At 65.7% G+C, this 55341-nt stretch carries 56 protein-coding genes (2 of these 56 running past the window's edge); 25 read left to right on the forward strand and 31 right to left on the reverse strand.

Annotated features, from left to right (window positions below):
- From BMI01S_RS06635 to BMI01S_RS06655, 5 genes are all read right to left on the reverse strand, one after another.
- Positions 1–709, reverse strand: partial view of an ABC transporter substrate-binding protein gene (locus BMI01S_RS06635; protein ID WP_028213243.1) — the 5' portion only. The gene continues 509 nt to the left of window position 1, outside the view; only the first 709 of its 1218 coding nucleotides appear in the window; it begins with the start codon at positions 707–709; its stop codon lies beyond the left edge, outside the window.
- 128 nt (positions 710–837) lie between these two features.
- Positions 838–1608, reverse strand: coding sequence for an ABC transporter ATP-binding protein (locus BMI01S_RS06640; protein WP_028213244.1), 771 nt, complete (start codon positions 1606–1608; stop codon positions 838–840).
- Positions 1605–2384: an ABC transporter ATP-binding protein gene (locus BMI01S_RS06645; protein WP_028213245.1), complete on the reverse strand. Its 780-nt coding sequence runs from the start codon at positions 2382–2384 to the stop codon at positions 1605–1607. Before BMI01S_RS06645 ends, BMI01S_RS06640 begins: the two co-directional genes overlap by 4 nt.
- A 379-nt stretch (positions 2385–2763) precedes the next feature.
- Positions 2764–4482, reverse strand: a complete 1719-nt coding sequence (locus BMI01S_RS06650; protein WP_028213246.1) for a GMC family oxidoreductase — start codon at positions 4480–4482, stop codon at positions 2764–2766.
- Positions 4483–4595: 113 nt separating this feature from the next.
- On the reverse strand, positions 4596–6119 hold the full coding sequence (locus BMI01S_RS06655) for a CoA-acylating methylmalonate-semialdehyde dehydrogenase (protein WP_028213247.1): 1524 nt from the start codon (positions 6117–6119) through the stop codon (positions 4596–4598).
- A 110-nt stretch (positions 6120–6229) separates the two neighbouring features.
- On the opposite strand from BMI01S_RS06655, the gene BMI01S_RS06660 reads away from it, so the two are divergent.
- Positions 6230–7117, forward strand: a complete 888-nt coding sequence (locus BMI01S_RS06660) for a LysR family transcriptional regulator (RefSeq protein WP_028213248.1) — start codon at positions 6230–6232, stop codon at positions 7115–7117.
- Positions 7118–7314: 197 nt separating this feature from the next.
- Positions 7315–7839, forward strand: coding sequence for a class IV adenylate cyclase (locus BMI01S_RS06665; protein ID WP_028213249.1), 525 nt, complete (start codon positions 7315–7317; stop codon positions 7837–7839).
- Between the two features lie 53 nt (positions 7840–7892).
- Here the strand turns inward: BMI01S_RS06665 and BMI01S_RS06670 are convergent, their stop codons facing one another.
- The gene (locus tag BMI01S_RS06670) at positions 7893–8384 is read right to left on the reverse strand and encodes an Lrp/AsnC family transcriptional regulator (protein WP_028213250.1); all 492 of its coding nucleotides are present in this window, start codon (positions 8382–8384) and stop codon (positions 7893–7895) included.
- A gap of 184 nt (positions 8385–8568) precedes the next feature.
- On the opposite strand from BMI01S_RS06670, the gene BMI01S_RS06675 reads away from it, so the two are divergent.
- Entirely contained in the window at positions 8569–8907 is a 339-nt protein-coding gene (locus BMI01S_RS06675) for a 4a-hydroxytetrahydrobiopterin dehydratase (RefSeq protein ID WP_255217792.1), read from the forward strand.
- A gap of 107 nt (positions 8908–9014) precedes the next feature.
- Here the strand turns inward: BMI01S_RS06675 and BMI01S_RS06680 are convergent, their stop codons facing one another.
- On the reverse strand, positions 9015–9245 hold the full coding sequence (locus tag BMI01S_RS06680; RefSeq protein ID WP_028213252.1) for a DUF3717 domain-containing protein: 231 nt from the start codon (positions 9243–9245) through the stop codon (positions 9015–9017).
- 133 nt (positions 9246–9378) lie between these two features.
- Here BMI01S_RS06680 and BMI01S_RS06685 point away from each other — a divergent pair, with 133 nt between their 5' ends.
- Both BMI01S_RS06685 and BMI01S_RS06690 read left to right on the forward strand, forming a co-directional pair.
- Positions 9379–10065 carry a response regulator transcription factor gene (locus BMI01S_RS06685; RefSeq protein ID WP_027793094.1) on the forward strand — a complete coding sequence of 229 codons (687 nt, stop codon included), beginning with the start codon at positions 9379–9381 and terminating at the stop codon, positions 10063–10065.
- A 204-nt stretch (positions 10066–10269) separates the two neighbouring features.
- Positions 10270–11835 (forward strand): sensor histidine kinase, encoded by a 1566-nt coding sequence (locus BMI01S_RS06690; protein ID WP_028213253.1) that lies wholly within the window; start codon positions 10270–10272, stop codon positions 11833–11835.
- A 111-nt stretch (positions 11836–11946) separates the two neighbouring features.
- Here the strand turns inward: BMI01S_RS06690 and BMI01S_RS06695 are convergent, their stop codons facing one another.
- The 7 genes from BMI01S_RS06695 to mnmC all read right to left on the reverse strand — a co-directional run bounded on the left by BMI01S_RS06695 (position 11947) and on the right by mnmC (position 21639).
- Positions 11947–12450, reverse strand: a complete 504-nt coding sequence (locus tag BMI01S_RS06695; RefSeq protein WP_028213254.1) for an SET domain-containing protein — start codon at positions 12448–12450, stop codon at positions 11947–11949.
- A gap of 198 nt (positions 12451–12648) precedes the next feature.
- Complete coding sequence (locus BMI01S_RS06700; protein WP_028213255.1) at positions 12649–13761, reverse strand: NADH:flavin oxidoreductase/NADH oxidase; 1113 nt, start codon at positions 13759–13761, stop codon at positions 12649–12651.
- A 114-nt stretch (positions 13762–13875) separates the two neighbouring features.
- Positions 13876–14604 (reverse strand): glutamine amidotransferase, encoded by a 729-nt coding sequence (locus BMI01S_RS06705; RefSeq protein WP_028213256.1) that lies wholly within the window; start codon positions 14602–14604, stop codon positions 13876–13878.
- A 283-nt stretch (positions 14605–14887) separates the two neighbouring features.
- A complete protein-coding gene (locus BMI01S_RS06710; protein WP_028213257.1) occupies positions 14888–15526 on the reverse strand; it encodes a MarR family winged helix-turn-helix transcriptional regulator in 639 nt (212 codons plus the stop codon).
- 779 nt (positions 15527–16305) lie between these two features.
- Positions 16306–17421 (reverse strand): YbdK family carboxylate-amine ligase, encoded by a 1116-nt coding sequence (locus BMI01S_RS06720; protein ID WP_028213259.1) that lies wholly within the window; start codon positions 17419–17421, stop codon positions 16306–16308.
- A 111-nt stretch (positions 17422–17532) separates the two neighbouring features.
- The gene (locus BMI01S_RS06725) at positions 17533–18738 is read right to left on the reverse strand and encodes a cation:proton antiporter (RefSeq protein WP_028213260.1); all 1206 of its coding nucleotides are present in this window, start codon (positions 18736–18738) and stop codon (positions 17533–17535) included.
- 930 nt (positions 18739–19668) lie between these two features.
- Positions 19669–21639 carry a bifunctional tRNA (5-methylaminomethyl-2-thiouridine)(34)-methyltransferase MnmD/FAD-dependent 5-carboxymethylaminomethyl-2-thiouridine(34) oxidoreductase MnmC gene (gene mnmC, locus BMI01S_RS06730; RefSeq protein WP_028213261.1) on the reverse strand — a complete coding sequence of 657 codons (1971 nt, stop codon included), beginning with the start codon at positions 21637–21639 and terminating at the stop codon, positions 19669–19671.
- Between the two features lie 44 nt (positions 21640–21683).
- Here mnmC and BMI01S_RS06735 point away from each other — a divergent pair, with 44 nt between their 5' ends.
- Positions 21684–22070 (forward strand): hypothetical protein, encoded by a 387-nt coding sequence (locus tag BMI01S_RS06735; protein ID WP_154671184.1) that lies wholly within the window; start codon positions 21684–21686, stop codon positions 22068–22070.
- 20 nt (positions 22071–22090) lie between these two features.
- Entirely contained in the window at positions 22091–22369 is a 279-nt protein-coding gene (locus BMI01S_RS06740) for an HU family DNA-binding protein (RefSeq protein WP_027815965.1), read from the forward strand.
- 137 nt (positions 22370–22506) lie between these two features.
- Here BMI01S_RS06740 and BMI01S_RS06745 read toward each other — a convergent pair whose 3' ends face one another.
- Positions 22507–23862: a GTP-binding protein gene (locus tag BMI01S_RS06745; protein ID WP_028230507.1), complete on the reverse strand. Its 1356-nt coding sequence runs from the start codon at positions 23860–23862 to the stop codon at positions 22507–22509.
- A 135-nt stretch (positions 23863–23997) separates the two neighbouring features.
- Positions 23998–24444 carry a lytic transglycosylase domain-containing protein gene (locus BMI01S_RS06750; protein WP_042288700.1) on the reverse strand — a complete coding sequence of 149 codons (447 nt, stop codon included), beginning with the start codon at positions 24442–24444 and terminating at the stop codon, positions 23998–24000.
- A 588-nt stretch (positions 24445–25032) separates the two neighbouring features.
- Here BMI01S_RS06750 and gspD point away from each other — a divergent pair.
- Genes gspD through gspF form a run of 3 tightly spaced genes read left to right on the forward strand, consistent with a single transcriptional unit; the run spans position 25033 to position 30135 of the window.
- Positions 25033–27378 carry a type II secretion system secretin GspD gene (gene gspD, locus BMI01S_RS06755; RefSeq protein WP_042288701.1) on the forward strand — a complete coding sequence of 782 codons (2346 nt, stop codon included), beginning with the start codon at positions 25033–25035 and terminating at the stop codon, positions 27376–27378.
- Positions 27375–28871: a type II secretion system ATPase GspE gene (gene gspE, locus BMI01S_RS06760; protein WP_028211971.1), complete on the forward strand. Its 1497-nt coding sequence runs from the start codon at positions 27375–27377 to the stop codon at positions 28869–28871. The genes gspD and gspE overlap by 4 nt, the downstream gene beginning before the upstream one ends.
- Positions 28872–28917: 46 nt before the next feature.
- Positions 28918–30135: a type II secretion system inner membrane protein GspF gene (gene gspF / locus BMI01S_RS06765; RefSeq protein ID WP_028211970.1), complete on the forward strand. Its 1218-nt coding sequence runs from the start codon at positions 28918–28920 to the stop codon at positions 30133–30135.
- Between the two features lie 49 nt (positions 30136–30184).
- Here gspF and BMI01S_RS06770 read toward each other — a convergent pair whose 3' ends face one another.
- Positions 30185–30598, reverse strand: coding sequence for a hypothetical protein (locus BMI01S_RS06770; protein WP_028211969.1), 414 nt, complete (start codon positions 30596–30598; stop codon positions 30185–30187).
- A gap of 211 nt (positions 30599–30809) precedes the next feature.
- On the opposite strand from BMI01S_RS06770, the gene gspG reads away from it, so the two are divergent.
- From gspG to BMI01S_RS06810, 8 genes are read left to right on the forward strand one after another with little or no spacing between them, the layout of a single operon-like run.
- The gene (gene gspG / locus BMI01S_RS06775; protein ID WP_036018958.1) at positions 30810–31274 is read left to right on the forward strand and encodes a type II secretion system major pseudopilin GspG; all 465 of its coding nucleotides are present in this window, start codon (positions 30810–30812) and stop codon (positions 31272–31274) included.
- Between the two features lie 22 nt (positions 31275–31296).
- Entirely contained in the window at positions 31297–31824 is a 528-nt protein-coding gene (locus BMI01S_RS06780) for a GspH/FimT family pseudopilin (protein ID WP_028211967.1), read from the forward strand.
- 13 nt (positions 31825–31837) lie between these two features.
- Positions 31838–32260 carry a type II secretion system minor pseudopilin GspI gene (gene gspI, locus BMI01S_RS06785; RefSeq protein WP_036018982.1) on the forward strand — a complete coding sequence of 141 codons (423 nt, stop codon included), beginning with the start codon at positions 31838–31840 and terminating at the stop codon, positions 32258–32260.
- Positions 32238–32915 (forward strand): PulJ/GspJ family protein, encoded by a 678-nt coding sequence (locus BMI01S_RS06790; RefSeq protein ID WP_028211965.1) that lies wholly within the window; start codon positions 32238–32240, stop codon positions 32913–32915. The genes gspI and BMI01S_RS06790 overlap by 23 nt, the downstream gene beginning before the upstream one ends.
- A gap of 44 nt (positions 32916–32959) precedes the next feature.
- Positions 32960–34054, forward strand: a complete 1095-nt coding sequence (gene gspK / locus BMI01S_RS06795) for a type II secretion system minor pseudopilin GspK (RefSeq protein ID WP_028211964.1) — start codon at positions 32960–32962, stop codon at positions 34052–34054.
- Positions 34055–34088: 34 nt separating this feature from the next.
- Positions 34089–35495: a type II secretion system protein GspL gene (gspL, locus tag BMI01S_RS06800; RefSeq protein WP_028211963.1), complete on the forward strand. Its 1407-nt coding sequence runs from the start codon at positions 34089–34091 to the stop codon at positions 35493–35495.
- Positions 35471–36010, forward strand: coding sequence for a type II secretion system protein M (locus BMI01S_RS06805; RefSeq protein WP_042288704.1), 540 nt, complete (start codon positions 35471–35473; stop codon positions 36008–36010). The genes gspL and BMI01S_RS06805 overlap by 25 nt, the downstream gene beginning before the upstream one ends.
- 36 nt (positions 36011–36046) lie before the next feature.
- The gene (locus BMI01S_RS06810; RefSeq protein ID WP_028211961.1) at positions 36047–36826 is read left to right on the forward strand and encodes a type II secretion system protein N; all 780 of its coding nucleotides are present in this window, start codon (positions 36047–36049) and stop codon (positions 36824–36826) included.
- 51 nt (positions 36827–36877) lie between these two features.
- Here the strand turns inward: BMI01S_RS06810 and BMI01S_RS06815 are convergent, their stop codons facing one another.
- Both BMI01S_RS06815 and BMI01S_RS38030 read right to left on the reverse strand, forming a co-directional pair.
- Positions 36878–38467: an efflux transporter outer membrane subunit gene (locus tag BMI01S_RS06815; RefSeq protein WP_081715991.1), complete on the reverse strand. Its 1590-nt coding sequence runs from the start codon at positions 38465–38467 to the stop codon at positions 36878–36880.
- 156 nt (positions 38468–38623) lie between these two features.
- Positions 38624–38935, reverse strand: a complete 312-nt coding sequence (locus BMI01S_RS38030; protein ID WP_051381368.1) for a hypothetical protein — start codon at positions 38933–38935, stop codon at positions 38624–38626.
- A 244-nt stretch (positions 38936–39179) separates the two neighbouring features.
- Between BMI01S_RS38030 and BMI01S_RS06825 the strand changes: the two genes are divergently transcribed.
- A complete protein-coding gene (locus BMI01S_RS06825; RefSeq protein WP_028211960.1) occupies positions 39180–39704 on the forward strand; it encodes a MarR family winged helix-turn-helix transcriptional regulator in 525 nt (174 codons plus the stop codon).
- Between the two features lie 172 nt (positions 39705–39876).
- Positions 39877–41433, forward strand: a complete 1557-nt coding sequence (locus BMI01S_RS06830) for a DHA2 family efflux MFS transporter permease subunit (RefSeq protein ID WP_028211959.1) — start codon at positions 39877–39879, stop codon at positions 41431–41433.
- A 104-nt stretch (positions 41434–41537) separates the two neighbouring features.
- Here BMI01S_RS06830 and BMI01S_RS06835 read toward each other — a convergent pair whose 3' ends face one another.
- The 4 genes from BMI01S_RS06835 to ada all read right to left on the reverse strand — a co-directional run bounded on the left by BMI01S_RS06835 (position 41538) and on the right by ada (position 46300).
- Positions 41538–42020 carry a hypothetical protein gene (locus BMI01S_RS06835; protein WP_042288708.1) on the reverse strand — a complete coding sequence of 161 codons (483 nt, stop codon included), beginning with the start codon at positions 42018–42020 and terminating at the stop codon, positions 41538–41540.
- A gap of 184 nt (positions 42021–42204) precedes the next feature.
- Positions 42205–43827 carry a glutamate--cysteine ligase gene (gene gshA, locus BMI01S_RS06840; protein ID WP_028211958.1) on the reverse strand — a complete coding sequence of 541 codons (1623 nt, stop codon included), beginning with the start codon at positions 43825–43827 and terminating at the stop codon, positions 42205–42207.
- Between the two features lie 206 nt (positions 43828–44033).
- Positions 44034–45056, reverse strand: a complete 1023-nt coding sequence (locus tag BMI01S_RS06845) for a DNA-3-methyladenine glycosylase family protein (protein ID WP_169745484.1) — start codon at positions 45054–45056, stop codon at positions 44034–44036.
- Entirely contained in the window at positions 45053–46300 is a 1248-nt protein-coding gene (gene ada, locus BMI01S_RS06850; RefSeq protein ID WP_407668964.1) for a bifunctional DNA-binding transcriptional regulator/O6-methylguanine-DNA methyltransferase Ada, read from the reverse strand. The genes BMI01S_RS06845 and ada overlap by 4 nt, the downstream gene beginning before the upstream one ends.
- 475 nt (positions 46301–46775) lie before the next feature.
- Here ada and BMI01S_RS06855 point away from each other — a divergent pair, with 475 nt between their 5' ends.
- Positions 46776–47186 carry a VOC family protein gene (locus tag BMI01S_RS06855; protein ID WP_028211956.1) on the forward strand — a complete coding sequence of 137 codons (411 nt, stop codon included), beginning with the start codon at positions 46776–46778 and terminating at the stop codon, positions 47184–47186.
- Between the two features lie 51 nt (positions 47187–47237).
- On the opposite strand, the gene BMI01S_RS06860 is transcribed toward BMI01S_RS06855, so the two are convergent.
- A complete protein-coding gene (locus BMI01S_RS06860) occupies positions 47238–47792 on the reverse strand; it encodes a YaeQ family protein (RefSeq protein WP_028211955.1) in 555 nt (184 codons plus the stop codon).
- 314 nt (positions 47793–48106) lie between these two features.
- Positions 48107–48448: a surface attachment protein Sap1 gene (sap1, locus tag BMI01S_RS06865; RefSeq protein WP_028211954.1), complete on the reverse strand. Its 342-nt coding sequence runs from the start codon at positions 48446–48448 to the stop codon at positions 48107–48109.
- Positions 48449–48940: 492 nt separating this feature from the next.
- Between sap1 and BMI01S_RS06870 the strand changes: the two genes are divergently transcribed.
- The 3 genes from BMI01S_RS06870 (at position 48941) to BMI01S_RS06880 (ending at position 50742) form a co-directional block, all read left to right on the forward strand.
- The gene (locus BMI01S_RS06870; RefSeq protein ID WP_028211953.1) at positions 48941–49567 is read left to right on the forward strand and encodes a LysE family translocator; all 627 of its coding nucleotides are present in this window, start codon (positions 48941–48943) and stop codon (positions 49565–49567) included.
- Positions 49568–49894: 327 nt separating this feature from the next.
- A complete protein-coding gene (locus tag BMI01S_RS41865; protein WP_167334410.1) occupies positions 49895–50059 on the forward strand; it encodes a hypothetical protein in 165 nt (54 codons plus the stop codon).
- 320 nt (positions 50060–50379) lie between these two features.
- Complete coding sequence (locus BMI01S_RS06880; protein ID WP_028211951.1) at positions 50380–50742, forward strand: hypothetical protein; 363 nt, start codon at positions 50380–50382, stop codon at positions 50740–50742.
- 100 nt (positions 50743–50842) lie between these two features.
- Here BMI01S_RS06880 and BMI01S_RS06885 read toward each other — a convergent pair whose 3' ends face one another.
- The 6 genes from BMI01S_RS06885 to BMI01S_RS06900 form a co-directional block, all read right to left on the reverse strand.
- Positions 50843–51868: a S1C family serine protease gene (locus BMI01S_RS06885; protein ID WP_028211950.1), complete on the reverse strand. Its 1026-nt coding sequence runs from the start codon at positions 51866–51868 to the stop codon at positions 50843–50845.
- Between the two features lie 364 nt (positions 51869–52232).
- A complete protein-coding gene (locus BMI01S_RS06890) occupies positions 52233–52424 on the reverse strand; it encodes a hypothetical protein (protein WP_028211949.1) in 192 nt (63 codons plus the stop codon).
- 424 nt (positions 52425–52848) lie between these two features.
- Positions 52849–53160 carry a DUF4148 domain-containing protein gene (locus tag BMI01S_RS06895; RefSeq protein ID WP_028211948.1) on the reverse strand — a complete coding sequence of 104 codons (312 nt, stop codon included), beginning with the start codon at positions 53158–53160 and terminating at the stop codon, positions 52849–52851.
- Positions 53161–53458: 298 nt separating this feature from the next.
- The gene (locus tag BMI01S_RS40680) at positions 53459–53665 is read right to left on the reverse strand and encodes a hypothetical protein (protein WP_154671183.1); all 207 of its coding nucleotides are present in this window, start codon (positions 53663–53665) and stop codon (positions 53459–53461) included.
- Between the two features lie 7 nt (positions 53666–53672).
- The gene (locus BMI01S_RS40685) at positions 53673–54272 is read right to left on the reverse strand and encodes a Nal1-like putative serine protease (protein WP_154671182.1); all 600 of its coding nucleotides are present in this window, start codon (positions 54270–54272) and stop codon (positions 53673–53675) included.
- A 44-nt stretch (positions 54273–54316) separates the two neighbouring features.
- Positions 54317–54784 carry a hypothetical protein gene (locus BMI01S_RS06900; protein ID WP_028230504.1) on the reverse strand — a complete coding sequence of 156 codons (468 nt, stop codon included), beginning with the start codon at positions 54782–54784 and terminating at the stop codon, positions 54317–54319.
- Positions 54785–55064: 280 nt separating this feature from the next.
- Between BMI01S_RS06900 and BMI01S_RS06905 the strand changes: the two genes are divergently transcribed.
- On the forward strand, positions 55065–55341 hold the 5' portion of the coding sequence (locus BMI01S_RS06905) for a hypothetical protein (protein ID WP_028230503.1). The gene runs 224 nt beyond the window's last position; 277 of the gene's 501 nt are visible here — the first part of the coding sequence; the start codon lies at positions 55065–55067; its stop codon lies off the right edge, out of view.

Raw genomic sequence — 55341 nt, forward strand, 5'->3', positions numbered from 1 at the left:
TATCGCCGCCCGCGTTCGCGAGGCCGAGGATCTGCGCCTTCGACGACTGCGCCTGGAGCAGGAACGACGAGAAGTCCGACGCCGAAAGCGGATGGCGCACTTCGCCGAGCACCTGGCCGCCGTTCGCCTTCACGACGTCCGCCGTGTTCTTCTCGAGCGACTTGCCGAACGCGTAGTCGGCGGTGAGGAAGAACCACGTCTTGCCGCCCTGCTTGAGCACCGCGAGACCCGTGCCCTTCGCGAGCGCCACCGTGTCGTAGCCATAGTGAACCGTGTACGGCGTGCACTGCTCATTCGTGAGCGCATCCGTGCCCGCGCCCATGTTGAAGTACACGCGCTTCTTCTCTTCTGCGACCTTGTTCATCGCCAGCGCGGTCGCCGAGTTCGTGCCGCCGAGCAGCAAGGTGAGCCCGTCACGGTCGAACCATTCGCGCGCCTTCGAGGCGGCGATGTCCGCCTTGTTCTGGTGGTCCGCGTACACGACCTGGATCGGCTTGCCGAGCACCTTGCCGCCGAAGTCCGCAACCGCCATCTTGATCGCCGTGAGGCCGCCCGGACCGTCGTCGTCGGCATAGAGGCCCGACATGTCGGTGATGAAGCCGATCTTCACCGCGTCGTCGGCGGCCTGCGCTGCCCCCGCGCTGAACGCCATCGCAGCTGCCGAGGCGGCAAACAGGCCCGCGAGCCGCGCGAACGTGGTTTTCTTCATTGCAGTCTCCTTCTTTGGTTGCGTAGTTATCGCGTAGTTATTCAGGAACACTCCATGAACTGCTCAGGCAAGGCAATCCGCGTCGCGCCCGCCTTACCGCGTGGGTCGCGCGCAATGTGTACGTCGGATTAAACGCCCAGCAGATCGTGCAGCACCGGCATCTTCGCTTCGAGCTCGGCAGTGCCGAAATGCTCGACGATGCGCCCGTGCTCCATCACATAGAAGCGGTCGGCAAGCGGCGCCGCGAAGCGGAAGTTCTGCTCGACCATCACGACGGTGTAGCCGCGCGCCTTCAGTGTGAGGATCATGCGCGCGAGCGCCTGAACGATCACGGGCGCGAGGCCTTCGGAAATCTCGTCGAGCAGCAGCAGGTTGGCGCCGGTGCGCAGGATGCGTGCCACGGCCAGCATCTGCTGCTCGCCGCCCGAGAGGCGCGTGCCCTGGCTGTGTCGCCGCTCGGCTAGATTGGGGAACATCGCGTAAATCTCGTCGAGCGACATGCCTTCGGCGAGCTTCGCACCCTTTGCGCCGATGTGCGGCGGCAGCAGCAGGTTCTCTTCGCACGAGAGACTCGCGAAAATACCGCGCTCTTCGGGACAATAGCCCACGCCGCAATGCGCGATGCGATAGGTGGGCATCTGGATGGTCTCGCGCCCGCCGATGCGGATCGACCCTGTGCGCCGTCCGGTGAGTCCCATGATGGCGCGCAGTGTCGTCGTGCGCCCCGCGCCGTTGCGTCCGAGCAGCGTGACGACCTCGCCGCGTCCGACGGTGAGGTCCACGCCGTGCAGGATGTGCGACTCGCCGTACCACGCCTGCAGCCCGGCGATTTCCAGCGCGTTCTCGCCCCCGGCCGCACCCGCGGCGGCGGCCGTCTCGCGTTCGGTGACCGTGTTCATGCGTGCGCCCCCGTCAGCGCCGCGTCCGCGCTGCCCATATAGGCCTCGGCGACGAGCGGGTTCTTCGAGACTTCCGCGTAAGTGCCTTCTGCGAGCACCTCGCCGCGCTGGAGCACGGTGATGGTGTCGGAGATGCCGGCAATCACGTTCATGTTGTGCTCGACCATGAGGATGGTGCGGCCGGCCGAGACCTTCTTGATGAGCGCCGTCACGCGGTCCACGTCTTCGTGGCCCATGCCCTGGGTCGGTTCGTCGAGCAGCATCAGTTCGGGTTCCATCGCAAGCGTCGTGGCGATCTCCAGCGCGCGCTTGCGGCCGTAGGCGAGTTCGACGGTCGGCACATCGGCGAAATCGGTGAGCCCCACCTGCGTGAGCAGGTCCATGGCGCGGTCGTTCAGTTCGGCGAGCGTGCGCTCGCTCTTCCAGAAGTGGTACGCGGTGCCGAGCGAGCGCTGCAGCCCCACGCGCACGTTCTGCAGCGCCGTGAGGTGCGGAAACACGGCCGAGATCTGGAACGAGCGGATGATGCCGCGCCGCGCGATCTGCGCGGGCCGCTCATGCGTGATGTCGATGCCGTTGAAGACGATGCGCCCCGCGCTCGGCACGAGGAACTTGGTGAGCAGATTGAAGCACGTGGTCTTGCCTGCGCCGTTCGGTCCGATCAGCGCATGGATCGAGCCGCGGCACACGCGCAGGTTCACGCCGTTCACGGCCGTGAAGCCCTTGAACTGTTTCGTGAGGCCGCGCGTCTCCAGAATCGTGTCGCCGAGAATCATGTCCCCTTCCGAGCGTGATAGGGCGTAACACTGCAGACCGTCCGTGCGTGACAGTGCACGGTGCGGTCCGGCGCGGAGTTTGCGGCGCGCCTCCCGATGCGCGCAACGCGCGCCTGTCCACTTTCGAGATATTGTCTCGCCAATGATGCAGCGCAATCATTGGGATTTGCACTTAAGGGAGCGCCACAACGAAAAGCGCACTACACAAACGCACGTTCGCAGCAAATTCTCGAAAGAAACGGACAAGATAGCTGCAAAATCGGCACACGGCGATGAATGACAGGCGTGCAGAAATACGCACCGAGGGTTCCTCTCGTGCGTCCCACATAGTCGCCAAAACGACGTGCCTCTAGCTGCTTCGCGCCTTTCCCCAACGCTCTCAGGCGGTCGTCATCGTCACCATCGCGGCGGCCTCCCTGCCTGCCCGCAGCCCCTCGCGGCGATCGGCGCGCACCATCTCGGCGGCGCGTTCCGCGATCATCAGCGTCGGCGAATTCGTGTTGCCCGAGGTGATGGTCGGCATGACCGAAGCATCCACCACTCGCAGGCCCGCCACGCCGCGCACGCGCAGGCGCGCGTCGACCACGGCATCGGGGTCGTCGGCGCGGCCCATCCGGCAAGTGCCCACCGGGTGAAAGATGGTCGTGCCCACGTTGCCGGCCGCCTCGCGCAGTTCCTCCTCGGTTTGAAAAGCAAGCCCCGGCAGGATCTCGTGCGGCTCATAACGCGCGAGCGCCGCCGAAGCGGCAATGCGCCGCGTGAGCCGCAACGCATTGGCGGCGACGCGCAGGTCGTGATCAGTCGAGAGATAATTCGGCGCGATCGCCGGTGCCTGCGACGGGTCCGCAGAAACGGCGTGGATGCTGCCGCGCGAAGTCGGCCGCAGATTGCATACCGAGGCCGTGAACGCGTTGAAACGATGCAGCGGCTCGCCGAAGCGGTCGAGCGACAACGGCTGCACGTGATACTGGAGGTCGGGCCGCGTAAGTGCCGGATCGCTGGGGTCCGATTTCGCGAATGCGCCGAGCTGCGAGGGCGCCATCGACATCGGTCCGCTTTGCAAAAACGCGTACTGCATACCGATCATCAGCTTGCCCCACCAATGCGCGGAAGCCGTGTTGAGCGTGCGCACGCCGTTCACGCGAAACGCCATGCGCAATTGCAGATGGTCCTGGAGGTTCTCGCCCACGCCGCGCAGATCCTGCACGACGTCGACGCCGAGCCGGGCGAGGCGATCCGCATCGCCGATACCGGAAAGCTCCAGCAATTGCGGCGAATTCACGGCGCCCGCGCTCAGGACGACCTCGCAGCGCGCCCGGGCGACGTAATCGACATCGCCGCGATACTCCACGCCCACGCAGCGCTTGCCTTCGAAAATCACGCGCTGTGTGAGCGCGCCGGTCACGACGGTGAGATTGGGCCGCTTCATCGCTGCGCGCAGAAATGCCTTCGACGCGTTCCAGCGCACACCGCGCTTCTGGTTCACCTCGAAATAGCCCACGCCACTGTTGTCGCCGCGGTTGAAGTCGTCGGTGGCGGGAATGCCCTGCTCCTGCGCCGCCCTCGCGAACGATTCGAGAATCTGCCACTTCAGGCGCTGCTTCTCGACGCGCCATTCGCCGCCCGCGCCGTGAAACTCGCTCGCGCCGCCGTGGTGATCCTCGCTGCGCCGGAACACGGGCAGCACGCTGTCCCACGACCACGCGGAATCGCCGGTCTCGCGCGCCCAGCTGTCGTAATCCTCGCGCTGGCCGCGCATGTAGATCATGCCGTTGATCGACGACGACCCGCCCAGCACGCGCCCGCGCGGATACGCGAGCGAGCGGCCATTGAGGCCCTTTTCGGCTGCAGTCTTGTAGAGCCAGTCGGTACGCGGATTGCCGATGCAGTACAGGTAGCCGACGGGGATGTGGATCCAGTGATAGTCGTCCTTGCCGCCCGCCTCGATGAGCAGCACGGAAACGTCTGCGTCTTCGGTCAAGCGGTTGGCGAGCACGCAGCCTGCGGTGCCGGCGCCGACGATCACATAGTCGAATTCCCCTTCGAGGCGACGCGAGGACGCGCTCCGCGCCCCCGGGGCTTCGCTCGTTGCGGGCATGATGTGTCTCCTGCTGTTTCCGTTCTTTTGGCGCTTTATTGAACTGCCACTGCTGCGCAGGGCGGCGCCATCTGTTTCGTTATGCTTGATAAGCCGCCCCGGCTCCGCCTCGCTTACTTCGCCACCGGCATCGTGAACTCGGCGCCCTTTGCGATGCTGTCGGGCCAGCGTTGCATGATGCTCTTGTAGCGCGTGTAGAAGCGCACGCCTTCCTCGCCGTAAGCATGGTGATCGCCGAACAGCGAGCGCTTCCAGCCGCCGAACGAGTGCCACGCCATCGGCACCGGAATCGGCACGTTGATGCCGACCATGCCCACCTTGATCTGGCGCGAGAACGCGCGCGCGACGCCACCGTCCGACGTGTAGCACGACACGCCGTTGGCGAATTCATGAGCGTTGATCAACTCGACGGCGCTCGCGAAGTCCGGCACACGCACGACCGCAAGCACCGGCCCGAAGATCTCTTCCTTGTAGATCGTCATGTCGGTCTTCACGTCGTCGAACAGCGTGCCGCCGAGGAAGAAGCCGTCCTCATGGCCATCGACCTTGTGCCCGCGCCCGTCCACGACGAGCTTCGCGCCCGCGGCCACGCCCGCCTCGATATAGCCCTGCACTTTCGCGCGATGCGCCCCCGTGACGAGCGGGCCCATTTCCGAGGCGCCATCCATGCCGCTGCCGATCTGCAGCGCCTTCACGCGCGGCGCGAGGCGCTCGACCAGTTCGTCGGCGATATGACCCACGGCCACCGCCACCGAAATCGCCATGCAGCGCTCGCCCGCCGAGCCGTAGGCCGCGCCGATCAGCGCGTCCACGGCCTGGTCGAGATCGGCGTCCGGCATCACGACGAGGTGATTCTTCGCGCCGCCCAGCGCCTGCACGCGCTTGCCGTGCCTCGTGCCTTCCGTATAGATGTACTCGGCAATCGGCGTCGAGCCGACGAACGACAGCGCGCTGACATCGGGATGCGCGAGCAGCGCATCCACGGCCACCTTGTCGCCGTGCACGACGTTGAACACGCCGTCGGGCAGCCCCGCCTCCCTGAGCAGCTCCGCGAGCCGCAGCGAGGCCGAAGGATCGCGCTCCGAAGGCTTGAGCACGAAGGTGTTGCCGCACGCGAGCGCGATCGGGAACATCCAGCACGGCACCATCATCGGGAAGTTGAACGGCGTGATGCCGGCCACGACGCCGAGCGGCTGGCGCAGATTCCAGTTGTCGATGCCGCCGCCGATCTGGTCGGTGAAATCGGTCTTCAGCAGATTGGGAATGCCGCACGCGAACTCGACCACCTCGATGCCGCGCATGACCTCGCCCTTCGCGTCGGAAAACACCTTGCCGTGCTCGCGCGTGATGATTTCGGCCAGTTCGTCGTGATGCTGGTCGAGCAGGTCCTTGAACTTGAAGAGAATGCGTGCGCGTTTGATGGGCGCCGTCTCGGCCCACTCGGGAAACGCGGCCTGCGCGGCGGCGACGGCGGCATCGACCTCGGCCACGCTGGCGAGCGGCACGCGGGCGCTCAGCTTGCCGTAGGCCGGATTGAAGACATCGCCATAGCGGTCGCTCGTGCCGGACAGCGGCTTGCCGTTGACGAAATGCGTGAGCGTGCGCACGCCCGCTTCGCTTTGATGTGTCTCGCCCATGTCTGCCTCTCTTGTCGTGCAGTCTCGATCTGGCTAGCGTAATCGGGAGGCCGGGGCGCGATCCAATGATTAATGCTCAACTGCGATATAAGGCGGTTTAATATCAGCGGATGGACCTGACCTTGCTACGAGCGTTCGTCACGGTCGCGCGCGAGGGCAACCTCACGCGCGCGGCCACGCATCTGCATCTCACGCAGCCGGCCGTGAGTCTGCAGATAAAGCATTTACAGGAGACGCTTGGCGTCTCGCTGTTCACGCGCACGTCGCACGGCCTTGCGCTCACGCGCGACGGGCAGGCGCTGCTGCCCCACGCCGAACGCGCGCTCGCCGCGGCCGGCGACGTGCAGCGCGCCGCTGCTGCACTGCGGCACGAGGTGCGCGGGCGTCTGCGCATCGGCACGATTCTCGATCCGGCGTTCCTGCGCCTCGGCGGCTTTCTGCGGCAGCTCGTCGAAACCTGGCCGCAGATCGAAACCGCGCTGCGCCACGGCATGTCGGGCTGGGTGCTCGACCAGGTGCGTTCGCGCGAGCTCGACGTGGGCTATTACATCGGCCAGCCCGCGCCCGACCCCGAGAGCTTCCACGCCATCACGCTCACGCGCTTTCAGTACCGCGTGCTCGCGCCCGCCGGCTGGAAAGACCGCGTGAAGGATGCGCGGGACTGGCGCGCGCTCGCCGCACTGCCGTGGATCTGGACGCCGCCCGCCTCGGCGCACAACCGGCTGCTCACCACACTATTCGAGGCCGCGCACGCAAAGCCCGTCAAGGTCGCGGAAGTGGACCAGGAACCTTCGATGCTCGATCTCGTGAAGTCGGGCGTGGGCCTCACGCTCGCGCGCGATTCCACCGCGCTCGCCGAGGCGCACGCGCACGGACTCACCATCGTCGAAGGCGTGACGGTGCCCACCGAGCTCACCTTCATCACGCTCGCCGCGCGCCGCGACGAGCCAACGATCGCGGCGGCGCTCAAGGTGATCGAAACGCAATGGGCGATATGAGCCGCGCTCATGAACACGCGGGCTGCGCCCGCCGCCTTGCGCGCGCCAGCGAAGTGCGCGCGTAACAGCGCTGTCACTCAAGTTTTGATAGATTGGGCATTCGCTCCGCGTTTCGGCGCGCTCGCCGCCGTGCTGCGCGGTGCGTCCCCTGCCTCTCCCATCGCCCCCTTGTTTCCCTCGTTCGACAGGAGTCTTGCATGGCCCGCAACATCGAAATCAAAGCCCGCGCCCGTCAATTCGACGCCTTGCGCGAGCGTGCCGCCCAGCTCGCCTCCGACGCACCGCTGATCTTTCGCCAGCAGGACTTCTTTTACGACGTGCCGCGCGGCCGCCTGAAGCTGCGCCAGTTCGACGACGGCACGCCGCCCGAGCTGATCTTCTATCAGCGCGACGACCGCGACGGCCCGAAGGCCTCGTACTACACGCGCAGTCCCGTCACCAATGCCGAGGCCATGCATTCGCTGCTCGCCACGGCGCTCACCACGCGCGGCATCGTCTCGAAGGAGCGTCACGTGTATCTGGCGGGGCGCACGCGCATTCACCTCGACCGCGTGGACGGTCTGGGCGACTTCGTCGAACTGGAAGTGGTGCTCGGCCCCGAGGACGACGAACAAGGCGGCGAGGCCGAAGCGCACGCGGTGTTCGCGAAGCTCGGTGTGGACGAAAGCGATCTCGTCGCGGTGGCGTACGTGGATCTGCTCAATACGGCCAACGCGGCCTGACATCTCGTCTGCGGGCGCTTGCGGGCCCGTCTCGGCCCGATTCGCCCCGCTCCTCACGCCGCGGATGTGCCCGGCTCCAGGTGGCCAAGCGGCAGCGGCCCGTTGCGCTTGAACGTCGTGAGCACGATGTTCGAGCGCACGCTGTCCACGCCGGGCACGCGCATCAGCTTCTTCATGACGAAGGTCGAGAGCGCGTTGAGGTCGGGCGCGACGATGCGTAGCAGGTAATCGGCGTCGCCTACCACGGCATGGCATTCGAGCACTTCCGGCAGCACGTCGATCTGCTGCTGGAACTGCTCGATGATCGAATCCCCGTGATGCTTGAGCTTGAGGCTCGTGAACGCGGTCACGCCGAGCCCGAGCTTTTCGGGCCGCAGCACCACGCGATAGCCGTCTATTACGCCCGATGCCTCGAGGCGTTGCAGCCGTCTGCCGATCTGCGAAGCCGACAGCGGCACCTGCTCGCCAAGCTGCTGATGTGTGGCGCGGCCAAAGCGTTGCAACACGTCCAGAAGCGCCAGATCGAAGTGGTCGAGTTCGAGCATGAACGAAATCCGCACCGAGGAGTTAATTTTCGCTCGATTGTCGCATAAAACGCGAACATCTCGCAGCGGGAGTCCGTATTCCGCGAGATAACTGCGCCGCGCTTGCTGGTACGCCAAACGGCGGAAAAGCGCCGCTCGCACGCGTGTCCCATCCGTGAAAAAATGGCCAATGGGCTAACGGCGCATGCCCGGCCCCCAGTTCAAGACAGGTGCAACGATGATCAACCGACTCACATCCGAAGAACGCGCATCGCAACTCGCCGACCTGCGTGGCTGGCAGGCCGTCGCCGGTCGCGATGCGATCCAGCGCCAGTTCCGCTTCGCGGACTTCAACGAGGCGTTCGGCTTCATGACGCGCGTGGCGATCAAGGCGCAGGAAATGAACCACCATCCCGAGTGGTTCAACGTGTACAACCGCGTCGAGATCACGCTTTCCACTCACGAGGCCGACGGCCTCACCTCGCGCGACGTCGCGCTCGCCCGTTTCATCGATTCGATCGCGCCGGGTCCGCTCAACGCATAGGCAGCGGCGGTACCAGGCGTGAATACGCCGTGTGCAGGGGCACGAGAAAGACCCCGCGCACGGCGCGCGCGTGAAAGGCTAATGCAGGGTGCGGGAACCTCAAGCCTTCAGCTTTGAAGGCTATTCTTGATGGATACGTAAGACTCCCAGGCAGCGCGGGCAATCGGTTCCAAACGTTCCAGTGATATGACGTTCTGACGCTGTACAATCAGCAGCGCATACGGCTTCGAGAGCGCACTTGCCTCCTGGCACAACGCGAGTTCATCGCCGCTCGAAGGCGAGCGGTTGCGCCAGAAGTTGATTGCGGCTTCGAGTTCGGTGATCGAAATATCGGACATGTGGATCGTGATCGTACAACCGTCGCACTGGGCGCCGCCTGGTCGCTTTGCCGGCTGTATCTCGAGGCCAGCGTGCGACGCTGCGCGAACTGCGTGCCTGAACGCTAAAACCTATTGTACTTGAGCGAAATCCATGCGACTCCTTCTGATCGAAGACGACCGCCCCATCGCACGCGGTATTCAGTCCAGCCTCGAACAAGCCGGCTTCACCGTCGACATGGTCCACGACGGCATCTTCGCCGAACAAGCCCTTGCGCAAAATCGCCATGAGCTCGTGATTCTCGATCTCGGGCTGCCCGGCATCGACGGCATGACGCTGCTGTCGCGCTTTCGTCAGAGCAACCGGCACACGCCCGTCATCGTGCTCACGGCACGCGACGAACTGAACGACCGTGTCCAGGGCCTGAACTCGGGCGCAGACGACTATATGCTCAAGCCGTTCGAGCCGGCCGAACTCGAGGCGCGCATTCGCGCCGTGATGCGCCGCAGCGGCCCGCACGGCGACGTGCCGCGTCCGGAAGTGTCGCTCGGCGGCGTGCGCCTGTCGGGCGTCGATCGCCGGATCTTCAACGACGACAAGCCGCTCGAACTCTCGCCGCGCGAGTTTGCGGTGCTCGAAATGCTGCTGCTGCGTCATGGCCGCGTGGTGAGCAAGGCGCAACTGCAGGATCACCTCACGCACTTCGGCGGCGACCTCGGCGACACTGCGATCGAAGTCTACGTGCACCGCGTGCGCAAGAAGCTCGAGAACTGCCGCGTCGAGATCGTCACGGTACGCGGCTTCGGTTATCTGCTCCAGGAAATCCGCCAGGCGGCCTGATCCGCCTCGTTCGGCCTCATTCGGCCTCGTTCCTGAAGCCAGCGCCCGAAACGGCGGCGGAGCCCTCCGCCGCCGTTTTCGCATCATCGGCCCCCATTGCGCTCGATGCCTTGCGCCGCCGCTCCCGCGGCCCGCGTACAATGGATCGATCCCGTGCGGCGCGCGCCGCCGCACCTACGATTGAACATTCGCCCCGAAGCCATCATGTCCTCCACTGCCGCGACGAGTCTGCGGCGTACGCTGCTGCGGCGCCTCGCCGCCCCGCTTTCGCTGCTCGCGCTCATGAGCGGGCTCATCGCTTATTGGCTCGCGTGGCAATACACGCAGCACGTAGTCGACCGCTCGCTCGCCGATCTCGCCACGGCGATTTCGCGGCAAATCCAGATCGCCGGCGCCGATGCGCCGCAAACCGTCCCGCCACTCGCGCAGGCGATGTTCTCCGACCCCGAAGAAGATCTCGTCTATCGCATCAGCAACGGCGAGACCGAGATCGCCGGTGACCGCGACTTGCCGCTCCGGGGCACCAACGTGCGCCGCATGCACTATGCGTACGTATTCGAAACGGTCTATCGGGGCGTGGCCGTCCGTGTCGCGCAAGTCCGCGTGGCGCAGCTGAATGGGAACCCGATCGTGGTCGAAGTCGGCCAGCCCGTGAATCATCGTTTTCGCATCGCGGCCGAATTTCTCGTGGCGATCATGATGCCGCTGCTGCTCCTGCTGCTCGCTGGCTGGATCATCGTGTGGCGCGTGGTCAACCAGCAGCTCAATCCGCTCACGGCGCTCGCCGACTCGCTCAACAGGCAGACGCACACCTCGCTCGAGCCTGTGGACGAGACCTACGTACCCATCGAAATCCGTCCGCTCACGGGTGCGCTCAATGCGCTGCTCGGCCGCCTGAAGACCGCGCTCGAAGCGCAGCGCAAATTCATCGCCGACGCCGCTCACCAGCTGCGCACGCCGCTCACGGCGGTGAAACTGCACGCAGAGCAGGCCGCGAATGCGCGCGAGCCGCAAAAGATCAACGACGCCGTGCGCGAATTGCGTGCGGCCGCCGATCGCGCGGTGCGTCTGTCGAATCAGCTGCTTTCGCTCGCGCGCGCCGAGCCGGGCGAACAGGCCGCGCGTTTCACCGATATCGACATGGCCGCGCTCGCGTTCGAGACGGGCGCCGAATGGGTGCCGCGCGCGCTCGCGAGCCACGTGGATCTTGGCTTCCAGCGCCTCGACGCCCCTGAGAACGACACGCCGCTGATGGTGCGCGGCAACCCCGTGCTGCTCCATGAAGTCATCGCGAACCTGCTCGACAACGCGCTCAAGTATCTGCCGCCTGCGCGACTGGAGGGCGGACGCATCACCGTGACCGTTACTCAAGTTTCCGCCAACGGCATACCGATGGCGGAGATCATCGTGGAGGACAATGGCGGCGGTGTGCCGGCTTCACAGCAGGCCGATCTCTTCAAGCGATTCTTCCGCGGCGACGGACAAAGCGAAAGCGGTGTGGACAGCGGCGCAGGGCTGGGCCTTGCGATCGTGCACGACATCATGGCGCTGCATCGGGGCAGCGTGCATTACGAAGACGCGCCGGAAGGCGGCGCGCGCTTCATCGTGCGCGTGCCGCTCGCGAAGCAGCCCGGGTATGGCGGCAAGGACGTCAAAGACAGGAACGAGGCCAGGGAAGCCACAGCCGAAGCAGCACCCCTTCATCTGGCTGGATCGGAACCGCCGCACAGTGACAAGAAGCCGACGCACCAGGCGAGCATCGATCTCTGAATCGGCAAGCGCGTGAAAACGACAAGGGCCGCTCATGCGGCCCTTGTGCTATGTGCGATAGAAAGCGTGTGCGAAACGTCTGCTACGTGCAGGCGAAGCGCCTGGGAGCACTTACTTCTTCTTTTTGCCTTTGGCCTTCGAGACCTTGGCGTCCTTCGCCGACTTCTCGTCGGGTGGCGCGAGCATCGTGCCCCGACATTTGCGGGCGCCGCAGCGGCATTCGTATTCGCGTTTGAGCTTCTTCGTCTGCTTCGCGTCGATCACGAGGCCATAGTCGTAGAAGAGCTCCTCGCCTTCGGCGATATCGCGCAGTGCGTGAATATAGACGTGCCCGTCGATCTCCTCGGCTTCGCAGTTCGGCGCGCACGAATGGTTGATCCAGCGCGCGCTGTTGCCCTTCACCTTGCCGTCGATCACGTCGCCGTCGTCGAGCGCGAAATAGAACGTGTGATTCGGCTCGTCAGGATTGTGCGGATGGCGCCGCAATGCTTCCTTCCACGAGATGCGCTCGCCCTTGTATTCGATCAGTCGTTCGCCGGTCGCAATGGGGACCGCCGCAAACACGCCCTTGCCGTGCACGCCCGACTGGCGCACGACGATCCTGCGTTCACTCATTGAATGAATCCTTGTGAAGTCCTGGGGAGACGGTCCCGGTCGTGGCAAGCGGCGTGGACCGGTCTTCTTGCGCCCCCTACGCAAACGCGGCGCCGATTTGGCGCCGCGCTCATGCGACGCCCGGCGCGCCACAGACGGCATCGTACACGCTCGCGCCGCTTTCGTTCAACCCAAATGCGCCGCGCGTATCAGCGAAAATCAGCGTTGACCGAGCGTCGTCTCGCCGAACAGCTTCTTGAGATCGCGTGGTTGCGATCGCCAGTACTGCGGCGGCGCGCTCACGCTCGCGCCGAGTTGCGCGGCCGCATGCCACGGCCAGCGCGGATCGTAGAGCATCGCGCGCGCCATCGCAATCATGTCGGCTTCGCCGTCTTCGACGATCTGGTTGGCCTGCAACGCATCGGTGATGAGGCCCACCGCAATGGTCGTCATGCCCGTTTCGGCCTTGACCTTGCGTGCGAACGGCACCTGGTAGCCCGGCTCGAGCGGAATCTTCTGCAACGGCGACACGCCGCCCGATGACACGTCGATCCAGTCGGCGCCTCGTGCCTTGAGCGCCTGCGCGAACACGACGGTGTCCTCGGGCGTCCACCCGCCGTCGACCCAATCCGTTGCGGAAACGCGCACGCCGACCGGACGATCTGCGGGGAATTCGGCGCGCACGGCGTCGAACACTTCGAGCGGAAAGCGCATGCGGTTCTCACGCGAGCCGCCGTATTCGTCGCTGCGCTGGTTCGCGATGGGCGAGAGAAACTGGTGCAGCAGATAACCATGCGCCGCGTGCACTTCGAGCGCGTCGATGCCAAGACGCGCAGCCCGGCGCGCCGTGGCCACGAACGCATTGCGCACGCGGTTCAGACCCGCAACATCGAGCGCGAGCGGCGGCGGCTCGTCGTCCTTGTGCGGAAGCGCCGAGGGCGCATGAGGAAGCCATCCGCCGTCGGCGACCGAAATCAGCTGACCGCCTTCCCACGGTACGTGGCTCGACGCCTTGCGTCCGGCATGCGCGACCTGCATGGCGATACGGATCGGCGAATGACGTCGGATCGCGGCGATGACAGGCTCGAGCGCGGCTTCCGTCACGTCGTCCCACAAGCCCAGATCGCCCGGCGTGATGCGGCCATCCGGCTCCACGGCCGTCGCTTCGATGCAGAGCATCGCGGCGCCCGACAGCGCGAGGTGGCCGAGATGGATCATGTGCCAGTCGGTCGCTTCGCCGCGATCGGCGGAGTACTGGCACATCGGCGAGACGACGATGCGATTGGCGAGCGTCACGCCACGCAGTTCGAGCGGAGTGAAAAGCTTGCTCATGGCGGATCCACGGACTGATGGGAGGAGCGTCCGAGAATATCACGCGCCGTTTTCACGCGCCGTTTTCACGCGTTAGACAGCCATTCGCGCTTGCGCGAGGCCAAGGCGCGCGGGTCAGGGTTGCCGCGCGGCCATCCGTGCATCGACGGCGTCGAGCCATTCGCCGAACATGCGGCTCGCCTGCACTTCGAGTCGCGGCGCGTTGCGCGCCGTATCGTCGCGCAACGCATTGACGTCGACGCCCGCAGCGCCGATTTCGCCGGCATAGCCGATCAGCCAGGGCTCGAAGCGATCGGCCCGCACCTCGGGATGGCATTGCAGGCCGAGCACGTGGTCGCCGTACGCAAACGCCTGGTTCTCGCACAGCGGCGTGGAAGCGAGGCGCGTCGCACCTTGCGGCAGATCGAACGTATCGCCGTGCCAATGGAGGAGGGAGGTCGCCGCGCCGTCGAGGTGTCGCAGCGGCGAGGCACGGCCGGCGTCGGTGAGCGTGAGCGGCGTCCAGCCGATTTCGGGCTGCGGCGCTGCGTAGACGCGCGCGCCGAGCACACGCGCAATCAACTGCGCGCCAAGACAAATCCCCAGCGTGGGGAGACCCGCCGCGACGCGCTTTTCGATCATTGCGGCAAGAGGAACGAGCGTGGGGTAGCGCGCGTCGTCGCATGCATTGATCGGGCCACCAAGCACGACCATGAGCGACGCCGACAACGGATTGAGCGCGCCGATGCGCGCGAAGCCGACGTCCACGTAGCGCACGGGGCGCCCGCGGTCGCCGAGCACGCGCTCGAAGCTGCCGAGGTCCTCGAAATAGACATGGCGCACTGCCAATACTTCGCGATTCATCGGCAAATCCCCGGGTCGGCTCTCGGTGGCATGGATGTCACGGCGCCTGCATGGATCGCGCGAACATTCGCGCTGACGATCGTGACAAAAAGCTGGGACGAATCATTGTGACAACTACTTGCGAGAACTATGCAAATTGCCACATAGACGCATCATGCTTGCAACGCCGCGCGTGACCGACATTGCGATGTGTTGCACTACCGTTCGTTACGTGCGCGACGCGCGAGCAGGCGTCGGCACGCGCCAGCCGCCCCGACGGCGGCGGCGCAGCTTCGGCCTGACCTTAAACCGCGAAGATCTTCCAGTTCTTTTTCTGGGTCAGCACGTCGGCCTGCTCGTACACCGAGCAATCGAGACGCAGGTCTGCGTCGGTCATGTCGATGTTGAGAAGCTGGCAGTGATGCGCCGTCTTCTTCGGGTTCTTGCTCGGCTCGAAATGCGAGCAGGTGAGGCACATGCGGTGCTGCGGGCTGGTCTCCTGCGATTCGAGCAGATAGACCGTCTTGAGCAACGTGCGGTAGAGCGTGGACTGCTCTTCGGCCTTCAGCGTGCCGACCGCCTTCGAAAGGAAGTCCGGCCACTGCGATGCCTTCTTTGCCGCCGTGCGGCCACGCGTGGTCAGACGCACCGCGAGCGCGCGGCCGTCGTCGAGCGCGCGACGCTTTTCGACGAGCCCCTTCGTTTCCAGCGTGCTCACCGCATCGCTGGTGGTGGCGGCCGTGAGGGCCGTTTCACGTGCGATCTCGCCGAGGCGCATCGGCCCCTTGCGCTGCATCAGCAGCACGAGAATTTCGCCCTGGGTAGGCGTGAGTCCTGCCCCTTCGGCCCAGTCCCACGCCTGGCTCCGCATTGCCGTGCTAAGTCGCAGCAGGCTATGGGTCACCCGCCCGGCTGCCTGCTCTCCGTATACGCCTTCGCTCATAGTCTTTCGCTGGTTATTGGCAGCTTGCGCTGCATCGTCAGCCGCCGCTTTGACCGGCGGCCTGTGGGAACGCCGGCGTCCGGTTCCCCGAGCGCCGCACCATCTCAAAATTTTTCCGCTTCGCCTGCGCCATGGTGTGCGTTGCAAAGTCGCGCTTCTTGCCGCAGGCGGCGAAAACGTCCTTCCGTCCCGCCGCCACGACAGCAAACCGCCATTCTATGCGAGAGTAGCGAATCGCACAGCTAAGTTATCCAACGTGATTTGTGGATAACCCGTTGATAAGCACGCCATTGCCTGGTGCACAGGTTCCTGGGAACGCGAAACTCCGGCCCGGGATCCTTGCAGGGTTATCGCGGATTTCTGTCCCGAACGCAACTGGAATCTGCCCGATTGTCGCCTGCCAATCATTACGCAGTCCATTGAGTTTTCAGGGAAATCGGACGCCGCCCGCAGCGAAGCGGGCCTCGCGGCTCGCTTCGTCATTGAATATGGCCCATGTCGAGATCCAGGTCAAAAAAATAAGAACCCCCAGGTACCTCGAAACCAACAAAAAAAATTTTGGTAGCCTCAAAAATGTCACTTGCCGGACCTGCGGGCCCCGTTTTGGCCGCGCCTGTGTCTCGATCGACTCTCGTTCCCGTTGCGCTTGCGGCCCCGCAAACGCGAAGGGCAACCGGAAAGCCGCCCTTCCCATCCCGCATTCCGGGCGCAGAACCCGCGCGCGCTCCACGCGAATTCGCTCAGTCCTCCTGTGTGTCCCTGCGCGCCGGCCTTTCCCGTCAGGCGCGCCAGCGCAGGCACTGCTGGCGCACCGCCTCGTGCAATGACTTCTCGTCGGCGACTACGCTGCGCAGCCAGCTCGCGTCGTTGGTTTGTGCGCGCGCGATCGTGCCGACTTCGGTGAGCGCGCGCATCGAGCCGAGCGCCTCCCCATGCGGCGCGATCCGCTCCAGCGTTTCGAGGATGTCCTCGGAAATCGTGCGGCGCTCGCCCGTTTGCGGATTCACGCACGTGCCGGCGAGCCCGAAGCGGCACGCCTGGAAGCGGTTGAACGTGTACACCAGATAATCGTCTTCGAGCGGCACGATCGGACGGTCGGTCAGAAGATGGCGCGCGAGCGTCTGGATGTAGCAGGCGATCGCGGCGGCGCGCTCGACTGAAAGCGGCGTGTCCATCACGCGCACCTCGATCGTGCCGAAGCCGGGTTTCGGGCGGATGTCCCAGTAGAAGTCTTTCATGCTGTTGACAACGCCCGTATGCACCATTTTCGAGAAGTACTCCTTGAATTCTTCCCAGCTCAGCACGAACGGCGCACGGCCCGAAAGCGGAAACGCGAACACGGAATTCAGGCGTGCCGAATGAAATCCGGTGTCCACGCCCTGCACATAGGGCGACGAAGCCGAGAGCGCGATGAAATGCGGAATGAACCGCGAAAGCGAGTGCAGCAAGAAAAGCGCACTGTCGGCATCCGGACAGCCGATATGCACGTGCTGGCCGAACACGGTGAACTGCTTCGCGAGGTAGCCGTAAAGCTCGGAAAGATACTGAAAGCGCGGCGTATCCACGATGCGGCGGTCGCTCCACTGCTGGAACGCGTGCGTCCCTCCGCCGCACAGGCCGACGTTGAGATGATCGGCCGCGGCGACGAGCACGTCGCGAATCCTGCGCAGATCGGCCACGGCCTGCTCGTGATTCGTACAGATGCCGGTGGAAAGCTCGATCATGCTTTCGGTGATTTCGGGCGTGATGTTGCCCGGAATCTCCTGATCTTTGAGCAGGCGCATGAGGTCGCTACCCGCCTTCGTCAGATCGTAGTCGTGCGTGTTGACGATCTGCATTTCGAGTTCGATGCCGAACGTGAACGGCTTCGAATCGACAAATGTTTCCAGTGACATGGCGTGCCCTCTTCAGCCGCGCCGCGCAAAGCCGGGTATCCGGGCTGGGCGCGGCGCGAGTATTGCAAGGCGCCGCACACGACGGATTGCCCGCCGCGCGCGGCACGAATTTCACTTTTCGCCGCGCTCGCCAACGAGCGCAAGCGCGCGATACACGAGCCACGGCCCGAGGAGCTGCAGCACGACGATCGCGCAAAGGATGATCGCGCGCAGGCGCGGATCGAAGGTCGGATAAAGCTCGTAGGTGTCGTCGACGAGCAGCAGCGCTAGCGCGGACATCGGCGTCAGCGCGACACCGAGCGCCACGCCCTGCTTCCAGTGCAGCCCGCTCGGTCTCGCAAACATCAGCACACCGACGAGTTTGGCCACGAGCCGTGCGACGATCAGCCCCGCCGCGGCCACGCCACCCACCAGAATGTCGTGCCACTGGAAAGCGGTGAGCGTGAGCACGAAGAGAATCACGGTGAGGAGCCACCCGGCCGTGCCAAAGTGCTGCGGCCACAATTGCGGACGCGGCTCGAGATTCTTCACGATGATGCCCGCCGCGAGCAGGCTCAGGATCGTCGAAAGCTTGAGCAGATGCGCAATGGCGATCGCGAGCAGCACGAGGCCGAAAAGCGCGACGAACGAGTGCTCGTCTTGCGGGCTCAGGCGCCGGTAAAAAAGCGTGCACGCGCGGGCGAGCACGAACGCGACGACGAGCGAGCCGACCAGCAGATAAAGCGGCTGAAGAATCGTCGCGAAGACGTTGCCGTAGATTTCCTGGTGCAGCCAGCTCGAAGCGAGCTTTTCCACGATCACGGCGTACATGCTGTTGAGCGCCGTGAGCGTGAGCAAACGCTGCGTGACCTGGCCTTCCGCGCGCAACTCGGTTTTGAGCTGGATCACCATCGCGGGCGACGTCGCCATGGCGATGGCGGCCACGACGAGCGCGATCATCGTCGGGACGGAAAGGAACAGCAGCACGACGAGCACGAGCACGAACGTGAGCGACGCCTCGGCGAGACTCGAAAGGATCAGCCACGGATTGCGGCGAATCCAGCGCAAATCGAGCCGGCTGCCCAGCTCGAACAGCAGCAGGCCGAGCGCGACATCGAGCAGCGGCCGCGCGGACGTGCCGACGTCGGCATCGATCACGCCGAACCCGGCCGATCCGGCAATCAGCCCGATCACGCCATAGCCGGAAATCCGCGGCAAACGCCACGCCCGATAGCAAAGCTCGCCGCACAAACCGGCGGCGAGCAGGGCGAGCCCGGCCCAGAAAATTCCGTCGAGTTGCAACGGCCAGGCGGGAAAAAACGAAAACGCCGACTTCATCGTGGTGGCTTCTCCTTGGCAACGACAACTTGCGTGGGATCGAATCCGGCTGTCCGACGGTGGATCGACATACGGCTGGCGAACGGGCAAGCCGCGTGCCGCGCGAGGCGAGCGACGCCCGAATGGCAGCACTACTCCCCGATCGACGCCGCGCGTCTTGCGTGCGACCGCCCTGCCTGTGCCTGCTTGCGTGGTCCGATGCGGCCAGCCGCCGTGAACACGCGCTTGCTGCGGCGATTGCGGCAAACGCGAGTGCGGCGAACCGTTGCGCCGGCACATCGTGGTGCTGCGGCGAACAGCCGGTACGGGCGCCTCGCGTGGTGTGGCTGCGCCCGAGTTGGATGAACGAACGCCGCCGCCTTCCCTGAGCACTCAGATTCAGGATGAGGGGCAACCGTTCCGTAGGTGCGTCGGCCGTCTGCTGCGGCCCTTGACGCGGAAAGAACGGCGATTGTGCCATAGCTCCCCGCGAAATGCCCGCTTCGCTCCAAATTCGCGAACAAAGACGGTAATAGCGACCCTATTGGGCGCTATTTCGCGACGTATGCGGAAAAAATGACCTATCAGGTGGAGGATTTCGTCAGTTTTTATGACGCACGGGTTTGTTTTTACTTGCCGCCGGCGATGGCCATAGCTTTGGTGTTTACGGTTTACCGTATGTATACGTAGTAGAAGTTAACAAGGGCCTGGGTTTCCTGTGGATAACCGGGGTTTACCGAGAAGGATCAGAGGCTTGGCGCTCGCACAACCGCACGCAAAGGATGTGCGGACCGCGCGTGCTTCGGAGAGTAACTTTTGGGCCTGGCTCGCGGCGTGCTGAGTTACCCCGTTTACGTCCACATCGCGTCCACACTCGATTCGCCGGCAATTCGCCCGGTTATCCACAGATTCGCGGGGATAACCGGGGCGCCGTGTTTGGGCGCGGCGCGCTCAGAGGCCGCGCTGGCGCAAGGCGCGCTGGAGGAAGCGCGCCGGATCGAGCTGGTCGGCGAGATCCCGCTCGAGTGGCCACGGCTCGCCTTCCATCTGCGAGGCGATGAGTTCGGCGCCTAGCCCCGCCCAGACGAGACCGCGCGAACCGAACGCGTACGCCCCGTAGAGACCGGCTGCCCGCGGCAGGTCGAGCGGCCAGGCGCCGGCGAGACGCTGCGCGTCGCGTCGGGCGGCCTCTTCGTCGGCGAGCGGGCCGAGCATCGGCATGCGGTCGCTGGTGACGCAGCGGAACGCCACCCGGCCGGCGAAGTCGCCCTGGGCGGCGGCAAGCTCAGGAAGCATGTGCGCGACGCGCGAGAGGTTCTCGGCGTGACCCGTTGGACGCAGCGCGTCGTCGGCGTCGTCGACTTCGTAGGTGGCGCCCGCGAGCGTCACGCCGCCGTCGAGCGGGACCGCGTAGCCCTCGCCGATCACCGGCACGCGCAGGTTCGCGAGCGGGCTCGGATCGACGAGCGTGAGCTGCCCACGCACGATGCGCGTGGGCGCGTGCGCGAGCGCGGCGGCGCGCGACGCGTCCTGGGCGTTGGCGAAGATCACCGCGCCCGCCTGCGCGACGAGCTTGCCCGCGTCGTCGAACACCTGCCATTCGTCGGACGCGGGCCCGCTGGCGCGCGCTATGTGTCCCATACGCACACCGAAGCGCAAGTCGACCTGCGCGCCGGGCAACGCTGAAGCGAAGGCGCATTGCGCGCGGCACAGCGATGCCGGATCGATCGCACCGCCATGCGGATAGAACCAGCCACCTTGATTGAGCGCGACGCCGGCCAGCATCCCGGCCTGTTCGCGCGTGACGGCGCTCGCGAATTCGTCGGGATAACCGAACGAATCGAGCGCTGCGGCGACAGCACGTGATTCGTCGTCGGTGGCGAGGTGGAGCAAGCCGGCACGGGTGCGCCTCGGCGCATGGCCGGCCGCTTCGAGTGCGGCCCAGCGCCGCAGTGCATAGAGAAACCCGGCGCGCGTGATGCGCGAGGCGCTGCTGTCGTCGCGGGAAATCAGCGGATGAAACACGCCCGCCGGATTGCCGGACGCCTCGAGCGCCGGCGCGGCGTTGCGTTCGATGAGCGTCACGCGCCAGCCGCGCGCGGCAAGCCGCTCGACGAGCGCGCAGCCGGCCAGGCCCGCTCCCACCACGATCGCGTGCCGCTCGCGCAGCGCGAGCGGCAGCGGCGGCTCGTAGCGGCGCACGCGCCAGCGCGGCGCGAAGCGTCCGACCAGCATCGCCCGCTTGCCGCCGAAACCCTCGACCTTGCGGTATTCGAAGCCGTTTTGCAGCAACTCGCGCTTCACCTCGCCGGAACTGCTCCAGGTTGCGAAGGTCGCGCCCTCGCCGGCAATGCGCGCGAGCGCCTTGAAGATGGCGGGCGACCAAAGCTCCGGGTTCTTTGCCGGGGCGAAGCCGTCGAGGTAGATCGCATCGGCGCGCATCCACATTTTGGGAAATACCTCGAGCGCGTCGCCGAAAAGAAGCGTGAGCGTGACGCGCCCGCCCTCGAATTCCAGCCGGTGCGTGCCGGGTACCAGCATTGGCCAGGCATCGATGAGTTCTCGCGCCAGCGGCGCTTCGCGTGCGTGCGCAACGAGCGCATCGAGCGCGGTGCGCAAGTCGTTGCGCGCGAATGGATGCTTTTCCACTGAAACGAAGTGCAGCCGTTCGCAGCGCGCCGGATCGTCACGCCACGCCGACCAGGTGGCGAGGAAGTTCACGCCCATGCCGAAGCCGGTTTCGACCACGGTGAAGATCCGCCGCCCTTGCCAGCGCTGTGGCAGCGCATTGCCATGGAGAAAGACGGCGTGGGCCTGTGCGAATGCGCCGGCAGTGCTGTGATAAACGTCGCCGTAAGTCGGCGAAAAAGGCGTGCCGTCTTCCCGAAAGGCGAGTGTGGCGGGTGTCAGGGTGGCGGTCATGAGGAAGGCGAAGCGAAAGATGAAAGCGGGAACGAGCGTGGAATATGTCTGCACGCCGCTTGATGGTGTCGCCGCAAACGCTTGCCAGGCGGCTGTTCGAGCGGATGCTGCGTTGGCACCGCGCAACGCGCGCGACGGCGAAAGGGTCGCGTTCGGGGAAATTTGCGAGGTCGACAGCCCTAAATCATCTGCACGCCCCGAAAAACCCGCATGTGCGTCGCGAAATCTTCGAAACCCTTGTCGTTATTGGGTTTGCGCTGCGCTATCATAGCAAGCGCCGCCCAGGGAAGCGGCAGCACGGCCGTTGCGGCACGGGACACACGCTAGCCGCCGCAACGCGAAATCGCCGGGGTGCTCCGGGTCCGTCGCTGCTCGACGGCGCGGCACGCGTCCGTATAATCGGCGCGTTCGCGCTGTTCGTGTCAACCTAAACACAGAAAGGAACTTCTCAATGAATAAACAGGAACTGATCGACGCCGTCGCAGCACAGACGGGCGCTAGCAAGGCACAAACCGGCGAAACGCTGGACACGCTCCTCGAAGTGGTCAAGAAGGCTGTGTCGAAGGGTGACGCAGTGCAGCTGATCGGCTTCGGCAGCTTCGGTTCGGGCAAGCGCGCAGCCCGTACGGGCCGTAACCCGAAGACCGGCGAGACCATCAAGATTCCCGCTGCCAAGACCGTCAAGTTCACGGCTGGCAAGGCGTTCAAGGACGCCGTCAACAAGCGCTAAACGATTGCCGCTTTAAGTTGACACCCGCCCCTGGCGGGTTTTTTTTCGCCCGCGATTCCTGCGTTCGCGCGGCGCCAAAGGAGACGGCGCCGCGCAGATGCCGCGCCATCGGGCGCCTCGTCTTGGCGTCGTAACGATCAGTCGGGACGATGGACGATCTCACCGTGCCCGTCGCCGCGGTCGCGATGATCGTGGTCGTGGTCGTGGTCGTGGTCGTGATCGTCGTCATCCAGTTCCCACGACGGAAACGGGTCGGCCCACGTTTGCCAGGCGTCGGGGCCGGCTGCGTATTCCGCGTCGGTGAGGAGACACGCGTCGAGCTTCGCGCGCCATGCGTCGCGATCGAGATCCACGCCGATCATCACGAGTTCCTGGCGGCGGTCGCCGATGCTGGGGTCGTCAAGGTCGCCCAGCCAGTCCGCGGCAATTTCTTTTTCCAGCTCCGGATCCTGCGGCCATTCCTCGCGTGGCAGCGCCGCCCACCATGTGCCCGCGGGACCATGACGGCATACGCCCCCTGCTTGCGAGAGCGTGCCCGTCACCTCGTTGCGCGTGGCCAGCCAGAAAAAGCCCTTCGAGCGCAGCACGCCCTTCCACTCCTCGTTGAGCAGCGCCCAGAAACGTTCGGGATGAAACGGACGGCGTGCGCGATAAACGAAGTGGCTGATGCCGTATTCATCGGCTTCGCCGCGCCGCGTATGCGCGTGCTCCGGATCGTGGCAATGCGCCGGGTCGTCGCAGTGATCGTGCAGTGATGCGAGCCAGCCCGGTGCGCTCGAAGCCGCATCGAAATCGAAGCGCCCGGTATTGATCACCTCCTCGAGCGGCACCGCGCCGAAGCGGCTCACGATCTGCACCGCGCGCGGATTGATGCACGCGAGAATATGCTGCAGGCGCGCGAGTTCGTCCTCGCTCACGAGGTCGGCCTTGTTCACCACGAGCACGTCGCAGAACTCCACCTGGTCGACGAGCAACTCCACGATCGCGCGGTCGTCGTCCTCGCTGGCCGCGAGGCCGCGTTCCGCGAGTTGATCGGCGCTCGCGTAGTCGCGCAGGAAGTTGAATGCGTCGACCACCGTGACCATCGTGTCGAGGCGCGCCAGTGCGTCGAGCGCGATGCCGTCGTCGCTCGCGAACGTGAAGCTTTCGGCGATCGGCATGGGCTCGGCAATGCCGGTCGATTCGATCACGATGGCGTCGAAGCGCTGCCCGGCGCGTGCTGGGTCGGCGAGGCGCTCTACCTCGGTGAGCAGGTCGTCGCGCAGCGTGCAGCAAATGCAGCCGTTCGACATCTCGACCACGCGGTCTTCCACGTGCGAGAGCGCCGGGGCGTCGCGCACGAGCGCGGCGTCGATGTTGACCGAAGCGAGGTCGTTGACGATCACCGCCACGCGCAGGCCCGCGCGGTTCGAGAGGATATGGTTGAGCAGCGTGGTCTTGCCCGCGCCCAGAAAACCGGAGAGCACGGTGACGGGCAGTGGCGGCTGGTTCATCGCAGTGTGGTGCAGAAAGTGGAATCGGAAGATGCGCCGCGTGAAAGGATCGAAATCCCCGCAAGTTCGCAGCGCCAGCCAGCATTTTGCACCATGCAAGCGCGCCGCGCGGCGCGAGCCCGCCCACTCAGCGCGCTACTGCATGAGATGCCACTTGCGCAGGATATCGGCGATCTGCTGCGCGTACTGGTCGCGCAGCGTCGGGGTTTCGGAGTGGTAGGCGCCGACGGCGGCCCACGTGTTGCCGTACTTGTTCATCTTCTGGCGCAGATGCCACGCGGCGATATAGACGTTCTTGCACGGCTCCATGAGCGTGCTCGACGAAATACCGTATTGCGAGAGCAAGGGCAGATGTACGGAATTGATCTGCATGACCCCGTAGTCGGTCGAACCGTTCGCATTCCTGTGCAGCGCGTCGGGACGGTTGTGCGATTCCTGCCAGGCGATGGCGCGCAGGATCAGTGGATTGACTTTCTGGTATCGCGCGGCTTCGTCGAAACAGTCCGCGTGTGCGAGCGTGCTGGCGCTCGCGAGGGCGAGCACCACGGCAGCGGCAAACGAAGCGGAGCAGACGGGATGCATGGCGACTCGCGCGGAAGCTTCAATAAATGCAAACGGCAACGGGTTGATTCGAACCGGTGACAGTCGCTCACTGCATGGACGACGTGCCGGCCAGTAGTCTGAAGGATGACGCAATCTATCGCTGGCAGGCACGAAATCTGCCGGCAAATGCGGGAATTCCCACATAAAAGCCCGGTGAAAGGCAGGTTCGTCATTAAGGGGGCCGCTCGTATGATACCGGTCGCTCTTGACGCGTCAAGCTAACCGGACGGACAAGCGAGGCGAACGCAAACGGGAACGAGAAGCGCGAGGACCGAGCGATACCTGGCGCGAGGGATGCCGCGACGCTTACAAATGGCTTGGGGTTGGGTGCGGTTGCGCCCTGGCGACTAGAGGAATTCCCCGTGGGCCCATCTTTTGTGACAAATTGGACATGAAAAGCTGCTACTGTTCATTTTTTTGTTGATCAAGGGGCGTCCCGGTTGAAGGGAACCGGCGAGCGCATCGGTCACTCAAGCACAGGCGAGCCGGCCCACTAGCCGTACGTCGAGGACGAATAGCCGCGCGTCTGCCGCCGGCTCCGATATGACACCCATGAGAAGAAATCGTATGGCTTTGCGTCGCGTCGCGACGGCGCTGCTCGTGAGCGGGCTCATTACGGCGCAACTCGCGTATGCGCAGGTCACGCTCAATTTCGTCAACGCCGACATCGATCAGGTGGCGAAGGCGATCGGCGCCGCCACCGGCAAAACGATCATCGTCGATCCCCGCGTGAAGGGGCAGCTCAATCTCGTCTCCGAGAACCCGGTCCCGGAGGACCAGGCGCTCAAGACGCTGCAGTCGGCGCTGCGCATGCAAGGCTTCGCGCTCGTGCAGGATCACGGCGTGCTCAAGGTCGTGCCGGAGGCCGACGCCAAGCTCCAGGGCGTGCCTACGTACGTCGGCAACGCGCCCACCGCGCGCGGCGATCAGGTGGTTACCCAGGTCTTTACGCTCAGGCACGAGTCGGCCAACAACCTGCTGCCCGTGTTGCGTCCGCTCATCTCGCCGAACAACACCATTGCCGCCTACCCGTCCAACAACACGCTTATCGTGACCGATTACGCGGACAACGTACGCCGTATCGCCTCGATCATCGCGGGTGTGGACTCGGCTGCGGGCCAGCAGGTGCAGGTGGTGCCGCTGCACAACGCCAACGCGCTCGACATCGCGCCGCAAATCGCGAAGATGCTCGATCCGGGCGCGATCGGCGCCTCGGACCCGTCGCTGAAGGTTTCGGTCATTGCCGACCCGCGCACGAACTCGCTGATGCTGCGCGCGTCGAACACGCAGCGACTCGCCTCCGCGGTGCAGCTCTCGAAGCAGCTCGATGCGCCCACCAGCATGCCGGGCAATATCCACGTCGTGCCGCTGCGCAACGCCGACGCGACGCAGCTCGCCAAGACCCTGCGCGGCATGCTGGGCAAAGGCGGCAACGAGACGCCGTCGTCTTCGTCGCCGGGCAATGCGGGCGGCTTCAACCAGACCAGCAGCGGCGGCGGCCTGTCGACGGGCACATCCGGCACGCCGCCGTTGCCGAACTCGCTGGGCGGCAGTTCGTCGATGGGCAGTTCGTCGCTGGGCAGTTCGATGTCGGGCGGCGGCGCATACGGCGGCGGCGGCGGCAGCAACGAAGCGCAGTACTTTGGCAGCGAAAAGGACAAGGGTGAGGAGAACCAGCCGGGCGGCATGATCCAGGCGGACGCGGCCACGAACTCGCTGATCGTCACGGCGCCGGACGCGGTGTACCGCAATCTGCGTAGCGTGATCAACCAGCTCGATGCGCGCCGCGCACAGGTCTACATCGAAGCGCTGATCGTCGAGCTGAATTCGAACACGAACGCCAACCTCGGCATTCAGTGGCAGGTCGCAAACGGTAATCTTTACGCGAATACCAATCTCGCCACCGGCAGCGGCAACAGCATCATCAACCTGACGGCGGCCGCGGCAGCCGATGCCGCTTCCGGCGGCCTCGCGAGCGCGCTCGGGGCATCCAATCTCCAGCAGGGCCTCAACGTCGGCTGGATCAAGAACATCTTCGGAGTCCGGGGTCTCGGCGCGCTACTGCAAGCGCTCTCGCAATCAGCAGACGCCAATGTGCTGTCCACGCCTAACCTCATCACGCTCGACAACCAGGAGGCGAAAATCGTCGTCGGTACGAACGTGCCGATCCAGACGGGGTCGTATTCGAACCTCACGAGCGGCACGACGAGCACGGCGTTCAACACTTTCGATCGTGTGGACGTGGGTCTGACGCTGCACATCAAGCCGCAGATCACCGACGGCGGCATCCTGAAGCTGCAGCTCTACACGGAAGACTCGGCGATCGTGAACGGCACGACCAACTCGGTGACCAACCCGGCCGGCCCCGAGTTCACCAAGCGTTCGATCCAGTCGACCGTGCTGGCCGACAACGGCGAGATCATCGTTCTCGGCGGCCTGATGCAGGACAACTACCAGACCAGCAACAGCAAGGTGCCGCTGCTCGGCGACATCCCGTGGATCGGCCAGCTGTTCCGTTCCGAAAACAAGACGCGCGCGAAGACGAACCTGATGGTGTTTCTGCGTCCGGTAATCATCAACGATCGCGACACCGCGCAAGCCGTGACGGCGAACCGCTACGACTACATCCAGGGCGTGACGGGCGCTTACCGGTCCGACAACAACCTGATCAAGGATAAGGACGACCCGGTCGTGCCGCCCATGCCGGTCGGCCCGAGCCAGGGCGGCTCGGTGCTGAACCTGTTCGATCTCGACCAGATGCGGCGTCAGCAGGCGCTCGGCGTGCCGCCCGCGACGACTCCGGCTCCGGCCGGCGCCACGCAAGTGCAGCCGGCGCCTGTTCAGCAGCCTGCCGAACCTGTCCAAACGGCGCCCGTGGAGCAGCCGGCCACGACCACGAGGGTGCAGCCGTGAGCACGCCTCACGCGCACGGCGGCGGGAGCGGCACCGAGCGCGAGCCGCCCTCGCCGCTCGCCGCCCGCCTCCTGCCGTACGGCTTCGCGCGCAGCGGCCAGATTCTCGTCGCCCAGCAGCACGCGGAAGGCCTCGAAGTGTGGATCAGCGAGCGCACGTCGCAGGCCGCCATCGCCGAGGTCGCCCGCAACTTCGGCGCGTTCGCGCTCGTGCGCGTGAACGCCGACGAACTCGCGCAGGCCATCAACCAGGCGTACGCGCGCCAGGACGGCAGCGCCGCGCAGGTGGTCGGCGAAGTGGAAGGCGAAGTCGATCTTTCGCGCCTCATGCAGGACATTCCCGAGGTGGAGGACCTGCTGGAGTCGGAAGACGACGCCCCGATCATTCGCATGATCAATGCGCTGCTCACGCAGGCCGCGCGCGAGCAGGCGTCGGACATCCACATCGAGCCGTTCGAGAACGCATCCGTGGTGCGTTTTCGCGTGGACGGCACGCTGCGCGACGTCGTGCGTCCGAAGAAGGCGCTGCACGGCGCGCTCATTTCGCGTATCAAGATCATGGCGCAGCTCGACATCGCCGAGAAACGCCTGCCCCAGGACGGCCGCATCACGCTGCGCGTGGGCGGGCGGCCCGTGGACGTGCGCGTCTCCACGCTGCCCACGGGGCACGGCGAGCGCGCGGTGCTGCGTCTGCTCGAAAAGGACGCGCAGCGGCTGAACCTCGAGGCGCTGGGCATGGCCGGCGACACGCTGCGCAAGTTCGACCAGCTGATCGCAAAGCCGCACGGCATCGTGCTGGTCACGGGGCCCACGGGTTCGGGCAAGACGACCACGCTCTACGCGTCGATGTCGCGGCTCGAAACCGCCACGACCAACATCATGACCGTGGAAGACCCGATCGAGTACGACCTCTCGGGCATTGGCCAGACCCAGGTGAACGAGCGTATCGGCATGACGTTTGCGCGTGCCTTGCGTTCTATCCTGCGTCAGGACCCGGACATCATCATGATCGGTGAAATCCGCGACCTCGAAACCGCGCAGATCGCCGTGCAGGCCTCGCTCACGGGCCATCTCGTGCTCGCCACGCTGCACACCAACGACGCTGCGTCGGCCGTCACGCGTCTCACCGATATGGGCGTCGAGCCGTATCTGCTCGCTTCGTCCCTGCTCGGTGTGCTCGCGCAGCGCCTCGTGCGCCAGCTCTGCCCGTTCTGCAAGGAAGAACGCGTGGAAGACGACGGCAGGAAGCGCTGGCATCCGGTGGGCTGCGACCGTTGCAGCCATTCGGGCTACGCCGGGCGGCGCGGCGTGTACGAGCTGCTGCTCATCGACGAGCCGATCCGCGCGCTCATCCACCGCAATGCCGCCGATGCGGAGATTTTCCAGGCCGCCCGCGCGCAGGGCATGCGCACGCTGCGCGAGGACGGCGAACGCTGGCTCGACGCGGGCACGACTTCGCTCGAAGAAGTGCTGCGAGTGACGGGCGGCGCATGATGAACCGCCAGATGGACCGTCAATAAAAGCGAGGGCAATCAGCACCATGCCGGCATTTCGCTTCGAAGCCATCGACCCCACGGGCAAGGCGCAAAAGGGTGTCCTCGACGCGGACAGCGCGCGCGGCGCGCGCGCACTGCTGCGCGGCCAGGGCCTCACGCCGCTCGTGGTCGAACCGGCTGCGAGCCGCACGCGCGGCGCGCGCCAGCAGCGTCTCGCGCTCGGGCGCAAGCTTTCGCAGCGGGAGCAGGCCATCCTCACGCGCCAGCTCGCGAGTTTGCTGGTGGCGGGCCTGCCGCTCGGCGAGGCGCTTGCCGTGCTGACCGAGCAGGCCGAGCGCGACTACATCCGCGAACTGATGGCGGCGATTCGCGCCGAGGTGCTGGGCGGCCATTCGCTCGCCAGCGCGCTCGAGCAGCATCCGCGCGACTTTCCCGATATCTATCGCGCGCTCGTGGCCGCGGGCGAACACACCGGCAAGCTCGGCATCGTGCTTTCGCGTCTGGCCGACTACATCGAGCAGCGCAATGCGCTCAAGCAGAAGATCGTGCTCGCCTTCACGTACCCGACGATCGTGACGATCATCGCGTTCGGCATCGTCACGTTCCTGCTCAGCTACGTGGTGCCGCAGGTCGTGAACGTGTTCGCCAGCACGAAGCAGCAGTTGCCTCTGCTCACCATCGTGATGATGGCGCTCTCGGCATTCGTGCGTCAGTGGTGGTGGGCGGTGCTGATCGTCGTGGCACTGGTTTCGTGGATCGTGCGCGGCATCCTGCGCCGGCCCGGCCCGCGCCTCTCGTTCGACCGCTGGCTGCTCACGGCTCCGCTCGCGGGCAAGCTCGTGCGCGGCTACAACACCGTGCGCTTCGCGAGCACGCTCGGCATCCTGAGCGCGGCCGGCGTGCCGATCCTGCGCGCGCTGCAGGCGGCCGGCGAAACGCTCTCGAACAAGGCCATGCGCACGAACATCGACGACGCCATCGTGCGCGTGCGCGAAGGCACGTCGCTTTCGCGCGCGCTCGGCAACACGAAGACGTTTCCGCCCGTGCTCGTGCACCTGATCCGCTCGGGCGAGGCGACGGGCGACGTGACGACCATGCTGGACCGCGCCGCCGAAGGCGAAGCGCGCGAACTGGAGCGGCGCACGATGTTTCTCACGAGCCTGCTGGAGCCGCTCCTGATCCTGGCGATGGGCGGGGTGGTGCTCGTGATCGTGCTCGCGGTGATGCTGCCGATCATCGAGCTGAACAACCTCGTGCAATAAGTCGTGCAATGAGGCTCGCGCGCCGCACGAGGCGCGGCGCGGGTGAGACTCAGCGCACGTAGATGGTGGGACCGGCGGCGTTGGGCGGCAGGAAGATTTCCGAGTGCACGCCGTGACGGTCGATGACGATCGAGCGGGCGCGCACTTCGAACAGTTTGGAGTTCTGGTCGATCGGGCCGCCGAGCGAGATGGCCTTCGGCGGTTCGCCGCCCACGCTCACGATGGCCGCGGCGCCCTGCGCGAGCGCGAGGATGCCGAAGAGGTGAACGTCCTGCACGGGGTTGCGCTCGAGCTTGCCGCCGAACAGCGTGCCGGCCTGGTCGACCGACACCGGCGCTCGCGCAGCGGCCGCCTGCACCGGCGCCGCGCGGTTCGTGGCGAGCGTGACTGCCCACCACGTGGCCGTAGCGCAGAACACCGCGAAGGCGGCGAGGGAAAGGAGGCGGATTTGCAGTGGGCTCATGCGCCCATTGTACGAAGGTTTATGTATTTTTTGATGTGCGCGTTTGCCATGCCTGCAAGGCGTCGGAAAGGCGTCATCGCGTGACATTACAATGAACCGTCATGCGTGCGAGGGCCGGCCGGAGAGAACGGCGGGCGGCATCGCAGGCGCAACGAAAGCGCGGGGCACAGGCGTGCTTCGCAACCCAATCTAGCGAGGGAGGAAGTCACTCATGTCCATGTGGGCCAAACGCCGTGGCGAAATTCAACTGATCCGCGCGCGCCGCCAACGCGGCTTCACGCTCATCGAAATCATGGTCGTGATCGCGATCCTCGGCATCCTGGCCGCGCTGATCGTGCCGAAGATCATGAGCCGTCCCGATGAAGCCCGCCGCGTCGCCGCACACCAGGACATCGGCACGATCATGCAGGCAATGAAGCTCTACCGCCTCGACAACGGCCGCTACCCGACCCAGGACCAGGGGCTGCAGGCGCTCGTGCAAAAGCCGACTACGGAACCGGTGCCGAACAACTGGAAGGAAGGCGGCTATCTGGAGCGCCTGCCCAATGACCCGTGGGGCAACCCGTACCAGTACCTGAATCCGGGCGTGCACGGCGAGGTCGACGTGTTCAGCTACGGCGCCGACGGCAAGCCCGGCGGCGAAGGCAACGACGCCGACATTGGTTCCTGGCAGTAAGTCGTCCAACCGCGCGACATTCATGCAAGCACCCCGCCCTTCCCCTTGCCGGGACCGCCGATTGCCACGCGCTTCGCGCGTGGGCGGCCGCTCGCCCGTGGCGGGCTTCACGTTGCTCGAAATGCTCGTGGTGCTGCTGATCGCGGGGCTGCTCATCTCGCTCGCCTCGCTCACGCTCACGCGCAATCCGCGCACCGATTTGAACGAAGAGGCGCAACGGCTCGCGCTCCTGTTCGAATCGGCGGGCGACGAGGCGCAGGTGCGCGCGCGTCCCATCGCATGGCAACCGCAGGCGGGCGGGTTTCGTTTCGATGTTCGCACCGAGGACGGCTGGCGCCCGCTGCGCGACGATCTGCTCGGACCGCGCCAGTGGGAAGGTGGCGTAACCGGCGTGGCGATCACCTACCCGGGCGGCGACGACGACACGAACGCCAACCGGCTGATTTTCGGCACCGAGGCCGTCGATGTGCCGGTGCAGGTGACGCTTTTCTCGCCAGCCGGCCGCGCGACGATCGTCGGCACCGGCACCGGCCGCTTCGAGGTGCGCTGAGATGCGGCTCTCGATGGGTGAGCAAACGCGCGCGGTCAAGCGTAGTCGCAGCGTGAGTTCGGTGGGTACGCGCGGCTTCACCATGATCGAAGTGCTGGTTGCGCTCGCAATCATCGCGATTGCGCTGGCCGCTTCGCTGCGCGCCGTGGGCAGCCTCGCCGCGAGCGAGGCCGACCTGCACGACCGCCTGCTCGCCGGCTGGAGCGCGGACAACGTGCTCGCGCAGTTGCGTCTCGCGCATGCGTGGCCCGAGGTGGGCGAGCGCAGCTTCGACTGCTCGCAGGGCAACTTGCGGCTCACCTGCACGCAGCGTGTCGGGAACACGCCCAACCCCGTCTTTCGCAGCGTCGAGGTGTCGGTGACGACGCCCGGGCGCTCCGGCAATCTCGCGCAACTCGTCACGGTGCTCGCCAATGAGACGAACCGCTCGTTGTGACGGCGTCGTCTCGCCGGCGCGCGGCTTCACGCTGATCGAGTTGCTCGTGGCGATCGCCATCATGGCCGTCGTGGCGATTCTCTCGTGGCGCGGACTCGACGAAATCGTGCGCGGGCGCGAGACCATCACGCGTTCGATGGCCGAGGAGCGCGTGTTCGCGCAGATGTTCGACCAGATGCGCATCGACTTGCGCGAAGCCGTCTCCGACGACGAAGCGGGCGGCATCGCCATTTCGCTCGATGGCGGCGCGCTCCAGATCGTGCGCGCGTTCGCCGTGCCGCCGGGCGCCGCGCCGCGCCTGCAGGTGGTGCGATACCGCGTGTCGGGCGGCCAGGTGGTCCGCTATGGATCGCCGCCGCTCGCCAATTTCGGGGAACTGCGGCGTGCCTCGCGCGGCGGCGAGGGCGACAACTGGAGCGCGCTGCCGATGATGCGCGGCGTGGACCTCATCAGCGCGCGCCTTTTCGTGCCGAAGACGGGCTGGACTTCGAACATGGAGGACGTGCGCTCGCAGGTGAACGGCGACAACGACAGTCTCAAGGTGCCGCAACTCGGCAACGCACCGCTGCCGCGCGCGGTAACGGGCGTGCAGGTCAGCGTAAGTTCGCGCTCGCTCGAGCAGCCGGTGATCCGCGTGTTCCTGGTGGGGGAATGACGTTGCGCACACAACGAACTTCCTTCGTCCGAACCACGAGATCCATGCGATCCATGCGTTCCACGCGCACACGGCGCGGCGCGGCGATCATCAGCGCACTGCTCGTCGTGGCGCTCTCGGCGATTCTCGTCTCGGGCATGTTGTGGCGTCAGCAAGTGCAGTTGCGACGCATCGAGAATCAGCGGCTGCTTGCGCAGGGGCAATGGATCGCGCGCGCCTCGCTCGACTGGACGCGCCTCGTGCTGCGCTCCGAAGCGGATACGACGGCGGGCATCACCTATCTGGGCGGCACGTGGGGCGTGCCGCTCGCAAAAACGCGGCTGTCCGACTTCCTCGGCCAGATCGGCGAGGCGCACGCGGAACAGGGCGCGGATACCTGGATCTCGGGCTCGATCGAAGATGCCCAGGCGCGCTTCAACCTGCGCGATCTCGTGGCGACCAGCGCGCCGGGCTCGCTGCAAGTGAACCTCGCGCAGATCGAGGCGTTCGCGCGCCTCTTGCAGATCCTCGGCCTCAACTCGCAGCTCGCGAAGAACACCGCGCTGTATCTGCGCTCGGGCCTCGCGTATTCGGCGACGCGCTTCCAGGCGCAACCGACTGCGATGAACAGCGGCTCGCAAACCCCGCCGCTCGCGGCGGGCGGCGGTTCGGCGGGCGGCGGCAACTACAGCGACAACCCGGGCCTCGCGGATGCCGAGAGCAACAGCGGCGTCGCGCCGCTCCTAATGACGAGCGTCGATTCGCTGCTCGACGTCCCCGGCTTCACGCCCGACGTCGTGGCGCGGCTGCGTCCCTTCGTGACCGTCCTGCCCACCGTGACGCCCGTGAACATGAACACGGCGAGCGCCGAGGTGATCGCCTCCGTCGTCACGGGCTTGAGTCTCTCGAACGCGCAGGCGCTCGTCGCGCACCGCCAGAACGTGTTTTTCCGCAATGTGGCCGACGTCCAGCTCGCGCTCCAGGGTGCCGGCGTGAAGGAGGTTTCGGTCGACACGACACAGATCGACGTCAACACGAGCTATTTTCTCGTGCATGGGCGCGTGCAGCACGAGCGCGCCGAGGTGGACCGCACGACGCTCGTGTGGCGCGACCCGCTCACCCATACGACGCGCGTCGTGCGCGTTCGCGACGAACCATGAATCCGTCCCCGACCAACATCGAAAAGAGGTGCGTTTGAGCACGCTGATCGTTCTCATGCCGTCCCGCGACCCGGCCGTCCATTCGCAGGAATGGCAACTGCCGGAGTTGCCGTTCGTGCTGCTCGACAAGGCCGGCAACACGCAGCGCGCGGGCCGCTCGGCGCTTGGGCTGCTGCCCAAGGCTTCGGCCACCATCCTGCTGATCGCCGCGCGCGACCTGCTCACGCTCGCCGCCACCGTGCCGCCGCTCAAGGGGCCGCGGCTGCGCCAGGCGTTGCCGAACGTGGTCGAGGATCATCTGATCCAGGATCCGCAGACCTGCCATCTCGCGCTCGATCCGAGGCGCCTCGCCGACGGCCGTCAGGTCGTGGCGGCCATCGATCGCGGCTGGTTCCGCTTTCTCCTCGAAGGCTTCACCGCCGCGGGGCACCGGAATCTGCGCGCCGTGCCGGTGGCGCGCTGCCTGCCGGTCGCGCAAACGGAGCCAGCGCCCGAGCTGGCTGAGCCTGTGCAGCCGACCGTATCGTCGGTATCGACAGATCGGGGCACAGCGGCCGATGCCGCCGATGCGCCGAGCGCCACCACCCCGCCCGCGCTCGAACCCGTGAGCGCCTGCGTGCTCGGCCACGTCGTCTCGACGGCGCCCGCGCTGCTGCCCGGCGCTGCGCCCGAACTGGCGGCCGCCACGACGCAGACGGCGCTCGAACTCGCGATCGTGCGCGGCGCGCTCGCCGAGGGCTTCGCGGTGCCCGCCGCGAGTGTCGCCGCGACCGTCGCGGCGCTTGCCGGCGGGGCGCCCGTCACGGGCTATGTGCTCACCAACGTGCCGGGCGAGCCCGCGAGCGCGGCCGCACGCGCTGCGTTGTCGGCCGCGCTGCCCGGTGCGCAACCGCTTTCGTTCGAGGCGCTCGCGCGCCGCGCGCTCGTCTGCCGCTTCGATCTGTGCCAGTTCGAGTTCGCATCGGAGCCGTGGCGGCTCGACCGCGCGACACTGCGCCGATTGCGCGTGCCCATCGCGCTCGTGGTGGCGTCGCTTGCCGTGGCCGTCGTCGGCGCGAATATCCAGTGGCTCATGATGGCGCGCCAGCGCGACGCCATCAGCGCGCAGATGACCGAGCTGCTCCTGAACGCATTTCCGAAGACGACCGTCGTGCTCGACCCCGCCGGCCAGATGTCGCGCCAGTTGCAGCAATTGCGGCTCGCCGCCGGCGAGCCCTCGCCCGACGACTTCCTGGCGCTCTCCGACCGTCTCGCGCGCTCGCTCGGCCCGGTGCCCGCGAACGGCATCGCGGCGCTCGACTATCACGACCGGCGTCTGGACGTGACCTTCAAGCCCGGCGTCAACGTCGATGCCGATCTCGCCAGGCGCCTCGCGCAGAACGGCCTCGCGGGAACGATGGACGCCAGCACGGGCAAATGGACCATCAGGAGCGCATCGTGAAGACAACGGCAGTGAGCGGCGCATGGGCCGAGGCCTGGACCAACTTCTGGGAAGCGCGCACGACGCGCGAAAAGACGCTGCTGACGTGGGGCGGCGCGGTGCTTGCGCTGGCGATCGGCTGGTCGGTGCTGTGGCAGCCCGCCGCCGACGGCCGCGCGCGCCTGCGTCAGAGCCTGCCCGGCATGCAGCGCGAACTCGCGCAGATGACCGCCGAGGCCGACGAGGCGCGCTCGCTTGCGGGTGCGGCGGCGAGCGTGGCGCCGGGCGGCCAGGCGCTCAAGGACGCGATCACGGCCTCGCTCGCCGATCACGCGCTCGCGGGCGCGCAGGTTCAGCTGATCGGCACGACGGTGCAGATCCAGATGAAGAATGCGTCGTTTCCCGCATGGGCCGCGTGGCTCGACGACGTGCGCAAGCAGTTCAAGGTCCAGGTGGTCGAGGCGCACATCACCGCGCTCAAGGCCGATGGCCAGGTCGATCTCACGGCCTCGCTGCAACCGGCGAACACGCACTGAGAAGCGCGCACTGATCGAAGCGAAAGAGAGCATTAGATGAACTACTGGATGCGGCGCCTGCGCGCCGCGTTGCCCTGGCTGCTGGTGGGCGTGCTGTCGAGCGGCGTGGTGCTGCTTGCGCGCTTGCCTGCCGCCTGGATTGCGCCGCAGTTCGCGCGGGCGACCCAGGGGCACGTGAATCTCGTCGATCCCGAAGGCTCGCTCTGGCACGGCTCCGCGACGCTGATGCTCGCCGCGGGCCGTGACGCGAGCGGCGCGACGCTGTTGCCGGGGCGCATCGTCTGGCGCACGGCGTTCTGGCCGCTATTCGTCGCGCGCGTGCGCATGGAGATGCTGCAGACCGAGGCCATGCCCGAGGCCGTGACCGTCGAGGCATCGCCGCGCGGCGCGAACTTGAGCGCGGGCGCCATTGCCGTGCCGGCCTCGCTGCTCGCGGGCCTCGGCGCGCCGTTCAACACGCTCGATCTGGGCGGCAACGTGCGGCTCGAGTGGAGCCCGTGGCGCATGTTCGGCACGGACGCGTTCGGACGCCTGACCGTGTCGCTCGCGGACATGAGTTCGCGCGTTTCGCTCGTGAAGCCGCTCGGCTCGTATCAGGTGGTGCTGCAGGCGCAGGGGGCCGCTTCGACGCTCGATCTCTCGACGTTAAAAGGACCGCTGACGCTCACGGGGCACGGCACGTTCTCGCGTGCGTCGGTGTCGTTTCAAGGCACCGCGAGCGCGGCGCCGGATCAGCGCGACAACCTCGCGGGCCTCTTGAACCTGCTGGGCCGGCCGGTTTCGCCGGGAACCGTCGCGCTGACGTTCGTGCGCTGACGCCCATGGTGTAAGCGCGCTGGTTCGAGCGGGTGCTCAGGCGCTGCCGCGTCACTGCGGTTGGGCACCCGCCGTAGCCGTAGTCGTGATCGCAGCCGTTGGCGCGGAGGCTGCCGAAATGGCGGCCGGCGCGGCCACGCTGCCGGTTTCGCGATCCATCTGCGAGGCGTCCCAGCCGCCGCCCAGCGCCTTCACGAGCCCAACCGACGACACCATGCGCTGCCCGCCGATGCTCACGAGCTTCTGCTGCGCCGTGAAGGCCGTGGCCTGAGCGGAAAGCACGTTCTGGAAATCGGTGGTGCCGGCCTTGTACTCGTTGGTCACGATCGCGAGCGCGTGCTGGGCCGAGTCCACGGCCTGCTGCTGCACGACGATCTCCTGCCCGAGAATGCGCTGCGAGGCGAGGTTGTCCTCGACGTCCTGGAACGCGGCCAGCACGGTTTGCCGGTAGGCGGCGACCTGCTGGTCGTAGGCGGCGCGCGCCGCTTCGGTCTGCGCCTTGCGCAGGCCGGCGTCGAAGAGCGTGCCGGCGAGTGATGGCCCGAGCGTCCAGAAACGCGAAGGCATCTGCAGCAACTGCGACATCACCGAGCTTTCGAAGCCGCCGCTCGCGGAAAGCGTGAGCGTCGGGAAGAACGCCGCAATGGCGACGCCGATCTGCTCGTTGGCAGACGCCGCCTTGCGCTCCGCCGAGGCGATGTCGGGCCGACGCTCGAGCAGCGCCGAAGGCATCGTGACCGGTACCGCGGGCGGCGTGGCCGTCAGTGGCGAAGGCGGGATCGAGAACGTGGAGGCCGGCTGGCCGACCAGCACGGCGATCGCGTGCTCGTCCTGGGCGCGCGCGACGCCGTTCTCGATCGCGGCAGCCTGGGCGGACTGCAGCTGGGTTTGCGCCTGGATGACGTCGGCGCGGCCCGCCACGCCCTGTGCATACTGATTCTGCGTGAGCTGCAGCGACTTCTGGTAAGCGACGACCGTGTCGTCGAGCAGCTTTTGTTGCGCGTCGAGCGAGCGCAGCGTGAAGTAGGTCTGCGCGAGCGTCGCCTGCGCGGACAGGCGCGCATTCGCGAGATCGGCGGCGGCGCTCTGCTGGCTGGCTTCCTGCGAACCGACGGTGCGGCTCACCTTGCCCCAAAGGTCGGGCTCCCAGGTGGCGTCGAGTCCGAGATTGACGCTGTTCGTGATGTTGCCGCTCGACAGACCGCCGCTCGACTTCGACGTGCGCGTGGGCGTGTACGAGCGCGTGCCCGAGAACGAACCGCTGATCACCGGGAAGTACGCCGCCCGGGCCTCGCCCACGAGCGCTCGCGCCTGGCGATAGGCGGCGGCGTATTGGGCGACCGTCTGGTTGCTGGTGTTGAGCTGATCCATCAGCGCGTCGAGCTGCGCGTCATCGTAGATGAGCCACCAGGCACCACGATCGGCGGTATCGGCCGGCTGCGCGACTTTCCAGCCTTCGGGCGCTTCCTTGTACGAAGCCGGGACGGCGGCGGCCGGCCGGTGATAGTCGGGGCCGACGGCGCAGCCGGTCAACTGGAAGCTCAGCGCGGCGGCGGCGCACAGCAGCGCAAGCGTGGAAAGTGGGGTGGGCGCGCGGCGCGCCCCGAAGGACGCGACGGGGCGGACGAAACGGCAAGGCATGCAAGGATTCCTGTCGATGCAACCGGCGCCCGGTCAGCCGGGGCGCATGGTGTTGTCGCGTTGCGGCAATGGTAGCGCAGGCATTGCGTACCAGGCGGAATCCGAAAGCTTACGCGGTGGAAGGGTTGACGAGTGTTACGGTGTGGCGCGCGCAGGTTACGCGTCGTTACGGCGGCGCCTCGGCGCGCGGCAGGCGGGCTGTCCGCCACCGCATACGGACGAGGCCGGTGCGACCGTGGGCGTAGCCGGGATGATCGCTTCCGTCGGCCCCGGCTCGTTGCCTGCACGCCGGCGCTGCGCCCAAACCACCGCCACCAGGGCCAGCGAACCGCCCGGCAGGGCGAACATGGCGGCATACAACGCGAGCTTGTGCCAGCGCGACGACGCGCCGGTCTTCGCGAATGCAAGACGGGCGGTATCAGTGACGGTGCGGCCAATGCCGCCAAGCGCGTTGATTAGATGAGACATGGTGGATGCGGTGAAACGGGCGAAGGTGAGGCGCAGTGAACCGGGAAGCGCGCGAGTGCTTGCCTGTCATAATATTGACTATGCAATCAAATCGCCACATACTTCGCACCGCATCCATGGATCCGTTGTTTTCTTGCGCAATGCAGCAGCGGACGTTTGTGCCAGCTGCCTTGCAATTTATCTGCCTGAGCAGGAAACAGCCGCTATAATGCGTCCGATTTCTAATGCAGCCAAGCGAACTGCCATGAGCGACGGTCCTTTCGTTTCGGCCGGGCCAAGCATCGAACCCAGTCTCGGCTATTTCCTCTCGACGGCGCGTAACGTGCTGGCCGGGCGGATCGATCGAGCCGTCTCGCCGCTCGGGCTGACTTCCTCGCAGATCGGCGTGATCCTCCTGCTGTGGTTCGAGCGCGCGAAGACGCCCAACGAGATGTCGCGGATGCTCTCCTACGACACCGGCTCCATGACGCGCATGCTCGACCGGCTCGAGAAGAAGGGCTTTCTCGTGCGCCAGCGCAGCCAGTCGGACCGGCGCGTGGTGGAACTCGCGCTCACCGGGCAGGGGCGCGAAGCAGCGCAGCAACTCCCCGCGCTGGTCGCCGCGGTGATGACCGAGCAGTTGCGAGGCTTCGCGCCGGAGGAGGTCGCGACGCTCATCGGTCTGTTGCAGCGCTTCATCGCCAATGACGGCACGACCACGCCCCTCTGCGGGCCAGCCGAAGGGGTGGGAATGTCGATGCAGCCGCCCCCGCATGGTGACGTCGACTGAGGACGAGGGCTAACCGAAGTACACGCGCGGCGCCGCATCATTGTGCCGCTCTTCGAATGGATAACTGTCTGGGCAGAAAGTGCACGGACATGTAACGGCAGGCCGCCGGTGACGCCCGAGGGACGCTCCTTCAGCCACCACGGACTGCACGAACAAGGAAAGGACACGGATCATGGACGTTTCCTCCACGGTGCCCGCACGGGCCGAACCTGCGCCGTTTTCCGGCGGCATGCTCGCGCTTCTCACCGTCGGCCTCGCGCTCGGCACCTTCATGGAGGTGCTGGATACCTCCATCGCGAACGTGGCCGTGCCGACGATTTCCGGCAACCTGGGCGTTGCGAACAGCGAGGGCACGTGGGTCATCTCGTCGTACTCGGTCGCGTCGGCGATCGCGGTGCCGCTCACCGGATGGCTCGCGCGCCGGGTGGGCGAAGTGCGCCTCTTCACGCTCTCGGTGCTGCTTTTCACGATCGCATCGGCGGCCTGCGGCTTCGCTTCGAACTTCGAGACGCTCATCGCGTTTCGCCTCGTGCAAGGCCTCGTTTCCGGGCCGATGGTGCCGCTTTCGCAGACCATCCTCATGCGCTCGTACCCGCCCGCCAAACGCGGGCTCGCGCTCGGACTGTGGGCGATGACGGTGATCGTCGCGCCGATCTTCGGGCCGGTGATGGGCGGCTGGATCACCGACAACTACACCTGGCCGTGGATCTTCTACATCAACGTGCCTATCGGTCTCTTCTCGGGCATCTGCGCGTACCTGCTGCTGCGCGGACGCGAGACGAAAACGACGAAGCAGCGCATCGACGCCGTGGGTCTCGCGTTGCTCGTGATCGGCGTGTCATGCCTGCAGATGATGCTCGACCTCGGCAAGGACCGCGACTGGTTCAACTCGACGTTCATCGCCACGCTCGCCATCGTCGCGGTCGTGTCGCTCGCGTTCATGCTCGTGTGGGAGGCGACCGAAAAAGAGCCCGTGGTGGACCTCTCGCTCTTCAAGGACCGCAACTTCGCGCTCGGCGCGATGATCATCTCGTTCGGCTTCATGGCGTTCTTCGGCTCGGTCGTGATCTTCCCGCTCTGGCTGCAGACCGTCATGGGCTACACCGCCGGGCTCGCGGGCCTCGCGACCGCGCCAGTCGGGTTGCTCGCGCTCGTGCTCTCGCCGCTCATCGGGCGCAACATGCACAGGCTCGATCTGCGCATGGTCGCGAGCTTCGCCTTCATCGTGTTTGCGCTGGTTTCGGTCTGGAACTCCACGTTCACGCTCGACGTGCCGTTCAATCACGTGATCCTGCCGCGTCTCGTGCAGGGCATCGGCGTAGCCTGCTTCTTCGTGCCGATGACGACCATCACGCTATCGAGCGTTCCCGACGAGCGTCTGGCCAGCGCCTCCGGCCTGTCGAACTTTCTGCGCACGCTTTCGGGCGCGATCGGCACCGCCGTGAGCACGACTTTCTGGGAAGACTCAGCGATCTTTCACCACGCGGTGCTTTCCGAGTCGGTGAATCCGTATTCCCCGAACACGATGGCCTACAAGGACGCCCTCGCGAGTCTCGGCTACGCCGGTGAGAGCCTGACCGCGAGGCTCAACGATGTCGTGACGACACAGGGCTACATGATGGCCACCAACGACTTCTTCCGCATTTCCGCCGCGGTGTTCATCGTGCTCGCCGCGCTGGTGTGGGTGACGAAGCCGAGAAAAGGCGCAGGACCGGCGATGGGTCATTGACGGTCCCGGAACCGCAGCGATGCGCGCGAGGATGATCCTGGCCCTATGAGCCTTCAGGCTTCCAGCAGGCCGAAACATCGCACGCCGCAGCAGGCCGGCAGTGATCAATGCGCGCTGGAGGCCGGCTCCGCGACGGCCGCGCCGCTTACGCCAGCCGCGTCGCCACCTGTGCCCGTGCTGGTGTCGCCGGGGATGGGCGCATCCACGCCCGAGCGTACGTACTGCTTGAAACCCGCTCCGGCAGACCACGGGTTCGGTTTGCAGCCGAGCGAGCTGTCACAGTGCGCCGCGAAGCCGATCGTGGCTGTGCCGTCGCTGTTGGCGGCCTTCGTGATTTCATAGGCGAGCAGCCGCCGGCCGCCGCCCGGGCCTGAAGTCTGAATGAGCGTATCGGTCACGGTCTGTACTTCGTACTTCGAATGAGTGCGTACCCAGTCCTGGGCGCGTTGCCACCAGAGATCGCATTCAGCCTTGTTCGAGCAGGTGAGCGGCGCGGTCGCGATCTGCATGACGTCGGGATTGACCTGCCCGCGCGACGCGCAGGCCGCAGCCGTCGCGCACAGCAGGATCGCAAGAGTTCGTTTCATCGCGTGGGTTCCTCCCGGAAAGGGCTGCGTGGCGCGCGGCCCGGGCGTTTTTTATGTGTTTACAGCTTCGTTCGCCGTGCGTCGTCGTCGGGCAACGCAGCGCCTGTCCTTTGGACCGCATTGGCATGCTGATGTTGCAAGCAAATGCAGTGCCCGTGACAAGCCGGTTGGGATGATGCGCGGCTCAGACGCTGAAGCGATTGAGCGTATAGGCGCGGTACGCGGCCACGAACGCGTCGAACGAGCCGACTTCGTCGCGTTCGAGTTGCGCTTGCTCCGCGAGCGATTCCCGCGCAAGCGCTTCGAAGCCGGCCGTGGTCACGGCGTCGAGCGGACGCGCGAGGAAATGCGCCGCGTGGCGCTCGCTTTGGGCGAGTGCGAATTGCAGGAAGGACTGCTTGCTATCGCGCATGGTTTGCAGCACGCGCGCCGACGAGGTGAGCGAGGGATCGGCAAGCTTCGCGCGTTGGGTCGCGAGCGAGCGCGCATGCGCGTCGCCGCCGTGCGCCGCGTCGAGCACGGCCGCCGCCTGGCCGATCTTCTCGAACAGCGCTTCGGCCCACGCCTGCATCGGCACCTCCTTGCCCTCGCGCTTGAGCATGAGGCCGGGGCGGCGCCCTTCTTTCGTCACCAGCGCGAAGTTCTCGTTCGATTCGGCGTAGGCGTCGGCGGGAAGGAAAGGGCTGTCGTCGAGCGCGCACGCTAGCAGATACGCGTCGAGAAAACGCGCCGTTTCGAGCGAGATGCCCGTGGGCTCGAACGGGTCGATGTCCATGCAGCGCACCTCGACGTACTGCACGCCGCGCGCCGCGAGCGCATGCAGCGGCCGCTCGCCTGGATGCGTGACGCGCTTGGGGCGAATCGTCGAGTAGAACTCGTTCTCGATCTGCAGCACGTTGGTGTTGATCTGCACCCACTCGCCGTCGCGATGCGTGCCGATTGCCTCATACGGCGGATAAGGCTGGCTCACGGCCTGCGCAAGCGCGTCGAGATAGCCGGCCAGCGTGTCATAGTCGGCGCGCAGTGCGGATTGGCCGGTCGTGTTCGAGTAGCCGAGATCGCTCATGCGCAGGCTCGTCGCGTACGGCAGATAGAGCGTGTCGGCGTCGAACGCTTCGAGTGTGTGCTCGCGGCCGCGCAGGAAGCGCGCGTCGAGCGCGGGCGAGGCGCCGAACAGGTACATCAGCAGCCAGTTCGTGCGGCGGAAATTGCGAATGAGCGCGAGGTAGCGCTCCGACTGGTACTCGGTGAGCGAGGCCGTGGACTGATGATGCGCATGAAGCGTGCGCCACACTTCTTCGCTCAGCGAGTAGTTGTAGTGGATGCCGGCAATGCACTGCATGGTGCGCCCGTAGCGCAGCGCGAGCCCCATGCGGTAGACGTACTTGAGACGGCCGATGTTCGAGCTGCCGTAGCGCGCGATGGGAATGCCGTCGTCGGTGTCGGGCAGGATGCCCGGCATCGATTCGTTCCAGAGCAGCTCGCCGTCGCGCGCGAGAACCGCATGGACGTAGCGATGCAGTTCGTCGAGCTTGTCGAGCGTGATCGACGCATCGGGTTCGGCGGGCGTGATGATCTCGATCAGCGCTTCCGAATAGTCGGTCGTGAGCGACGGATGCGTGAGCGCCGAACCGAGCGCCGCCGCGTGCGGCGTCATGGCGAGACGGCCGTCGCGCGTGACGCGCAGGCTCTCCTTCTCGATGCCGCGCAGACCGCGCGTGAGCGCGGCGCGATGTGGCCCGTCGCCCAGCACGGAAAGGCGCTGCGCGAGAACGTCGTTCGTGCGTGTAGAGGTCGTGTCTGACATTGAGGCAAGTCGGGCTCGGGCCGGCGGCGTCGGGCTGCAAACGCTCGCCGGTCGGGATTCTTTTCGGTAGCGGGGACTTTAACATCTCGCCGAAAGACCTGCTTGGGCCGGGTTCTGGCCTGGCTCGGGCCGCATTTCACCCCGGCGCGCGATCGCTTCGAGCAGCGGCGATGGCCGCTCGTCACGCCCTCTTCGCGCGCGCTGCCCTACCCGCCGCGCGCCGCTGTGGCGCGATCGGCGATTTCGTTCCACAGATGCATGGCCGCGTAGGCGCGCCAGGGGCGCCAGGTGTCGGTGCGCGCGCGCTGTTGCGTCGCGCGCGCGAGCGCCGGGTCGCGCGCCGCGACGGCCTGCATGAGCACGAGGTCCGTGGCAGGCCACGCGTTCGCGTCGCGCCAGGCGCGCATCGCGACATATTCGACAGTCCACGGGCCGATGCCCGGCAACGCGAGCAGCGCGGCGCGCATCGCGTCCAGGTCGGCGGGCGCTGGCGCGATCTCGTCGATTTGTCCGCTTTGACGCTTGGCGTGCGGCTTGGGTTGTTTCGTGTGTGGCCAGGCGCGCTCGACGATCACCGCACCGCTCGCCACCGCCTGCGCAAAGCCCTGCAATGCGGCGACGCGCTTGCCGGGCATGCCGATGCCCGCGAGGTCGGCGGCGGCGAGCGCGGCGGGCGTGGGAAAGCGCCATGCGGTGCGCGCGTGCGCGTGGCCGTCGATGCGCTTGCCCACGCGCTCGACCAGGCGCCCGACGATGGTCGTCGCGGCCTTCACGCTGACCTGCTGGCCGACGATCGCGCGCACGACGAGCTCGAAGCCCGACCACGCGCCGGGCACGCGCAGCCCGGGCGCGGCGGCGACGAGCGGCGCGAGCCACGGGTCGGTGCGCAAGTGCGCGCCGATCGTGGCGGGATCGGCTTGCAGGTCGAACATGCGCGAGAGCGGCGCGGCAAGCGACGCTGCGTGCGCGCTCACGGGGCCGTCGATCTGCACGACGAGGCAATGCTTGCGCGCATGACGGCGCACGGCGAGGGTGCCGCTCGCCCCGTTGAAGTCGATCGCGCGCAGCCACGCGTTCTCTTCAACGGCCTCGACGCCCGGGGTTGCCCGGCCGCTGAAGAAGCGCAGCACGCGCGGCCAGTCGTAGGGCGCGCGAAACGGTAGTTCGAGCGTGGCGCTCTGCGTCTGCAACCCGGTTCGTGCTTCGGATTGCGGGGCAATGGCGTTCAACGGGCAGTCCCCGGCGGGTTGGCTCGCTTCGCCGTCGAATGGGCGTCCTTCACGTCTCGCGCGTCTACCGGGCGCATTGTGCCCTTCGCATCCTGCTGGTCGCGCGATGCGCCCTCTTTCACCGGCGTCGCGCCAGCGCGGAGCCTGCCGCCCGCGCGTGCCTCGGCGTCGATGAGCGCCGCCTTGCGCTCGAGCCCCCATCGGTAGCCGGCGAGCGACCCACCCTTTTGCACCACGCGATGGCACGGAATCGCCAGCGCCACGGGGTTCGACGCGCACGCGCTCGCCACGGCCCGCACCGCGCGCGGCGTGCCGAGCGTTTCGGCGATCTGCGTGTAGCTGCGCGTTTCGCCGTAGGGAATGCGCTGGAGCGCTTCCCAGACGCGCTGCTGGAATGCCGTGGCGGCAATATCGAGCGGGAGATCGAAGCGCTCACGGCGACCATGCAGATAGGCATCGATCTGTGCGGCGAACGGCGCGACCGCCGGCTTATCCTCGATGCATTGCGCGTTTGCGAAATCCTCGGTGAGCGCGGCAGTGAGCGTCGCGGCGTCGTCGCCGAACGCGATGCGGCAGATGCCCTTGTCCGTCGCCGCGATCAGCACGTGGCCGATCGGCGTGGGCGTCACGGCGTAGCGGATCGTCAGCCCCGCGCCCTTGCGTCGATACGCGGAAGGCGCCATGCCCAGTTCGCCCGGCACGCTGTCATAGAGGCGCGACGACGATCCGTAGCCGGCGTCGGCACTGGCGCGGGTGACGTCGGCGCCCTCGCCCAGCGCGTCGCGCAGCACGGCCCCGCGTCGCGCCGCCTGGTACTGGCGCGGCGACACACCCAGCACGCGCTTGAAGAGCCGCTGGAGATGAAACGGGCTGAGGTGCACGGCGTCGCCCAGTTGCGCGAGCGTGAGACGCTGCGGCGGATCGGCGTCGAGCGCCGCGCAGGCGCGTCGTACGATCTCCAGCTCGCGCGGCAGGCCGCCCGGGCGGCAGCGCTTGCATTCGCGATAGCCGGCGGCGCGCGCGGCGTCGACATCGGCGAAGAATTCGACGTTCTCGCGCCGCGGCAGCCGCGACACGCACGACGGACGGCAAAACACACCGGTCGTGCGCACGCCGTAGAAGAATGCGCCGTCGGCGCGGGCGTCGCGCGTAGTGACGGCTTGCCACCGGTCGGCGTCACTCATCCACGCCGCGTCTGGCGTTGCGCGGTTCATCACAGGTTTCAGGTCATGGACGGCGCTCATGTCACGGCTCCTCGAAGTGCCTGTCTGTATGTGTTCACTCTAACGTCGCGCAGGGACGGCGTCGCGCCGGATCTTGCGCTGCCATTGCGGTCGATGCGAGTGGCTAATTCGGTGCGGCTCGCCGATTCATATGACCCCTTCTAATCCTTCGGTGAATCCCTGGTGGCGCTTTGCGCGTTCCCGTGCGGCGAAATGGCAACTTTGCGGGTTTTCCCTTAAAAAGTTGTTGCGTCGCGTCAGGCGGCTGTGTATAGTGGTTCCTGTCTCCTCCATGTCTCCTCCTGATATGGATTAAGCCCGCTCACAGCAGCGGGCTTTTTTTCGTCCGGCGTTCCTGCAAACGCTTCGCGCCCCTCCTTGCGGGAATTTTTCGGCCGATCCTTCTGTTCCGCCGCGTTCCATCTCGTTGGCGCGTTCTGCGCAGCCAGGCGTGCGCTGGTTCATCATGGGAATCCTGGACGACCTGGAGGACCCCATGCGCATTCAGATTCGCGAGATCGATCATGTCGTTATCCGGGCGGCCGATATGGCTGCGATGGCGCGCTTTTACTGTGAAGTGCTCGGCTGCGAGCCGGAGCGCGAGCAGCACGACCTGGGGCTCGTGCAGTTGCGCGCGGGCCGTTCGCTGATCGATCTGGTGATGATCGGCGGCCCGCTGGACCGGGGCGTGGGCGCTCCGCCCGCGGGCGCCGGCGGCAACATGGATCATCTCTGTCTGCGCGTCGAACCGTTCGATGCGCAAGGACTCAGCGCGCATCTGACGCAGCATGGGGCGTGTCCCGGCAACGTCGTCGAGCGCTATGGGGCGGAGGGACTGGGGCCGTCGCTGTATCTGTTCGACCCGGAAGGCAATATGGTGGAGCTGAAGGGTCCGCCGCGCGCGTGACTGCGGGCGGCTCGAATGGCCGCGCATGCGCTGCGAGCGCCGGACTGGCCGCTAGACGTTTTCGGGCGCCTTGAACACGCTCCATTCGACGGCAACCGGCTCCGCGCTCGTGTTCCCGATCCACGCTGCGCCGTCCTGAACCGTGCACTGCAGGCGCATGGTGCGCTCGGCCAGTCCGCCGAGCGATTCGGCAACGCCCTCGCCCAGCGACCAGACCGTGACGTTGCGCAGGCGCTCGACCTTGCTGCGCACGCCTTGCCACCAGATGTCGGAGGTGCGCCCGCCATAGGGGATCACGATGACCTCGCCGGCGCGGCCGCTCGCCTTGGCGATGCGGCGCTCGTCGGGTTGCCCGACTTCGATCCATGTTTCGATCGCGCCCGTATAGTCCTTGCGCCAGAGATCGGGCTCGTCCGTGTCGGAAAGGCCCTTGCAGAACTCGAGCCGCTCGCCCGCGAACAGCGCGAATGCGGCAATGCGGACCATCATGCGGTCGTCGGTCTCGGACGGATGGCGCGCGATCGTGAGCCCATGGTCGGCGTAATAGTGCCGGTCCATGTCCGCGATCTGCAGTTCTGCCTTGTAGATGGTCGATTTGAGTGCCATACCGGATTCCGGGCGCGCGAAAGCCGCACATGATAGCGAAGTTTTGAGCAAGCAACGTGCCCGTTCGACGGGCGCGCTGACGTGCCGCGCCGTGATGACGGCGTGCGCGGGGCGCAATGCGGATGGTCTGACGGGAAAGTGACGTTGGTTTGACAGCGGCGCAAGGCCTTGCCGTTCATCTCAGCGCGCGCGCTGCTCCTGCGCCCAGCAAGGCGGCAACGGCCCCAGCGCCTCGGGGGCCGTTGCGCGGCGGATCGGAAATGAGCCGGAGACGCACCCGTGGGGGCCGACGTCCGGTTGTGGTGGAGATCGCGCTACTGCTTGATGGATCGGTCCGTGGTCCAGAGACCTTGCTCGTCGGCGTTCGCCGCGTTGACGAATTCGACGTCATGGCCCACCACCTGGACCACACGGAAGGACTGATTGTCGGGTGTGGACAGACACTGGAATCCGCTGAAGTATTCCTGCATCTGCTGGCGCTCGCCGGCCTGTTCGTGGAGCGCGACGGCGTCGAGCTTGTCCTTCGAGAGGCATCCGTAGGATCCGGGCTTGAACTGCACCGTCTGCTGCGGCTTGACTACGACATCCTGAGCTTGAACCGCAACGGCGCAAGCGAGGCTAGCCGCCACGACGACCATACCGGATAGCATCTTCATGATTGTCTCCTGCGGATTTGCCCGCTTTAGCTATGTGTTTAACGCTGATGGCGGAGTCGCGATTTTAAAAATAGAAAAGCGGCGAAAGACTGCAAGCCCGACTTGTGTGCACTCGCAACAGCGATTTTCTCCCGCCGTGACGCACCCTGTCTTTGCCGTACTGCCGACGACTCGTGCTGCCGTGTTTCCGGACCAGTGGGAAGCTTGATTAAATCGCCGGGTGCCTTGATGAATAAGGCCGAGACGGTTATAGCCGGGATTGGGCAATGGGGCTTGTGGCGATTCAAGCGGTTCAAGTGAGGCTCGGGCAGCGAATGTCGCAGCGCACCTAAAGTCGTAGGCGCCCCGCGTGAACTGCGTCGAATGCATGGAGTGGTCGCAGAATAAAAACGATGCCAGCCGATCCGTCGCATCAGCGCAAGATCCACCACCGCGACTCGCTTGCGCACCGTTGAGGTTCATGGATAAATCGGGCTTCCCACAGGAGGAACCATGACTTTCGCTCACTGGCTGCCATTTGCGATCGCATCTGCGATTCTCGTTGCCATTCCTGGCCCGACCGTGCTGCTCGTCGTGTCGTATGCGCTTGGCCACGGCCGCCGCTATGCGCTCGCGACCACGGCCGGGGTCGCGCTCGGCGATTTCACGGCGATGACCGCGTCGATGCTCGGCCTCGGCGTGGTCCTGGCGGCCTCCGCCGGGCTGTTCTCGGTGCTCAAATGGATGGGTGCGGCGTATCTGGTCTATCTCGGTGTCAAACTCTGGCGCGCACCCGTTGGCGAAACCGACACGCCGGACACCTCCGAGACGCGGACCGGCCGCATCTTCGCGCACGCGTACGCGGTCACTGCGCTGAACCCGAAGAGCATCATTTTCTTCGTCGCGTTCGTGCCGCAGTTCATCGATCCTCACATGGCCGTGCTGCCGCAGATCGTCGTATTCGAAGCCACCTTTCTCGTGCTCGCGACACTCAACGCATTCGGCTATGCGATGCTGGCCGCGGCGGCACGCAAGTTCGTACGTAGCCCGCGTGTGCAACGCGCAGTGAATCGCACGGGCGGCACGCTGCTCGTTGCCGCAGGACTCTTTGCCGCCGCGTGGAGAAAGTCGGCAACATAAACCTGCGCTCAGCACGCTTCGCGCGGGCGGGTCGCTGACGAGCCCGCGTGACCACTCGCATGCTTCACTTGTTGTCCCCCGGCTTTCCAGGACTTATCCCTGCTCTACCGGACTTGTTAACCGGCTATTCACATCCGCGTTGCCGGCGTCGAAGATCCCATGTCCGGATGCCGGGCACTGCTATTGCGCGCGTGCAGATCGAGGCGGCGCATCGCGCAGTGATGGTTGGCGAACATTGCTTTCGAGCTTCCGTGCACGCACAATGCACAAACTGTCGCGTCCCGGCTACAATGCAAGTGCAAACCGCTTGACAACCAGGAGGTTATCGTGATCGAACACGTAATACTGGGCGCGTTTCTGGTCATCCCCCTCGTTATTGTCGTCTTCCTGTTCTCGGACGAAATCCTCGAGGAGCACAGACAGCGCGTAGAAGCGGGAGACGGACACCATATGGACTGGCGTCATCCGCTGCGCAGCTTCCTGCATCACTGAGCGGCCCGCACATCGCGCGAAGGACCGCGTCGAGAGGCAAGGAATGAACTCGTGGTTTTCGAGTTCTCCTCGATGTCGTTTTTTGTGCTGATGGTGTTCTCCATCGCGCTCACTCTTCTCTACCCGCCTGCCGGGCGGCGCGGCAGCACGCCGCACACACCGGGGGCAGACACGCACGGTAACGGGCCTTGCGCTCACTGAGCGCGCCGATCCGCGCCGCGTATCCCAGCGTAATTCGTCGTTACCACTTGCAGCACCTGTTTCCGGCAGTGGGGCGGAGAATCGCTCGCATGTTTTCGAAGGTTCTCAGGGAGAACGACATGCGAAAGATGGCGGCCGTTTTGGTGCTGGCGGGCTGTGCCGTGGCGGCCGGTCCCGCGAGCGCGCACGATCATGGCGGTGACGTGGTGGGCGCGCTGGTTGGAGGCGCGCTGATCGGCGCCGCGGTGGGCGCCATACTGAATAGCGGCCCGGCGGTCGCTTACCCGGCACCGCCGGCCTATGTGCAGCCCGCGCCTGTGTATGCCGCCGCGCCGGCCAGCGCGGCGTGCTACGACCCATATTCCGGCCGCTACGTGGCCTGCGCGCCGGTACAGCCCGCGCCGCCGCAGTACGACGACGGGTATGCGCAGCCCGGCTACGGTCCGCAGCCGGTTTATGCGCAGCCCGGAAGCGGCTGGTAATCGACACAACGACGTGACGCACCGGGCTGACCAGCGGTGCGCAGAATCGCATGCGATTCTGCGCAGCAAGGCCCAGGTCGGTCGCGTCAGCCTTGTCCGCCTAGCCCGTCTGCTCGACGGGCGTCACTTGCAGGTCGAGTCTCCGGGTCAACCGGATCACCCCTATTTCCACTGCGCGATCAATACGTGAAACGTCGAAGAGACGCTGGAGCGCGTCGATGCCATCCACCGGCAAGCCGTCGACCGTCACGATCGTATCGTCCACCCGCAGGCCGCCGAGCGCGGCAGGACTGCCCTTCACGATCTCCATCACGCGCACGCCGGTTGCCGCGCCTAGCTCGAAATAGCGCTGCACCTTGCGCGCGATCGGGACCGTGGTTCCGGCTATGCCGATATAGGCCCGCCGCACCCGGCCGTGCGCGAACAGTTGCGTGATGACCCACTTCGCGGTGTCGATGGCGGTGGCGAAGCAGATGGCCTGCGCGCCGGGAATGATCGCCGTGTTCACGCCGATCACCTGGCCCGCCGAATTGATGAGCGGCCCGCCGGAGTTGCCCGGATTGAGCGCGGCATCGGTCTGGATGACGTCGTAGATCATGCGTCCGGACTCCGAGCGCAGCGATCGTCCGAGCGCCGACACCACGCCGGTCGTCACCGTCTGCGCGAGGCCGAGTGGACTGCCCACGGCAATCGCGATCTGACCGACGCGCAGGCCCGCCGAGTCGCCCAGCTGCGCGTGCGGCAGCGCCTCGGCGGCGCCGATGCGCAGCACGGCGAGATCCGTGCTCGGATCGTCTCCGACCAGATCGGCCATTTGGGTCGAGCCGTCCGCGAGCGTCACGCGCAGCGTGCTCGCGCCGTGCACGACGTGGCTGTTGGTCAGGAGATAGCCGTCGGGCGTGAACAGAAAGCCAGAGCCGCTGCCGCCACGCGCCGCGGCCTGGCCCGACGCGCGACGCTCCACGGCAATGTGTGCCACGGCCGGCTGCACACGCTCCAGTGCGCCGATCACGGTGCGGGAATAGGCGTCGAGGAGCGCGTCGTCGCCGATGCCTGGACGCTGTCCCGCGCCGTCGAACGGGACGCCGCGAGCCAGGTCGTCGATGAAGGTAGGTCGTCTGCCCACGATCCGAATCTCCAGAAAAGTGGGCCTTACATGCAGGGGACGCGAGATGTTTTCAAGAGGACGCGCGTCTTGAAGCCGCCAGAAAAAAGCCCGCTCGCGCGGGCTAATCCATGCTCGGGTGACATGGCGAGGTAAATCGGGAAGATGGGCGGCGTGCAGCACCACGTGCCAACGGATAATCAGGGCGGAATGGCGCGCGTGAGGTGCAGGATTTCGTCGCCGATGAATTTCATGGTCGCCCCGTGCGTTGGTGCAACGGCTTTGCGAAGCATGTCCCGCCACTTTAGTGTGGCCGCATCGCGTGCGCAGCTATCACATCGGATAGGTCGAGCGCGAATCCCTCGAGGGGCTCGTTATGGTCCCCTTAATGTCGCCAGCCGTGTCCGTAGTAACCGCCGCCCACGCCCACCCCGATAGCCACCGACGGAGCGGCGTAGTAGCCCGGCGCGTAGCCGTACGCAGGCGCCGGAGCGTAGGCGTACGGAGGCGCCACGATGCAGCCCGTGAGGCCGGCCGACATGGCAACCAACGCAATCGCGCAGAAGAGTGTTTTCATCGTCGTTCTCCTATGCCCGAGATTGTCGGCGAGCGGCGACGCGGCAACGGTTTGAAAACGCTACGATGTGTGTCCGCAAATTACAGCGGTGTGTGTGGCCTTTGCTCATCCCTTGATCGGGGAACGGCCGTGGGAACTCGCAAAGAAGGCTGAACTGGGCCGAAGCGATCGTCATCCCGCACGACCGGTAAATGAATCGCACTACGAACTAAATGGTGATGCAGATAGCCCGTAGTGTGCGAAGGTGCGGCCTGGCAGGTGCTGCTCTGTGGAGCGTCGCCACCTACGTTGACGACCACCGGAAAAAGCGCTCGGGCCAAAAGGCCCGAGCGAAGCCGTCGAGTCAACGACGGCGGAGGTATACGCTTAGGTATGCCAGGCGCCTGCCGGGGATTCCGGCAAGCGTTTCTGTGATGCCGCCGTGTTACGGATGGTTATACATCGCGTTCCAGTCGGCCTTGGACACCGCCGGGCGGCCGGCATCCGAGTTGCCCGCCGCTACGCCACCGTAGCCGCTCGTTGCGCCGTTGGCGGCCGCCACCTTGGCTTCTGCTGCGAGAAGATCGTCGGGGTAGTGCGGATCGGAACCTGCGCCCGGACGCCAGCCTGCCTTTTCGAGCTGCACGAGCTCGGCGCGCACCTGGGCGCGGGTGACGGGCGCATTCGATTGCGCGAACGATGCGACGGGCACGACGAGTGCAACGGCAACGGCTACGGTCTGGATCAGGGTCTTCATGGTCACTACCTCCTTGGGCTTTTGATTCGGTGCGACAACGTGTCTGCATCCGATGACCCAAAGTCTAGGAGGATCGAGGCCGAGGGTTAACCCTCGTACCTCGAAAGCATTGTTCCAGGCGGCAGAAGAATGGCTGCGCGGTGCGGACCGCGGGTTACGATACAGAACCTTGCGAAGCGTCACAATCGCTTACAGGACAAGGCAGTGGGTGAGCGGCATCAATTTTGTGTACCGAAGTGTGTACCTTAAGAAAGCGGTGACGTAGCAGCCGCTCGCTTTTGCCACCCTTACTTCGGTCTTAATTGAGCGTATAGGGCTCGGAAAACTCATACACGACGGCAAAGCCGTCAACGCGTTCGGGCAGCGTCGAACGGAAATGCTCAGCGTCTACCGGGAGGTAAACAAACAGCACCGTATCGCCCGAATTTTTCATTACGGTCGAGATGCTCGCGTCTTCTCGCACCATTGGCGGTAAGAGCCGTGCTAAGTGGTCTGCGGCTTCCATCAGACGGTCATGTGCTGGGAGTTGTGACATTGTGCCCACCTACCAGAGTTACGCCGAGGCGGTTCAAAATAGGGCCAATCGGCAAAATCGAAGTTCGCTTTCCGCCGGGTGCCAACGAGTCCTGTCCACCCGCAAAAACTATTCCTACTGCGGTCTTCGTCCCGTCCGGGTGCGTTGCGACCACGAGCGAACCTGAATCGCCGCCTTCAGAGAATGGTCGATGGTCTCCATGGACAATAAAAACGCCAGGGAACATGATCACCGCCTGAAAAGAGTTGCGTCCTGAGGTCGCCTTCACCCGGATCGGCCGAAGTTCGCGGCCGACGATCTTGCCTTTCGTGTGTCCCGTCGTGCGGCCAACTTTCTCTACAGTCAGCCCCTCAAGCGGGTTTGTAACTATCTGAGGGGTATCATAGGCCAGTCCCTGCATGGATGACACCCAATTGCCATTCTGAATCTTGAACAGTGCCGCGTCCGTGTTTTCGGCTATGTTCACATTCCCAGTCGTTCCGAGTGCGTACGGAAGCACACGCTCATGAAACCCAATCGTGAACGGAATCAGACTGTTCGCGGACACGTCCAGCACGCCGGGCGCGAGAATCGGCAAGCCGATCGCTGAATGGTTACAGCCGCCCGTTACATGATTATTCGTTAGGCCAAATATTGTGCCGTCGCCGCTCCTGACGAGTGCCCCATCGTTCCCGCGGACGCCTCATTTCCAGGCGATACCGACGATCCGCAGCAGTATGCCTGACCGATATTTGGCACGTTCAACATCGTAAACCCGGAGCCTTGGGCGTTCTGGATATCTCCGCCGAGATCGTCAAGGGTCCCATGCGGGTAAACAACATCGCATCCAGCAATTAGCTGCGGAAGGCGCTCAAGTTCTTTCTGTGTGACTCGCTTCTCCGTGTAAACGAAGACCTTGGACTCAGGGTCATTGAATACGACGGAGGAGATTGAGCGGGTGCGCAACACATCCTCGCCTTCAGGCGATACCTGAACCGGCGTCACATTCGCGAGGTATTCCCCCTCCATACCGGCGGGCAACGGGGGAACGAGATTGTTGCCGAGAGCCCACCTAGTAAAAGAACTAGCTACTTCGAACGCACTTGCCATTATTTTTTCCTTCGTTTTGAGGCCGTCGCAAGGGGCCGGCTACAATTGGCGCGCCCCTTTTAGTTACGCGGCTTCGACTTGGTCTCGTCGCGATGCAAACACCATCAGGCTGATGCGAGTTGCATTACCCACTGTTTCACGGTGATTCGGCGCTGAATCGTAGCAAATTCCTACGTTTCGTTCAGCGCAACGATGCGAGTCCTTGAGCAAGGAAAGGTCGTACCGTTACTCGTGAAGGATGCAAGAATGACGGCTACATCCAACACGGATCGGAGAGTGCGTGAACCTCGATCGGACCTACCAACGTGAACTGCTGGAAATGCTCGCCCAGAGCTATCCGCGCCCGCATGATATTCGCCGGTCGCTCCACGACATGGACGATGCGTCGAGCGAGCGCTATGCCGCCAATCTCATCTATCTCGAGGAACACGGCCTAGTCGAAAGCGCGATCCAGTATGGGCTCGACGGACATATGGCTAGTGGCCTGCCTCGCATCACCGCCAAAGGGATGGACTTCTTGGCTGACGACGGCGGCCTCTCGGCCATCCTCGGCGTCG

It is taken from the genome of Paraburkholderia mimosarum LMG 23256 = NBRC 106338, from assembly GCF_000739815.1.
Classification (GTDB): Bacteria; Pseudomonadota; Gammaproteobacteria; order Burkholderiales; family Burkholderiaceae; genus Paraburkholderia; species Paraburkholderia mimosarum.

Bases quoted from the DNA above. Each gene is read 5' to 3' on its own strand.
- BMI01S_RS06640 (WP_028213244.1), bottom strand. From the start codon at position 1,608: ATGAACACGGTCACCGAACGCGAGACGGCCGCCGCCGCGGGTGCGGCC.
- BMI01S_RS06645 (WP_028213245.1), bottom strand. From the start codon at position 2,384: ATGATTCTCGGCGACACGATTCTGGAGACGCGCGGCCTCACGAAACAG.
- BMI01S_RS06650 (WP_028213246.1), bottom strand. From the start codon at position 4,482: ATGCCCGCAACGAGCGAAGCCCCGGGGGCGCGGAGCGCGTCCTCGCGT.
- BMI01S_RS06655 (WP_028213247.1), bottom strand. From the start codon at position 6,119: ATGGGCGAGACACATCAAAGCGAAGCGGGCGTGCGCACGCTCACGCAT.
- BMI01S_RS06660 (WP_028213248.1), top strand. From the start codon at position 6,230: ATGGACCTGACCTTGCTACGAGCGTTCGTCACGGTCGCGCGCGAGGGC.
- BMI01S_RS06665 (WP_028213249.1), top strand. From the start codon at position 7,315: ATGGCCCGCAACATCGAAATCAAAGCCCGCGCCCGTCAATTCGACGCC.
- BMI01S_RS06670 (WP_028213250.1), bottom strand. From the start codon at position 8,384: ATGCTCGAACTCGACCACTTCGATCTGGCGCTTCTGGACGTGTTGCAA.
- BMI01S_RS06675 (WP_255217792.1), top strand. From the start codon at position 8,569: ATGCCCGGCCCCCAGTTCAAGACAGGTGCAACGATGATCAACCGACTC.
- BMI01S_RS06680 (WP_028213252.1), bottom strand. From the start codon at position 9,245: ATGTCCGATATTTCGATCACCGAACTCGAAGCCGCAATCAACTTCTGG.
- BMI01S_RS06685 (WP_027793094.1), top strand. From the start codon at position 9,379: ATGCGACTCCTTCTGATCGAAGACGACCGCCCCATCGCACGCGGTATT.
- BMI01S_RS06690 (WP_028213253.1), top strand. From the start codon at position 10,270: ATGTCCTCCACTGCCGCGACGAGTCTGCGGCGTACGCTGCTGCGGCGC.
- BMI01S_RS06695 (WP_028213254.1), bottom strand. From the start codon at position 12,450: ATGAGTGAACGCAGGATCGTCGTGCGCCAGTCGGGCGTGCACGGCAAG.
- BMI01S_RS06700 (WP_028213255.1), bottom strand. From the start codon at position 13,761: ATGAGCAAGCTTTTCACTCCGCTCGAACTGCGTGGCGTGACGCTCGCC.
- BMI01S_RS06705 (WP_028213256.1), bottom strand. From the start codon at position 14,604: ATGAATCGCGAAGTATTGGCAGTGCGCCATGTCTATTTCGAGGACCTC.
- BMI01S_RS06710 (WP_028213257.1), bottom strand. From the start codon at position 15,526: ATGAGCGAAGGCGTATACGGAGAGCAGGCAGCCGGGCGGGTGACCCAT.
- BMI01S_RS06720 (WP_028213259.1), bottom strand. From the start codon at position 17,421: ATGTCACTGGAAACATTTGTCGATTCGAAGCCGTTCACGTTCGGCATC.
- BMI01S_RS06725 (WP_028213260.1), bottom strand. From the start codon at position 18,738: ATGAAGTCGGCGTTTTCGTTTTTTCCCGCCTGGCCGTTGCAACTCGAC.
- mnmC (WP_028213261.1), bottom strand. From the start codon at position 21,639: ATGACCGCCACCCTGACACCCGCCACACTCGCCTTTCGGGAAGACGGC.
- BMI01S_RS06735 (WP_154671184.1), top strand. From the start codon at position 21,684: ATGTCTGCACGCCGCTTGATGGTGTCGCCGCAAACGCTTGCCAGGCGG.
- BMI01S_RS06740 (WP_027815965.1), top strand. From the start codon at position 22,091: ATGAATAAACAGGAACTGATCGACGCCGTCGCAGCACAGACGGGCGCT.
- BMI01S_RS06745 (WP_028230507.1), bottom strand. From the start codon at position 23,862: ATGAACCAGCCGCCACTGCCCGTCACCGTGCTCTCCGGTTTTCTGGGC.
- BMI01S_RS06750 (WP_042288700.1), bottom strand. From the start codon at position 24,444: ATGCATCCCGTCTGCTCCGCTTCGTTTGCCGCTGCCGTGGTGCTCGCC.
- gspD (WP_042288701.1), top strand. From the start codon at position 25,033: ATGGCTTTGCGTCGCGTCGCGACGGCGCTGCTCGTGAGCGGGCTCATT.
- gspF (WP_028211970.1), top strand. From the start codon at position 28,918: ATGCCGGCATTTCGCTTCGAAGCCATCGACCCCACGGGCAAGGCGCAA.
- BMI01S_RS06770 (WP_028211969.1), bottom strand. From the start codon at position 30,598: ATGAGCCCACTGCAAATCCGCCTCCTTTCCCTCGCCGCCTTCGCGGTG.
- gspG (WP_036018958.1), top strand. From the start codon at position 30,810: ATGTCCATGTGGGCCAAACGCCGTGGCGAAATTCAACTGATCCGCGCG.
- BMI01S_RS06780 (WP_028211967.1), top strand. From the start codon at position 31,297: ATGCAAGCACCCCGCCCTTCCCCTTGCCGGGACCGCCGATTGCCACGC.
- gspI (WP_036018982.1), top strand. From the start codon at position 31,838: ATGGGTGAGCAAACGCGCGCGGTCAAGCGTAGTCGCAGCGTGAGTTCG.
- BMI01S_RS06790 (WP_028211965.1), top strand. From the start codon at position 32,238: ATGAGACGAACCGCTCGTTGTGACGGCGTCGTCTCGCCGGCGCGCGGC.
- gspK (WP_028211964.1), top strand. From the start codon at position 32,960: ATGCGATCCATGCGTTCCACGCGCACACGGCGCGGCGCGGCGATCATC.
- BMI01S_RS06805 (WP_042288704.1), top strand. From the start codon at position 35,471: ATGGACCATCAGGAGCGCATCGTGAAGACAACGGCAGTGAGCGGCGCA.
- BMI01S_RS06810 (WP_028211961.1), top strand. From the start codon at position 36,047: ATGAACTACTGGATGCGGCGCCTGCGCGCCGCGTTGCCCTGGCTGCTG.
- BMI01S_RS06815 (WP_081715991.1), bottom strand. From the start codon at position 38,467: ATGCCTTGCCGTTTCGTCCGCCCCGTCGCGTCCTTCGGGGCGCGCCGC.
- BMI01S_RS38030 (WP_051381368.1), bottom strand. From the start codon at position 38,935: ATGTCTCATCTAATCAACGCGCTTGGCGGCATTGGCCGCACCGTCACT.
- BMI01S_RS06825 (WP_028211960.1), top strand. From the start codon at position 39,180: ATGAGCGACGGTCCTTTCGTTTCGGCCGGGCCAAGCATCGAACCCAGT.
- BMI01S_RS06830 (WP_028211959.1), top strand. From the start codon at position 39,877: ATGGACGTTTCCTCCACGGTGCCCGCACGGGCCGAACCTGCGCCGTTT.
- BMI01S_RS06835 (WP_042288708.1), bottom strand. From the start codon at position 42,020: ATGAAACGAACTCTTGCGATCCTGCTGTGCGCGACGGCTGCGGCCTGC.
- gshA (WP_028211958.1), bottom strand. From the start codon at position 43,827: ATGTCAGACACGACCTCTACACGCACGAACGACGTTCTCGCGCAGCGC.
- ada (WP_407668964.1), bottom strand. From the start codon at position 46,300: ATGAGCGCCGTCCATGACCTGAAACCTGTGATGAACCGCGCAACGCCA.
- BMI01S_RS06855 (WP_028211956.1), top strand. From the start codon at position 46,776: ATGCGCATTCAGATTCGCGAGATCGATCATGTCGTTATCCGGGCGGCC.
- BMI01S_RS06860 (WP_028211955.1), bottom strand. From the start codon at position 47,792: ATGGCACTCAAATCGACCATCTACAAGGCAGAACTGCAGATCGCGGAC.
- sap1 (WP_028211954.1), bottom strand. From the start codon at position 48,448: ATGAAGATGCTATCCGGTATGGTCGTCGTGGCGGCTAGCCTCGCTTGC.
- BMI01S_RS06870 (WP_028211953.1), top strand. From the start codon at position 48,941: ATGACTTTCGCTCACTGGCTGCCATTTGCGATCGCATCTGCGATTCTC.
- BMI01S_RS06880 (WP_028211951.1), top strand. From the start codon at position 50,380: ATGCGAAAGATGGCGGCCGTTTTGGTGCTGGCGGGCTGTGCCGTGGCG.
- BMI01S_RS06890 (WP_028211949.1), bottom strand. From the start codon at position 52,424: ATGAAAACACTCTTCTGCGCGATTGCGTTGGTTGCCATGTCGGCCGGC.
- BMI01S_RS06895 (WP_028211948.1), bottom strand. From the start codon at position 53,160: ATGAAGACCCTGATCCAGACCGTAGCCGTTGCCGTTGCACTCGTCGTG.
- BMI01S_RS40680 (WP_154671183.1), bottom strand. From the start codon at position 53,665: ATGGAAGCCGCAGACCACTTAGCACGGCTCTTACCGCCAATGGTGCGA.
- BMI01S_RS06900 (WP_028230504.1), bottom strand. From the start codon at position 54,784: ATGGCAAGTGCGTTCGAAGTAGCTAGTTCTTTTACTAGGTGGGCTCTC.